We start from the raw sequence: 57,671 nt of genomic DNA, 5'->3' as shown, positions 1-57,671 counted from the left end.
TCGTGGAATGGGTGGACCGGAAGCTGTACGCCAAGTTCCAGAACCGGATGGGGCCGATGCACACCGGCAGCCACGGCCTGCTGCAGCCCATCGCCGATTTTGTCAAGCTGATGGCCAAGGAAGACATCGTGCCCGAGTCGGCCGACAAGGGGCTGTACAACGCAGTGCCGGTCTTTGCCCTGGCTGCGGTGCTGACCTCGGGCCTTCTGCTTCCGGTATGGCATTTTACCAACGGGCTGGAATCGGCCACCTCGTTCCAGGGCGACATCATTGTTATGGCTTATCTGCTGGCGCTGCCCACCTTTGCCTATTTTCTGGCGGGGTGGACCTCCACCAGTATGTACGCAGCTCTGGGCGGGGTTCGGGTGCTGACCCTGCTTTTCGCCTACGAGGTCCCGATGTTCCTGGCTATCCTGTCGCCGGCCGTCATGGCCGGCAGCTGGCGGCTGGCCGACATTGCGGCCTACTTTCAGGCCCATCCCCTGTACATGCTGTTCAACCTGATCGGCTTCGGGGTCGGGGTGATAGCCCTGCAGGCCAAGCTGGAACGGGTGCCGTTCGACATCCCCCACGCCGAGACCGAGGTGGTGGGCGGGGCCTTTACCGAATATTCCGGCCGCAAGCTGGCCATGTTCCGCCTGTTGGCCGATGTCCAGATGGTAGTGGGGGCCGGTTTCCTGTCCGCTCTGTTTCTGGGCGGTTTCCCGGGCGGGTTGATCCCGGGTTTCATCTGGTTCATCATCAAGACATTGGTCGTCGTTTTCATCCTTTCGGCCATGAGGGCGGTCACCGCCAGGATCAGGATAGACCAGATGGTGGCCTTCAGCTGGCAGTATCTGGCCCCGCTGGCCCTGCTGCAATTAGTCATCGTCATCTTTATTAAAGGGTATATGCCATGAGTTTAAAATTAGGCGCCATGCTGCCCGAGGTGATGAAGCACCTCTTTAAGAAAGTGGCCACCATTCCCTATCCCTTCCAAAAACTCTCAGTTCCCAAAGGTTTCCGGGGCCATCCGGTGATGGACCCAAAGCTTTGCATTGGCTGCCAGATGTGCGTCAAGGATTGCCCTTCCGAAGCTTTGGAGATCCACAAGGAATCGGAGACCACCGACGACCAGGGCAAGGTTTCCAAGAAGTTCTCCATGACCTTTTACCTGGACCGCTGCTCCCACTGTGCCCAGTGCGAGGAGATCTGTCCCAAGAAGGCCATTCACCTGAATTCCGAGTTCGAGGACGGGGCCTTTGACCGGGGGGCGCTTAAGATAATCTACAAGTAACGCCGGGGATCGGCGCCAGGGCGCTGGGGGCTGATAATAAATGCATTTAACGGATGGCCGGGCACAATGATTGTCCGGCCATTTTGCACGGTGGCCGGATCCCGGCGCTGCAACAGAAAACGATAAAGGATTCTGATTATGGAAGAATGGCAGTTAAAACTCACCGAACATTTGGCCGGGGCCAGGAACATAGCGGTGCTGGGCATCGGCAACGAGATGATGGGGGACGATGCGGCCGGAGCGCTGCTGGCCCGGGAGCTCAAGAAATGCAAAATGCAGAATGTAAAATGCAGAATTGAAATAATGGAAACCAGCACCACTCCGGAGAATTTCACCGGGGCCATTCGCAAGCTTCAGCCGGATCTGGTGGTGATGGTGGACGCGGCCGACATGAACCTGGAACCGGGAGCGGTGGCCTTTTTGGACACCAAGCAGATGCATACCATGATGCATTCCACCCATACCCTGCCGCTTTCGTTCCTGGCTGGTTATCTGGAGCAGATGGGAACGGCCAAGGTGATAGCCCTGGGGATCCAGGCCGGGCATATCAAGCTGGACCAGCCCATAACCCGGGAAGTGGCCGGATCGGTCAAGCTGATAGTCAAAATCTTTACCGATGTTCTGTGCGGGAGCAGATAGATATTAATGGCCGTTATTCTCAATAATATCTGGAAAGAACGCGGCCAGAAGGTGATGTTCTGGCTGGCGCTGGGCCTGGCCGCCTGGCTGCGTTTCCTGGGGATCGGCAGCAAAAGCCTTTGGTATGATGAGGCCTGGAGCGTAGCCCTGGCGGCAGTCGATCTGAAAACCGCGGTGATGCTGGTCAAAGGCCAGATCTACCCGCCGTTGTATCAGATCCTGCTGCACTTCTGGATGTTATTGTTCGGAACCTCCGAGACGGCCGCCCGCTCGCTGTCGGCAGTCTTTGGCATAGCCTCGGTGGCGGCCCTTTACAACCTGACCGTCAGAATATCCGGCCGCCGCACCGCCCTGGTGGCGGCTCTGATCCTGGCGGCCTCGCCCTTTCACGTGGAATATTCCCAGGAGGCCCGGGGCTATTCCCTGCTGGTCCTCCTGTCGCTGCTTTCTTACGACCTGTTGCTGTTGTGGCTGGATGAACATAAATGGATAACCGGAACAGCTTATGTGGCCTTCACCGCGATGTGTCTTTATACCCATCCCTACGGCTTTTTGATCCCCTTGTCCCAGAGCCTGATCTGGATATTTCACCTGATTGAAGAAAAGAAACATCCTGGAAAAGAGCTTTTATGGTGGCTGGCCATGGGTTCGGCCATAGCCCTGCTGTTTCTGCCGGTCCTGCCGGTATTCCTGCGGGCGGCGGGTGAGGTCAGCCGGAATTTCTGGATCCGGCGCCCGGACTATTGGGACATCTGGAATACGTTGAAATATTTTCTGGGACAAAGCCGGTGGAGCCTGGTATCGCTGGGTTTGACGGTTTTGCTGGGCGCCGTCTCTATGCTGACATACGAGGGGGAGCACAGGTTCCGGGCCAAGATCTATCTGGCCTGGTGGTGGCTCCCGATCCTGGCGGCCTTTGCCTTTTCTTCGCTGGCCTTCTCGGTCTACCAGATAAAATACCTGATCTTCGCCTCCATTCCCCTGTATCTGCTGGCGGCCGAGGGCATTGCCAAGCTGGAGCACCGGACGGCCAGGATAATAATGGTCCTGCTGATAGCAGCCTCTTCGGTCCAGCCCCTGCTGGAGTATTACCGGAAACCGAAGATAGAGGAATGGCGGGGGACCGTCAATTATATCAAGTCCAGGCAAGCGCCCAAGGACATGGTGCTGATCTACCAGGAGAACGATTACGACGACATGTCGCTGGCCCTGTCCTACTATTATGCCCCAGATTCATCCAAAGTAACGGAAGTGGAGGGGGTGGACGACATTAAAGCCCTCAAAAGGTCCAAGGCCGGGCTTTGGTTGATAGTTACTCATGTCCAGAATCCGGATTCGGTGGAATTGATCAAGGGCCAGCTGGCAAAAAAATACCGTTTGATGGAGGAACAGAAATTTGCAGGCATCTCTTTATTGCGGTATATACCACGGAAGCGGATCAAATGATGAATGATATTGACTTGTAACTGTCTTATTAGTATAATTTTAGATTAAACGCTAAAAAAACGGAGGTCAAATGCTGGATCCCAAATTACTGGAAATACTGGCCTGCCCCAAATGCAAGGGCGAGCTGGAATACCGGCCCAAGGAACAAAAACTTTTATGCTGGAGCTGCAAGCTGGGCTACAATATCAAGGACGATATTCCGATCATGCTGATCGACGAGGCAGAACCGCTGACCGGGAACAAAAAATAGGGCGAAGCACGCAGGCCAGTTTGAGATGTCCGGCCTGACAGCAATTCAACGTTGGAAATGCCCGGCAGGGTGCTGCGATGATGATTGAACGTATGAACGATCAATCAGTGCGGGGCAAGTTATTTGACATCTCAAACATCGTCGGACAGTATATCAGGACATCTCCAATATTGACGGACTTCTTGCTTAACTCCTCAATCGTGTGTAAGGAAAAAGATGGACAAGTTTGTAATAGACGGCGGACGTGAGCTCAAGGGAACCGTCAAAGTTTCCGGGGCCAAGAACGCCACCCTGCCGGCTTTGGCGGCCGCGCTGTTGGCCTGCGGAAAAACGGTGCTGACCAACGTGCCCAACGTGATGGATGTCCGGACCATGCGGAGGCTGCTGCTGCGGCTGGGGGCTAAGGTGGAATTCTCGGGCGGCGCCATGGAGATAGATGTTCCCCAAAAGCTGAAATGCGAGGCCGAGTACGAGATCGTAAAGCAGATGAGGGCTTCCTACTATGTGCTGGGACCACTGCTGGCCAGATTCGGCAAGGCCCGGGTCTCGCTGCCCGGTGGCTGCGCCATAGGGTCCCGGCCGATGGACCTCCACCTGAAGGGGATGGAGTCCCTGGGTGCCAAGATCGATATTGTACACGGCTACGTTCAGGCCCAGTCGCCAAAGCTCAAGGGTGCCAGGTTCCAGCTGGCCGGGAGCCACGGGGTCTCGGTGGGAGCCACCATCAATGTGATGATGGCCGCCGTGCTGGCCCAGGGCCGCACTGTGATCGAGTCGGCGGCTTGCGAGCCGGAGGTAGTATCCACCGCCGAGATGCTCAACAGCATGGGGGCAGTGATCACCGGCGCAGGCACACCGGTGATCACCATCGAAGGGGTGGATGAACTTCATCCCTGCCAGTTCAAAATGATACCCGACCGGATAGAGGCCGGCTCGCTGATGGCCGCCGCCGCCATTACCGGAGGGTGTGTGACAATCGAGGATTGCCGTCCCGACCACCTGACTGAGGTGATCGAGACCTTGAGAAAGGCCGGGGTCAAGATAGCCCAGGGCGACGAAATGGTGACGGTGGAGGCCAGGCGCCGTCTGAAACCGATGGAGATACTGGTGGCTCCCTATCCCGGCTTCCCCACCGACATGCAGCCCCAGGTGATGGCCCTGACCACGGTTTGTTCCGGCCTTTCGACCGTCACTGAGACCATCTTCGAGAACCGCTTCATGCATGTCCCGGAATTGCACAGGCTGGGAGCCGACATCAAGATAGAGGGCAACACCGCCATAGTCAAAGGCGTGCCCCGGCTGACAGCGGCCCCGGTGATGGGCTCAGACCTGCGGGCCTCGGCGGCATTGGTGATAGCGGCCCTGGCGGCCGAGGGCCGGACCGAGATCAACCGGATATACCATCTGGACCGGGGTTACGAGAATTGGGAGAGGAAACTGAAGAAACTGGGAGCCAAGATCAGAAGGGTGCATGTGCCGATGTGAGCGAAATCAAATTGACTTGCATTAGCCGCGTCCTTCCACCTTCGATAATCCTTCGGCGGACAGATAAGACAGTGGCTATATGAGAAACCAAATACTATCTATAACAAAAATTCTAAACGGGATGTAATGAACAACCTCGAAAGATCCATTAAAATAGCCCTGACCGATTGTCTGGGTGTCAAACCTCAGGAAACCGTGCTGATCATCACCGACGACCAGATGATAGAGACGGCCGGTCTTTTCTATAAGCAAGCCCAGGGTTATGCCCGAGAGGCCGTTTTGGCCTGCATGCCACCAAGGCAAAACAACGGCCAGGAGCCGCCGCCGGCAATTGCTCAAATGATGCTGAGTTCGGATGTGATCTTCATGCTGACATCAAAATCATTATCCCACACCCAGGCCCGGCGCCGGGCTTCAGCCAAAGGGGCCCGGATAGCCAGCATGCCCGGGGCGACCAGGGATATGATCGTCAGGACCCTTTGTGCCGATCACCAGGCCATTAAAAGGGTCGGGGAAAAGCTCTCCCGGATCGTCAGCCGGGCCAGCCAGGTCCGGATCACAGCCAAAGCAGGCACCGACCTAAGTTTTTCCATCAAAGACCGCCTGGCCCTTCCCGATCACGGCATCATTCATTTCAAGGGCGGGTTCACCAACCTGCCGGCGGGCGAGGTCTACATTGCTCCGGTGGAAGGCAGCGCCAACGGCCTTTTGGTCATTGACGGTTCCATAGCGGATCTCTGGCCAATTAAAAAACCAATCAAAATAGCCATTGTCAATGGTTTTGCAGAGGGAGCGGAAAAAGGCCGGCAGGCGGAGGAGTTGTGGGACACCATTTCGGCCCACGGCCGGAACGGACTGAACGTGGCTGAGTTTGGCATCGGCATTAATCCCAAGGCCAAAATAACCGGAAATGTACTGGAGGACGAAAAGGTCCTGGGAACCATCCACATCGCCTTCGGCGACAATTCTGGATTCGGCGGTAAAATCAAAGTGCCCAGCCACCAGGACGGTATCGTGAAAAATCCCGATGTCTGGCTGGACGGGAAGCAACTGATGAAGAACGGAAGGCTTTTGATTTGAGAAACCTGGCTTTCCCGAAACAGACAGGATTAACATGATTTCCCTGGACTGATTTCAAAAGTATTTTTCATTGTTCATCAAGAGTATTGATAAATTATGACGTTCAATTTATTATTTCCAAGAATTGCACTTTAAAAAACTCAACATATTGTTTTTAGCCGGATTTCTGGCTCTATGGGGCTGCGCCAAAAAGGTCCAGACCGAGCTCAAGGAGCCGGTGGAGGAGACCGGCCCGCGGCTTAAGCTGGGCAAGGTCACTTTCACCGGCAACACCGTATTCACCCAGGGTCAGCTGATTGGCAAGATGACCAGCCAGCGGGGTCAGCGATTCGACGATTTTACCTTTCAGCAGGATCTGCGCAAAATAGTTTATATGTACCAGAAGAAAGGTTTTCTGGAAGCCAAGTTCCAGAACCGGGAACAGAAGGTGAACCTGGAGACCCAGGAAATTGATTATAATCTGGCCATCAGCGAAGGACAGCTTTCGGCCATCGGTCAGATCCAGTTCCAGGGCAATGTTCTTTACTCCGATACCGTGCTGCTGTCGCTGTTAAAGGTCAAGACCGGAGACGCCCTGAACCTGGCGGCAGTCAAGCAGACCTCTTCCGGGATCGTAGCATTATACGCCGAAAAAGGGTACCTTTATGCCTCGGTCAAGGACACCATCATCAAAACAGAGGACAGCCATGTTTCCAACATCGTCTACCGGATAAATGAGGGAAGTCCAGTCTACATCGGGCTGATCCGGATAGCCGGCAACAAAGGAGTGTCCCAAAAAGTCATCAAGCGGGAAATGAATCTTTCCTCCGGCGACCTGCTGCTGCCTTCCCGTGTCTATCAAAACCAGCAGAGGGTTTATTCCCTGGGGCTTTTTAACGAGGTCCGGTTTGAGATGGAGGGGCTGGCGGAAAAATCCGACACCGTCAACCTGCTGCTCTTTGTCAAAGAGGATAAAAACAACTGGTATGGTTTCAATTTCGGATACCAGCAGCCGGACCGGATACAGCTGGGGCTGGAATGGGGAAGCAACAATATCTTCGGCAACCTGCAGAAGATAACATTGAAGACCGATATCGGATACGGGCTGGGAAAGACCGACGGCCTGCATCCCTATACCAATGATTATTATCTGGATTACCTGGAACCCTATTTCTTGTCGCTGCCCTTGAAAGCCAGCGGGAGCATTTATTACAAAAGACAGCGTGATGACGCATCCTACTGGTCTCCCTTAAGCCGTTTGGGTGGTGAAGCCAAAGTAGGTAAATCCATCACCCGGATAATACAGGTCTATTTGGGCTACAAATACGAATTTCTGGAAGAGACCAACAATACCACCAGCGATGTATTCGTTAGCACCACGGCCGATAACCGGGACGATATTTTCAATCCCACCCGGGGATATAATATCAGCGCCAGGCTGGACCAGGCCGGTTCGGTGCTGGGAGGTTCCAACGATTACCGCAAGAGCACCGGGGAGACGGCTTTTTTTCACAATTTGGGCCGCAATTTTATCCTGGCCTGGCACGCCAAGGCCTCGGGGATCTACACCTTCAACCGGGCGGGCCCGGTGCCCATCCAGGAAAGACTGAAACTGGGCGGGGCCATGAACCTGAGGGGCTATGCTCAGGACGAAATATCAGCCGACACATTCAGCACCGTCAACATGCTGGTCAACGGCAACCTGGAACTTAGGGTTCCGGTATATAAGATGTTAGGAGCCTGTCTTTTTGTGGACGCCGGAAACGTCTGGGCTGATTTCGAATCGGTAAAATGGAAACACTACCATGGGGGCACGGGACTGGGCTTAAGATTCTACACTCCGATCGGCCCGGTCCGGCTGGACTACGCCATCAAGACCGAGGGACGGATGGAAATTTACGGCGGTCTGATATACATCAACCTGGGGCACGCCTTCTGATGCCGCATAAAACCAGAAACATAATAATCATTTCGGTTGCCGCCGTGTTGCTGCTTTCCCTGGCCGGCTTGTCAGTGTATTTTAACAGCCGTACCTTTAAGGGCAAGCTTAAAGCCAAGACAGATCTGACCCTGTCCGATGTCCTGGGAAGGGAGTTCACCATAGACAGCGCCAGCGTTCAACTGCCGATGAACATAGTGCTCCACGGATTGAAGCTGGCCTCGGACGACTCGCTGAAGAACGGAATGATGCTGGAAGTTCCAAGGATCAAAGTGGTAATTCATCCCTGGGTTTCCCTTACCAAAAGGAAGATCACCATCAAACAGGTGGGAGTATACGACGCCCGGGCCAGGCTGGTCCGTCATCCTGACGGCAGCTGGAATTTTTCCGGCCTTTTCAAGCCAGATACCACCAAACCCAAGGGAAAGACCAATTTCCCGCCTTTGGAAATATCCAATATCGAGATCGGCAACCTAAAGGTAATGATCAGCCCCGGTTCGGATTCACAATTGGTGAAAAAAGTAAATCTGACGGCTGTCTTAAAGATGGGCGGTCCCAAATTATCTCTTGACTTAAAGGATTTCAGCGCTTACATCCCAGACCGCAGGTTTGCCCTGAACAAGGGAAAAGGCCTGCTGGCCGTCAAAGGGGATACGGTCAAACTGGAAGGTTTTGGGCTTGACTTGGGATCCAGCCGCCTGGAGCTTAGTTTATGGCTGGACGGAAAAAGCAAGAAATATGACCTGTCCCAGGCCAGGCTTGACCTGAACCTGGCAGATGCGGCCCAATTAGCCCGGCTGCAGAACGTTGCTTTTAAGGGCCGGATAACAGTCATTGCCAGCGGTAAGGGGGACCTGGAGAATCCATCAGCAAAACTGGAACTTCGTTCTGATGCCTGCTGTTTGGGCGGCGTGCGTTTGGACCACCTGGACACCAGGCTGAGTCTCAAAGATCAGATACTGTCATTGAACGGCATTGAACTGGCCTCCGGACCGGGAACGGTCAAAGGCGACGGCCAGCTGGATCTGAGCGCCAGGGACTACGGACTGCAGCTTTCTTTGAGCCGGATTGATCTGGGAACAATGCTGCCGGAAGCCGGTAAAACCTTGAAAACAAACATCAACGGCAGTTTTAAACTCCAGGGGCAGGGGCTGGAAATCCAAAAAATCAAGGTCCGGGCCGATCTGGTCTTGAACCGCAGCTCGGTGAATGACATTCCGGTGGACGATCTCCGTTGTTTTGTAAGGGCGGAGGGAACCGACATTGCCATTGACCAGATCCGGCTGCGAAGCGGACAGGCCCAGCTGGAGATAAAAGGCGATATTTACAAGGAAGCTCTCAGTCTGGAACTGGAGACCGACGAGATCGATCTGTCCCAATTCGGACCTTTGTTCGGGCTCAAGGATCTGTCCGGCCGCCTGCGTTTCAACGGACTGGTATCCGGGGCCACCAAAGACCCGGACATCATCGGGTCATTCCGCTTGAAGGAAGCCGGGCTGGCCGGGATCAGCTGTCTGTACTTCGACGGAAATATGTCGGTAAAGTCCATCGTTAAAAGCCCTTTGGGGGACGGGAAATTTACCCTGACCGGGATCGAGGTGGGCAAGCAAAGCATCGAGAAGATCGAGATGCTGGCTGAATTACGGGGCCTGGACTGGGGTGGATTTTCAGTTCACATCGTCAAGGACAGCCTGACCGAAGGGCTTTTGACCGGGCGGCTGGAACTGGCCGGGAAGAACATGTCATTGGTGGTCAGCAAACTTTTCTTCAATTCCGGTTACCAGATCATCGCCAACAGCCAGCCCCTGGTGCTGGATATCAAGTCAGGATTTATTGATCTTAAACCTGGCAAACTGATAGTGGGCCGGGGCAGCCTGCTTTTCTCGGGGAATTACAAGAATAACAAGGATTTTCAGGTAAGCGTCAAGGGGCAGGACATAGACAGCCGGAGGATCCTGGAACTGATGCAGATGGACAAGACCGTCCACGGTCTTCTGGATTTTGAGCTCGACGGTTCCGGCAGCCTGGCCTCGCCCCGTTACTCTTTAAAACTGAACGTGGGAAATCTCCGGTTTGAGCAGTTCACCGCTGACAATCTTTCCTTGGATGTGGCTTATGCCGATCAAATTGTCCGGTTGAACCGCCTGGCCATAACCCGTTACGGCAGTATCTCTGAAATATCTGCCAGGGTCCCGGTAAATCTGGCGGTGGGCCCGGAGATGGGAAAACTGCTGGATCAACCGATGGAAGGCCAGGTCAGCTTAAGGGACATCGGCACCTGGGCCTTTTTCCCCATGGCTGATTTTTTAAGCGTTTACGAAGGCCGGATAGACCTTTCGGTCGGCCTTTCCGGGACGCCCTTTAAACCGCTGCTCAACGGCGGCCTTACCATTGACAGGGCCAAGATGGTGCTGAGGCCTTTCGGCATGTATCTGCGGGACGTGACAGCCCGGGCTCATTTCAATGCCGACAGCCTGGTGATAGACAATATTTCCGCCACCACCGAAAATCAGGGCAGGGTGGAGATTAAGCGGGGCGAGATCCTGTTGGAAAGGTTCATCCCCAGCAAGATGTATTTCCTGATCACCACCCGGGAGGCACCCATCCGTAACATTCCGTTCATAGAAGCCAATGTGGACGCCCGGATAGAGATCAACGGAACGGTCAACCATCCCAAGATATCAGGCGATGTCATGGTCAACACCGCGCTGATCACCATGCCCTTTGCCCCGGTAGAGGAGCCGCCCCCGCCCGATAAAGAACCCAAGCCCATGGACCTGGACCTGGCTATCACCGGTCCCCAGGGAATTTGGCTGCGCAATGCCGATGCCGACATCGAGTTGAAGATAGACAATCTGAATGTGCGGATGCAGCAGAATCTTCTTTTCCTGTCGGGGAGGCTGGAGACAATCCGGGGCACGTACCGCTTTACCGACCGCCAGTTCGACATCACCTCCGGCGGGGAGTTAACCTTTACCAACTCGGCCATCATCAATCCCGAGCTCAATCTGTCGGCCCAGACGACCATGGACAAACCGACCCCGGAAGGGGGCACCAGCAAAGTGGACATATATCTGAAGATACAGGGTACGGCTCTGCAGCCAAAGCTCAGTTTTACTTCCGAGCCCACCATGTCCGAAAAGGATATCCTGACACTGGTCTCAGCCGGAATAACCAATCTGGGCGAGGAAGGCGGCAAAATAGACATCTATGATCAGGCCGTAACCCGGGGCACCCAGTATTTGAGCAATATGCTTTCCGGAATCATCCAGAAGAACACAGGGCTGGTAGACGTGGTGCGGATGAAAACCTTCATGAGTGGTGAGGACAAGGGTGCTCAGGTCACTTTGGGAAAATATGTCACCCGCAACGTATTCGTCAGCTATTCCCAGGGGCTTTCCGCCAACCTGTCGACCGAGTTCACCGCCGAATACCTGTTCGGCGCCCGCAGCGCCATCGTGGCCAAAAAGGATGATAAGGGGAAGTTCAACCTGGGTCTAAGGATGAAATTCAAATACTGAACGTAGTTGCTTGCTGAAATTAACCACAGAAAGCACATAAATCACAAACTCCTCCATTTTGTGTTTCATTCGATTGGCACTGCGATAAACACTTCGGCCTAGCTCAGTGCATCGCTCAGTATAGCACTCAGGGCAAGCTTTGTGCGTTTTGCGGCTGAATATTAAAAGTATAAAGGAAAAATGATGAATAGAAAATCAATGCTCATCCTGGCCTTGCTGAAGCTTAGCACAGCGGCACTCAACGCTTCGGTCATCGACTGGCAAAGCTACCAGGGACCGATGGTGGGGGCCAGGGCCCTGTCGCTTTCCGGCTGCGTAGCGGGTATAGACAACGATCCGTCGGTGATACACTGGAACCCGGCCCAGCTTTCTTCCCTGCTTTGGCCGATGTTCACCCTTAACTACACCCACTCATCCGGTCTTTTATCCGACCCGCTGACCTCAGGGCACAAACGGCTCAATTATCTGGCCATGGCTACCAAGGGAATGGGCTTGTCTTGGCGCTCATTGGTCCGGCACGCCGGGGAATCGGTGGCGTATAACGGAACGGATTCAGTCAGCAATTACCTGCGTTACGGAGTAGATGAGTTTGCCCTGGTTTTGGGCCAAAGGGACGATTTGAATCCCAACACCGCCATGGGCTTGACGGCCAAGGTTCTGTGGGGCCGGATGCTGGAGATCACCCAGACCAAGCGTGATAGTTTATGGACCAAGGCCCAAACCTTTGAGGAGAACAGCATCGGCTACGGGATAGACCTGGGTTTTTACGGGAATTACCGCAATTTGAAGATCGGAGCGGCCGGGCAGAACATACTGGGAAAAGTATACTGGAAGAACGTTGAAGATGACAAACTTAAGCCCAAGCTGTGGCTGGGCGGGGCCATCGTCACCGACAAACTGCCGAAAATATCCGGTTCCCTGGAAAAATATTTGGGCAGCGGAACCCCCCAGTTCCGCTACTCCCTGGCAGGGGAATACAAGTATGTGATACCAGGCTATGGCGCAGTTTCCGGACGTTTGGGTTACAGCCGGATATTCAAAGCCGCCAAGGAGGACTATGTCTGGACCGGGGGAGTGGGTTATTTGTATAAGAGGTTCTTGATAGACGGTGCGGTGGTCAACACCCTGGATCTGCCTACCAATAAATGGCAGCAGTCATTTGTGGGCGCGGTCAGTTTGTACATGGAATAATATTTGGAAGGTCTTAAAAAGCCGCCTGTTAAAGGCGGCTTTTTAAATTTAGCGAACATACTTGACAAAATAGCAAATTAATAGTATAATGACCGACCAGTCAGTCATATTATGAACCAAACGGGCAAAATGAAAGATTATATCATAAACACCGCCGCTTTCACCGTGGAAGCTCTATACCGCTTTTTTGCCTTTCACTGGGAAGTGGCCAAAAGGCTGGTCCGGCCGCCCTATTACCCCAAACTGATCTGGGAGCAGATGGACCGGGTGGGGGTGGATTCCTTGCCGATAGTGGTGCTGACCTCGTTCTTCACCGGCTTCGTGCTGGCCTTTCAGATCGGCTATGCCCTAATGCGTTTCGGGGCCAAGCTCTATGTGGGCGGTATCGTCTCGGTCTCGCTGGTGCGGGAACTGGGCCCGGTGCTGATCTCCCTGGTCTTCGCCGGACGGGTGGGGGCGGGCATCACCGCCGAACTGGGCTCGATGCAGGTCTCGGAGCAGATAGACGCTATGCGGGCCCTAGCCACAGATCCCATCCGGAAGCTGGTGTTGACCAGGTTCTTTGCGGCGGTGATCATGCTGCCCATCCTGGTGGTGGTGGGCGACCTGATCGGGATACTGGGCGGGATGCTGGTCAGTGTGATGAACCTGGGGCTGACGGCCAACTTTTACCGGACCTCGGTGGTCAATTCCCTGGTCTTTAACGATCTGATCAGCGGTTTTGTAAAACCCATAGTGTTCGGGGGGATGGTTGCCATCGTGGCCTGCTACTTCGGTCTTAATGCCCGGGGCGGCACCAAGGGGGTGGGCGACGCGGTTACCCGTACGGTGGTGGTCTCCTCGGTGCTGGTCTTTTTGCTGGATGCCTTCATCACCAAGGTGCTGTTCCTAATGGGAATGTAAACCTGACATGACTAACCACTATCCGGTAGCCACTATCCAATGTCCACTGGGGAATACTGGATAGAGAATACTGAATACTGAACAGAATGAAATAAATGATCGAACTTTACGACATCCATAAATCCTTTGAAGGCAAGCCGGTCTTAAAAGGGGTCAACCTCAGGATAGACCAGGGCGAAACCCTGGTGATACTGGGCCGCTCCGGATGCGGCAAGAGCGTGACCCTGAAGATAATCCTCCGGCTGCTTAAACAGGAACACGGACGGATAATCATTGACGGCGAGGATACCACCGGTTACACCGAGGAGCAGATGCTGCCCCTGAGGAAAAAGATAGGGATGCTATTCCAGGGGGCGGCGTTGTTTGATTCCATGAACGTCAAGGAGAATGTGGCCTACCCCTTACGGGAACATTTGAAGCTATCTGAAGGTGAGATCTCCGAAAAAGTGGCCCAAGCCCTCAGTTTTGTGGAACTATCCGGAACCGAACAGACCATGCCCTCGGAACTTTCCGGAGGCATGAAGAAGAGGGTGGCCCTGGCCCGGGCTATTGTGCTTGATCCCCGCTATATGTTCTACGACGAACCCACCACCGGTCTGGATCCGCTGACCTCCCGCAAGATCAATGAGCTGATCAATAAGCTGAAAGATGAACACAAGGTGGGCTCCATTGTGGTGACCCACGAAATAGCCAACGCCTTTAAAGTGGCCGACCGCTTTGAGGTGATCAAGGACGGCGGGATACTTTTCTCCGGCACCTCCAACGAACTAAAGGGTTCCAAACTAAAATTCGTCCAGGACTTCATTAAAGGGGGAACGATCGAAAATGCCAATCAATAAACTGTCCCACGAATTCAAGGTCGGCCTGCTGATAACCGTGGGCCTGGCGGTGGCCCTGGTGGCCGTGCTTTCGGTGGGAGAACGCCAAGGGCTGTTGAAACAGCGTTATTATCTGAACGCCAGGTTCGACGACGTCAGCGGTCTGCAGGAAGGCGCCCCGGTGAGGGTCTCCGGGTTCCAAGTGGGAGTGGTCAAAAGCATTGCCCTGGTGGAGATAGGCGGTCGCCAAAAGGTGGAGGCCCGCTTAAGGATTGAAAAGCAGGCCCAGCCCAGGATCCGGCAGGGTTCCATGGCCAGGATCAGCAGCATGGGGCTGCTGGGCGACAAATTGGTGGAGATAGTGCCGGCTTCGATGGACCGTCCGATGATGGAAAACGGAGGGGAACTGTCTACCATAGCGGTGATGGCCCCCGAGGAGATAATGGGCAAAGTGGCCGAGATCTCGGATACCCTTAATTCCACGGCCATCTCGCTCAATGTGATCATGAAGAAGATAGAAAAGGGCACCGGCACCCTGGGCAAGATGATAGATGATCCAAGGCTTTACACAAATTTGGATTCTGCTTTGGTAAGCCTGAACCACTTGATAATACTGGTAAAGAATAACAAGGGGACTGTGGGCAAACTGATGAACGACCCTTCCCTGTACAACAACCTCAATCAGACCATGTCCAACATCAACACCATCTCCGACAGCCTGAAGCGGGGCCAGGGAACTTTGGGCCGGATGATCAGGGAACCGGAGCTATTCAATACCCTGGACTCCACCTCCCGGCGGTTGAACCTCATTCTGAACCGGATGGAAAAAGGCGAGGGTAACCTTGGCAAGCTGTCAAAGGATGAAGATCTGTATAAAAACCTTAAGGAATCGTCGGAAGAACTGAACAAGCTTATCAAGGATATAAAAAAGGATCCCAAAAAATATTTAGGTATCAGCGTGTTTTAGCCTTAATTCCCCTGGCCGGTTATGGCAAAGGAATTATTCATCAAATCCAACAAAAATACAGGTTACTATGGAAAGCATACCGCGCAAGGAACGGGAACGGCTGGTTAAACGCCAGGAGATACTAAAGGCCGCCCGCCAGGTCTTCGCCCAGAAAGGCTTGCACGCAGCCACCCTGGATGAGATCGCCGAGAAGGCCGAGTTTGCCAAAGGCACTCTTTACGGCTATTTCCAGAACAAGGACGACCTTTTTGCCACCATGCTGGAAGAAGAGATCATAAATTTTGAAAAGAGCCTGGAACAGGTATCTCAGGAGGACCTTCCAGCCCCAGCCAAAGTGGAGAAGGTTATCAAGACCATGCTTTTGATCTTTGAACAGAACGTCGATTTCCTGCAGCTGTTAAGCAAAGAACGCCCGGGGATGAATTCATTACCGACGGCCGAGAACATGATGGTCCATTTCAGGAACCTGACCACCATAGTGGCCAGCATGATCAAACAGGGCATCAAAGAGGGAGTATTTTCCGCAAAGGACCCGGTCCGCACCTCTGCGGCCCTGTTCAATCTGACCCACGGCTCGGCCATGGGATCGCTACTGAACAAGAAAAAGATCAACGACCCAGAAGAAGTCAAGTTCATAACCGGGATTTTCTTCAACGGGATAAAGTCACAATAGATAATAACAAAAAAATATTGGAAACAAAGACAAAGGGCTTAAAATGAAAAAAACGTTTTTCCTTGTAATGGTGATGGTATTATCCTTAACGGCTGCCATGGCCGAGGAATATTCGCTACAGCAGGCGGTGGATATTGCACTGAAGAACAATCCTTCCATTCAGGTCTCACGGGAAAAGATCACCGCCGCCCAGGGACAGATGGAGTCGGTGCGAGGCAATCTGGTTCCCCAGATCTCGGCCTCGGGCAGCCTGGTGCGCCTCAACAGCCTGATCGACATGAAAATGGGGCAGACCTATTATCTCCCGGTGCTGGACGGCACCCACGTCCCCACCGGCGACGTAGTGCCGATGTCCAGCGCTTCTATCACTTCCGACAAGATCGGAAACACTTATTCCGGCAAACTCACTGCCAGCTGGCCGATCTATACCGGGGGCAGGATCTGGCAGGGTTTTCAGATCACCCGGCTTAACCTGAAAGCGGCCGCCGAGTCTTACGACAGCGCCAAAGCTGCTGTGATTTTCACCGCCAAACAGGCCTACTACGATCTGCTGCTGGCCCAAAGCGCCCTGGCTGTAACAAAGGAAGCTGTCTCCTCCATAGAAAAACATGTGGAGCGGGTCAGGGCTCTTTACCAGAACGGCATGGTTTCCCGCTATGACCTGCTGAGGGCCGAGGTACAGCTTTCCAATCTCCAGCCCCAGCTGATCCGGATGCAGAACGCGGTGGATCTGTCACGTCAGGCCTTTAATATGGCCTTGAACCGCAAACTGGAAGCCCCGGTGACATTATCCGACTCCATGGAATATTTTACGGTGGAGATCGACAGTGCCTCATTAACGGCCAAAGCCCTTGACTTACGGCCGGAATTCAGGTCTCTAGTACTGCGGCAAAAAATGGTAGAGAAGGCTAAATTAATATCATACTCCAGCTATCAGCCCACCGTGGCCCTGTTCTCCGATTATTCCTACAGCAAGGGTTCAGGGTTCTCCAGCAGTGACGAGTGGAACAAGAACTGGGACCTGGGGATCTCCGCCAGCTGGTCCCTGTTCGACGGCGGTTCCGGATTGGGAAAGATCAAGGAAGCCCGGGCTAATTCCCGGCAGCTGAGCTTGGTAAAACAGCAGGTTGAAGACTGGATCCGGCTGGAGGTCTCGGCCGGATACCTGACGCTGAAGGCCAGCGAAAAGACAATATTCTCCCAGCAGCTTTCGGTGGGCCAGGCCGAAGAGGCCCTGAAGATCGCCAAGGCCCGCTACGAGAGCGGCCAGGCCACCAACCTTGACGTGCTGGACGCCCAGCTGGCCCTGACCCAGGCCCAGACCAACCGGATCCAGGCGGTGCATGATTATCTGGTTTCCCTGGCCAGGCTGGAGAAAGCGGTGGGGGCGGCGCTTAGGTAAAGGCTTCCCGGGCAACTTTTCCATGGGCATTAGGACACTATGACAAACTTGGTGAATTGGGAATGGTGAAGTTAGTATTTCTGGTTTCATGGATTCCTGATAAAATGGCCCCTGTTAAGCGATCTGGTTAATAACACATAACAAAGAATATACTGTACAAGGAGCAAGGTTCATTCATGAAGGGCAAGAACATCCTGATCGTAATTCTGGCCGCCATAGTTGCATTGATCGGCTTCCGGCTGGTAAAAGTGGCCTTAAGCAAAAAAGGCGCCAAGGAGTCGGCCACAAAATTCCCGGTTGAGGTGCTGACCATCGCGCCTTCCGACTACGATGAAACCCTCAATCTCTCTGGCACCATGATGGCCGAGAACCAGACCGAAGTCCCGGCCAAGGTCCCCGGCAAGATCATCAAATATCTGCTGGAGGAAGGGGACTGGGTGGAAAAGGGCCAGAACGTGGTAAGCATCGACCGGGACGAGATCGGGGTAGAATTCAAGGAAGCAGTTTTGGATGCCCCCATTTCGGGCTGGCTGACCAAGAGGTATTTTGACACCGGCGCCCATGTGGCACCGGGCATGCCGCTATTCCAGATAGCCGACTATCACCAGGTAAAACTGGTGGTCCAGGTGCCCGAGGCCGAGATATCAAGGGTCAACCGGGGGGCTACGGCCCGGGTCTCCATAGATGCCTGGCCGGACCAGACCTTCATCGGCCGGATATCCCGGCTGTCGCCCACAGTGGACAACCTGAGCCGTACCACCAAGGCCGAGATCGCCATTAACAATGCCGGGCTCAAGATCCGCCCCGGGATGTATGCCCGGGCCAGCATCAACATCAAGCGTCATTTGAAGGGCATAGTCATTCCCAGCACTGCCATCATTGAACGCGATGCCGGGGCCCAGGTGTTTGTGGCGGAGAACGGGCAGGCCGTGGTCCGCCAGATAGCGGTCGATCTGGACATGGGCGAGACCAGCGCCATCAGGTCGGGCCTGTCCTTCGGCGACAAACTGATAGTGGCCGGCCAGCATTCCGTCGCCCAGGGTTCGGCGGTGGAGATAGTAGGAGGCAAATAACCATGATTCTATCCGAATTTGGGATCAAGCGGCCGGTCACAGTCTTCATGATCTTCATCGGCATCACCATCATCGGGCTGGTGGCCATGGTAAACTTGAACATAGACCTGCTGCCCGATATGTCATTTCCCATCGTGGCGGTGATGACCGATTACCCCGGGGTAGGCCCGGCCGAGGTGGAGGCCATGGTCAGCCGCCGCATCGAGAGCGCGGTCAGCATGGTGCGGGACGTCAAGAACGTGCGGTCCACATCCAAGGAAGGCTCCTCGATGGTCATCGTGGAGTTTGACTGGGGCACCGACATCGACGCCGCCGCCATTGACGTCCGGGAAAAGATCGACCTGGTAAAGTCGTATCTGCCGGCCGAGGTCCAAAACCCGATCATCGTCAAGTTCGATCCGTCGCTGATGCCGGTGATGGTGATAGGCGTCTCCAGCCCCCGGGGAGTTTCCGAGCTGCGGCAATACGCCGACGATAACCTCAAGGACCGTCTGGCCCGCATTCCCGGGGTGGCCTCGGTGACGGTGCAGGGGGGGCAGGACCGGCAGATCCACGTCAACATAGACCGCACCCGGATGGAGGCTCTGGGGCTTTCCTTTGACCAGGTGGGGATGGCGCTGATGGCCTCCAATCTCAATCTTCCCGGCGGCCACCTCAAGAGCGGCCAGCTGGATTTTCTGATCAGGATCCCGGGCGAATTCAAGACTGTGGAACAGATATCGGCCACGGTGATCGGCAACAAGGGCGGAACCCCGGTCTATCTGCGGGACATAGCCAAGGTTGAGGACAGCTTCAATGAACTGGACTCGGAAACCAAGCTCAACGGGCAGCGCTCAGTGGCCATGGTCGTTCAAAAACAGTCCGGTTCCAATACCGTGGCGGTCAGCAACAAAATACAGGCCAAGCTTAAGGAATTGCAGAAACAGGTGCCTTCCGACATAGCGCTTTCGACCGCCTTCGATTCCGCCGAATTCATCCGGGGCTCCATTAAAAGCCTGGAAACCGAGGCCATTACCGGGTCTCTGCTGGCGGTGCTGATCATAATCCTGTTCCTGCGCAACTTCTCCAGCACGTTGATCATCTCCCTTTCCATACCGTTCTCCATCATCGTTACCTTCATCCTGCTTTACTTCCGCAACATGACCCTCAACATCATGACCCTGGGCGGACTGGCCCTGGGGGTGGGGCGGCTGGTGGACGATTCCATCGTGGTGCTGGAGAACATTTACCGGCACCGGGAGTCCGGACAGAGTCCCGAGGAAGCTGCCCTGAAAGGATCCGACCAGGTGGCCATGGCGGTGCTGGCCGCCACCATCACCACCATCGTGGTCTTTCTGCCAATCGCCTTCGTCTCCGGGATAGCCGGGGTGCTGTTCCGGCCCATGGCCTATACCGTTTCCTTCTCCCTGATCGGATCCTATTTCGTCTCCATGATGCTTTTGCCCCTGTTGACCAGCCGGTTCCTGAAAATTGAAAGCCATCAGGTAGACGGAAGCGGATCCTCCTGGTGGAAAAACCTGCTGGACAAGATAGGACAGTGGCTTAAAGGCCTGGATGACGTCTATCAAAATATCTTAACCTGGGCCTTGTCCCGGAAAAAAGCGGTGATGGCGATCACACTGGGAGTGGTGATAGTCAGCGGAGCATTGTTCGGGCTGAGCGACTCCGAGTTCATGCCCACCAGCGACGAGGGGGAGTTCACCGTCAGCATCACCATGCCGGTGGGAACCTCTTTCAAACAGACTGGTTCTGTCATGCAGCGGATAGAGGATATCATCAAGGCGGACATCCCCGAGGCCAATACCATCTACACCCAATTCGGCGAAGGCGAGGGGATGCGCAAGGCCATGGCCAATTCCGGGCCCAATATCGGCGCTATCAGGGTCAAGCTCGGGCCCCGCTCCCAGCGGAGCCGGGGAATAGACGAGATCATGGACAAACTGAGGGCCAAGGTGGCCGCCATTCCGGATGCCAAGGCGGTTTTCGCCTCCGGCAGTCTGATCTCCCAGATCATGAGCATGGGTTCCGGAGGAGCGATCCAGGTGGACATCCAGGGATACGACCTGGAGGCCTCCAAAAAACTGGCTGAGCAGGTCAAGGGGATAATGGCCTCGGTGCCGGGCACCAAGGATGTCACGGTCAGCCGCAGCGAAGGCATGCCGGAACTGCAGATAATCGTGGACCGTGACAAGGCCGGGGCCCTGGGACTCAGCGTCTATCAGGTGGCCTCGGCGGTGGAGACGGCCTTCAAGGGGAAGACCGTGACCCGGTTCCGCGACAGCAAATTCGGCAAGGAATACGACGTGGTGGTGCGTTTCCAGGAGAAGGACCGTTCCCAGATGCCGGACATCAAGAACCTGAAGGTAATGAGCGCCATGGGGCAGTTGGTGCCGGTCTCCAATATCGCCCGGGTGGAAAAGGCCTTCGGCCCGGTGGACATCAGCCGCAAGAACCAGCAGCGGATCGTTTCGGTCACCGCCAACGCCAAGGGGCGGGCCATCGGGGCCATCAACGGTGACCTGGCCAAAGAAATTGCCAAGATCAGCATTCCCGAGGGCTTCACCATCGAAGTGGGCGGATCGGCCAAGGACATGGCCGACAGCTTCAAGAGCCTGTTCTACGCCATGCTGCTGGCCATCATGCTGGTCTACATGGTGCTGGCCGCGCAGTTCGAGTCCCTGCTGGACCCGTTCGTCATCCTTTTCTCGGTGCCGCTGGGGATAGTGGGAGTGATCTGGGGCCTGTTCCTGACCGGGATCAACTTCTCGGTGATCGTTTTCATCGGCATCATCATGCTGGTGGGGATCGTGGTCTCCAACGCCATCCTGCTGGTTGACTATGCAAATGTCCTGCGAAGAGAGGGCCTGGCTCTTTACCAGGCGGTGATCAAGGCCGGGCATACCAGGCTGCGTCCGATATTGATGACTACCCTGACCACCATCGTGGGCATGGTCCCGATGGCGCTGGGAATAGGCGAAAGCTCTGAAACATACGCTCCGTTGGCCATCTCGGTGATCAGCGGTCTGATAGCGTCCACGGTGCTGACGCTGGTTTTTGTTCCTACTTTGTATGTGTTATTTGAGGAAAGATTGAAAAAGCACCGGGACAAATAGAGAGCAGATAGACCCTAAACAGCTCCGGGTATATAACCGGAGCTGTTTTTTATTTTACCCGAAATGATAATACCCAAACATTTTATCTTTTAACAGCGAAACAACAACATTTTTCCATTTAACTATTGACTTCTTTTCAAAAAAGCGATAAACTGGTAAGGATTATATATTCCAGCCAGTTATAAAAAATTGAGACCGCTATGACTGAAAAAAATGCATCGGAAGAAAAGGTCATATTTAACCTGGGAAGTGAAAAGTTTGCACTTGGCACCGAACAGGTAAAGTCCATTGAGGAGATGCAGGACATCATTCCTGTGCCCCTAGCTCCACCCTATGTAACCGGCCTGATCAACCTGCGCGGGGCCATAGTGGCTGTGGTGGATCTTCGCCAAAGGCTGGGCCTGGCCAACATTGAGAACGGCCGGGACATGGTGATACTGATAGTAGAGCATAACGGTGAGGACGTGGGGCTGGTAGTGGACCGGGTGCAGAGCGTGGAAACCTCTGAAATGAAGGCCCAGCCTGTGCCGGAGGCCGTTACCAGGACCAGATCAGGCAGGTTCTACCAGTCTGTCCTGGGAGCCAAAGACGAGAAAGTAATAATTTTAAATTTAGATAAAATTTTAGCATTGGAGGAGAAATAAATGGGGCACAGGGTTTTAGTGGTTGATGACGCCATCTTCATGCGCACCATGATCTCGGACATCCTCAAGAAAGGGGACTTTGAGGTCTGCGGTGAGGGAGCGACCGGGGCCGAGGCGGTTGAACAGTACAAGAAACTCAAGCCCGACCTGGTGATCATGGATATCATCATGCCCGACATGGGCGGCATCGAAGCGGTCAAGGCCATCATGCAGTTGGATCCCAACGCCAGGGTTTTGATGTGCAGCGCCATGGGCCAGCAGGCCCTGGTGGTGGAAGCCATCCAGGCCGGGGCCCGGGATTTTGTGGTCAAGCCGTTCCAGCCCAGCCGGGTGCTGGAAGCCGCCCGCCGGGTGCTGCAGATCAGCTGATTACCAAAATCAAAGGTCAAAAGAACGGGGCTTAAAACCAAGCGTTTGTTTTGGCTTTTTGAGAATTTTATGGTCATATAGACAATCTGCAGTAAAGATGGACACTACCAAGTATAGAGATCTCTTTGTCTCTGAAACCCGGGAGCATCTGGTCAGTCTCAACCGGGCTCTTTTGGCATTGGAGAAAAACCCGGACGACCCGGCCCTGCTGGACGAGATCTTCCGCTCTATGCACACCATCAAGGGCATGGCAGGGTCCATCGGGCAGGATCAGATCGCCGAGCTAGCCCACAAGGCTGAAGATCTTCTGGACCGGCTGCGCAAGCGCCAGCTTAAGCTGGCCCAGCCCCAGGTGGACGCCATCTTTGAATCCATCGACTATCTGGAAAATGCGGTGGCCGAGCTGGCCGCCGGGCGCGATCCCCAGAAAAGCCTCAAAGAAAAGGGGGCCGAGCTGTCCAAGAAAATTGAATCGCTGGCAGCCGCTCCCCAAAGTTCAAAAACTGAGGTTGTCTCCAACGTTTCCGGCGGCAACGATTTTTCCCGGATAAATCCTCTGAAGACCGCCGATTCCTTCGTTTATAAGGTCCGGGTGCTGTTGGAAGCCGATGTGGCGCTTAAATCGGCCCGGGCCTTTTTGGTACTGCACACCATGGAACAGTTCGGGAAGATAGCCTATACCGTGCCCGAGCGGCGCGATCTGGAAGCCGAGCGCTTTGACCGGGGCTTCTCGGTGTTCTTCGTCACCAATCTCCACAGCGAAAAGGAGATCAAGTCCCGCATCGGTTACAGCGAGATCGAGGACATCGAGATCGAAGAAGTGGTGGAGGAGACCGAGGAGCAGGCGGTGGAACGCCGCACCGTCAGCGCTTTTACCCAGCTGGCCCAGGAGCGCCCCCGCGAGGTCAAGGTCTCCACCGCCCGGCTGGACAAGCTGATGAACTTGGTGGGCGAGCTGGTGGTCTGGCGGGAGAGGCTTAAGCAACTGGCCCAGATGTCCCAAAACACACTGATCCAGGACAGCGTGGACCAAGTGGCCCAGATCACCTCCGAACTGCAGCATCAGGTGCTGGCCTCTCGGCTGGTGGCCATGTCCGAGATCTTCGACCGCTTTCCCCGGGTGGTGCGGGACGCCGCCAAGGTGCTGAACAAGGACATAGACTTTAAGCTGGAAGGCCGGGAACTGGAAATGGACCGCTCCATTCTCCAGATGCTGGCCGAGCCCCTGGTGCACCTGCTGCGCAATTCGGTGGATCACGGCATGGAGACCATGGCCCAGCGGGAAGCCCTGGGCAAGAGAAAGATCGGCACCGTGACCCTGTCCGCCCAAAAGGTCAAGGACCAGGCCCTGATAGTGGTGGAGGACGACGGACGGGGGATCGATTCCGAAAAAATAAAACAGAAGGCCGTGGAAAAAGGCTGGATCACCAAGGAGCAGGCCTCCAGTCTCAGCCAGAAGCAGGTCTTCGATTTTTTGGCCCGCCCCGGATTTTCCACCGCCGAGAAAGTTACCGAGGTCTCGGGGCGCGGAGTGGGGTTGGATGTGGTCAAAAGCAGGATCGAAAGCATGGGCGGAAGTATGACCATTGAAAGCAACGCCGGCCAGGGATCGCGCTTTTTGCTGAATGTTCCCCTTAGCCTGGCCATCATCCGCACCCTGCTGGTTTCGGCCAGGGAGCAGGTCTACGCCCTGCCCATGTCCCAGGTTATGGAAACATTTGAGCTTAAACCGGAAAACGTAAGGACCCTCCAGGGCAAAACTGCCATAGTATACCGCAGCCAGGCCATCCCGGTGCAAAGGCTTTCCCGGGTCTTAAAACTGGAAACCGAAGAAGGGATACTATCCGGTCCCACCGTGGTGCTGGAACGTCAGGGCTCGTTTGCCGCCTATGTCATAGACCGGATGGTGGGCCAGCAGGAGATAGTGGTCAAGCCGCTTTCCCGTTTCCTTAACGCCAATAAGACCTTTAGCGGTGTGGCCATCAGCCGGGAGGGTTATCCGATGCTGATAGTGGATGTCAATAACCTTGAAACCTGAGATCACCGAATACTGAATACTGAATACTGAATACTGAATACTGAATAGACCACAGGCAACGATTAACGAATAACAATTAACGAGTAACGGTGATATAAATATGGACGTCAGTCAGTTAAAAGCCATTCAGCTGGATGCCCTCAAGGAAGTGGCCAATATCGGGGCCTGCCACGCCGCCACCGCGCTCTCCGAGCTTACCGGAGAAAAGGTGATGGTCAACGTGCCGGTGATCCGGATCAATCCCATAGAAGAAGTGTTCAGCTTAGTGGCCAAGCCCAACGAGGTGGTGGCCAGCGTGCTGATCTATTTTCTGGGCGACATGACCGGCCGCACCCTGCTGCTGTTTCCCCAGGAAGCGGCCTGGCACCTTACCGACTGCCTGATGCGCCAGCCGCTGGGAACCACCAAAAAATTCGGGGAACTGGAGGAGTCGGCCCTCAAGGAAGTTTCCAATGTTTTGACCTGCGCTTACATGAACTCGCTGGGAGATCTGCTGGGCCTGGTGGTGGTGCCTTCAGTTCCCAACATGGCGGTGGACATGGCCTCGGCGGTGCTTCAGACCGTCTCCCTGGAATTTTCCAGCGACAAGGACATGGTTGTCTGCATCGAGACCGAATTCCGTTTTGTGGAAAAGAACACCACCCTCTACGGATATTTTCTGCTGCTGCCCGATCCGGCATCGCTGGAGGTGATCCTGAAGGCCATCCACCTGGGGTAATATATTTTCCCTGAGCAGACAGGAGCTCCACCGCTGAGGCCTTCGCTAAAGTTACGGCCCCCAAGGGAAGGCAAGTATGTAGAGTAAGCGAAAGCTTTGGCGCTTGAAGAAATCCTGCATTGAAGCGTAAGCGGATTAACATGATTTACGGGATCGTTTTCAGTGGTTTGAACTTTCCCAGGTATTCAGCATCTGGCTAAGCATTCAGTAAATGTCTCTCATTACAAACTTCAAGTTTCAAATCAATTTTCCATATGGATTCCAACGCTCAAAATACAACCGCCGTGATCAGCCCCGAAGAACAGGGCATCCTGCGCAGCTTCCGGTCCCGGCTGGATGCCAAGGACTCGGCGGCCCACAATAATCTGGGGGTGGTATTTCACCACAAGGCCATGTACACCGAGGCCATCGAAGTATTGCAGAAGGCCATCGAGCTGGATCCCAAGAATGTGCTGGCCCGCCACAACCTGGAAGTGGTCTACCGCAAAAGCGGATATTATGACCGGGAGATAGAACAGGCCAAAAAGAACATAGATCAGTCAGAAGACTTTTCTGCGCACTTCCGGCTGGCCGAGGCCCTGCGCAATACCGGCCAGTATAAGTCGGCCATAGAGCACTACCACCAGGCCCTTAAACTAAAGTCCGATGACTTTCTGACCCACATCTACCTGGGCTTGACCCTTAAACAGCAGGGCGAGTTCGAGTCAGCGGTCAAGGTCTATCAGGCGGCGCTAAAAGTTGATCCCCAGTCATACGTGGCGCATACTGCGTTGGGGGAGATCTTTTATAATCTGGGCCTGCTGGAGCAGTCCATTTCCGAACTGCAGGAGGCGGTGAAGATAAATCCCGACGGCGCCGAGGCGCATTTCCTGCTGGGTTTTACCTACGGCGAAAAGGGACTGCTGGAAAAGGCTATCGAAGAATCACGCAAGGCCATCGCTCTGAATCCCAACTATGCCCGGGCCCAGGCCAACCTGGGAATAGATTATTACAACCAGGACCTGCTGTCCGAGATCAAACGCCACTCCGAGGACCAGCCTCAGGTGGCCCCGGACGGTTTCATGACCCACTACAACCTTGGCGTCGGTTTCAAACGCAAGGGGCTTTTTAAGCAGGCCCTGGCCGAATTTGAAAAGGCCATGGGAATGGGGCAGGAGTCGGGATTGGTCCACAAGGAATTAGGCGAGGTCTATCTTTTGACGGGCCAGAACCAGCCGGCCATAGAAGCTTATAAAAAGGCTTTGGAGTTTGAACCCAGAAATCAAAAGATATACAACGATATCGGCCTGGCCTGCCACCGGCTGGGGATGTCGGACGATGCCATCCGCTGGTATCAGGGGGCTTTGGACCTGGACCCGGAATACGCCATCAGCCTGAACAATCTTGGCATCGCTTATTTTTACCAGAACCAGCCGGAACAGGCGGTGGATAAGGTCAAACAGGCGGTGGCCTCGAACCCGCAGTACAGCGACGCCCATTTTAATCTGGGTCTTTTATATGCCAAGGCCGGCAATGATGAGATGGCCATGAAGGAATATCTTGAGGTCTTAAATCTGAACCCCCAGTCTGTGCTGGCTCACAACAATATCGGCCTGCTGCATCTGAAAAAGAAAAACTATACTTTAGCCATTGAAGAACTGCAAAAAGCCATTCAGTTGGACAGCGGGTTCGCCGAGGCCCATTACAACCTAAGTTTTGCCCTGGCCGCCACCGAGCATTATCAGGAATCGGTGGCTGCTTCCAAAAAGGCCATGGAACTGAAATCCTTCTACACCGGGGGCTCCTTTAAACTGGGGATAGATTTTTTTGTAGAGAACCCCGACCTGCTGATACTGGAGCAATGGCAGGGTTCGGGCCAGGAAAAAGGGACCACGGTCTCGGCCGACATCTTCGGCGGGGTGCTGGAGGATGCCTCCCTACGGGCCAAATCCACCAGGTGGGAGGAACGGGAACTACAGTCCGACCTGCAGAAGCTCAAGGACCTTCAGGCCCAGGGAAACAACGCCGAAGCCAAGAAGCAGGCCAAGGCCATCATCGAACAGCAGCCCCAGAACCCGGATGCCCTGAAGGCCCTGGCCGAAATTGCCTTGGATGAAAAACAGGGGGCCGAGGCGGCGGTGCGTTACGAAGTGCTGCTGAAACTTTTCCCCGGCCAGCCCGAATATATCACGGGATTAAGCAGATCATACTTGATGCAAAATCTCCCGGATCAGGCGGTCAGGGCGCTGGAGAACGGTCTTAAAAACTCCTCCCACACTTCCGAACTGCAACTGGAACTGGGACGGCTCTATTTGAACCTGGGACAGCATAAGCAGGCCCAGCAAAGCTTTGAAAAAGCCTTAAAGGACGACACCCAGAACATCCACCTGTACCTGGGCCTGGGACAGGCCTTTGAAGGGCAGGGGCAGCCCGAAGAAGCGGTGATGGCTTACCGTCAGGCCATCAATATCTCACCCAAGCTTCCCTTCGGCTATCACCGGCTGGGGCTGCTTTTTTTGGCAGCCGGCAAAACAGAGTCCGCGGTCGAGGAACTTAAGAAGGCGGTGGTCAACAACCCCGCGCATCTGGAATCCCATTTGGCTTTGGGTGAGATTTACTTGAAACAGAACATTCTGGACAAGGCGGCGGTGGAGTTTGCCATAGCGGTAAAGATCGCCCCCAAAAGTTTTGAGGCCCGGCTGGGCCAGGCTTCCATGTTCGCCCGAACCGACAAGGCCGACCAGGCCTATGCCGTCTGCCAGGATCTGATGACCTCCCACGGCGACCGGGCCGAGTTGTACCTGCTGTTAGGTAAACTTCTGGCTCATCGGGGTAAGACACGGGATGCGGTGGAGGCCTGGCAGAAGGCGGTCAATTTCACCCACGATGAAGGCCTGCGGCAGCAGGCCACCAAGGCCATTGATGCGGCCCTGCAATGGCAGGAAGTGGCGGGGTAGGAAAACCTAATCAAAAAAATAAAAGATAAAATATCAAAAATCAGGTTGCAGAATACCACTCTTTTTGCTTTTAACATTACTGATATTTTATTTTTTATATTTAACTTTTGATATTATTAAGATGGCGATCGAAGGACCCATAAAAGAACTCAGCCTGATGGACCTGTTCCAGCTGCTGGCCATGTCCCGGAAATCCGGGGTGCTGACCCTGGACTCGGCCCATGACGTCGGACAGGTGTTCTTCTCCAACGGCAACATCATCCGGGCCACCCTGCAGCAGAGCCACGAGCGGATCGGGCAGATAATGCTCAAGGCCGGAAAGGTGACCACTCATCAGTTGGAGAGGCTGCTGAAGGACCAGTCGGAATCCAAGGAACGCAAGCGGTTGGGGGCCCTGGCCTCCGACAGCGGCTTTGTAACCAAACCGGCGGTCAAGGAAGCGCTCAAGACACAGGTGGAGGAAGTGGTCTTCGCCATCATGGGCTGGCAGGACGGATATTTCCGCTTTGAGGAAATGGACCTCTCGGCCGATTCCGACACCGATCTGCTGCTGGTGACCGAGAATGTGATGATGGAGGTCTCGCGCCGGCTGGATGAATGGTCCAAGATCCATTCCAAGCTCCCCGACCTGGACCTGGTGCTTTCACTTTCCCCCGGCAGCGAGCTGGCCTCGGGCCGGCTGGACCTGAAGCCCGAAGAATGGCTGATCATGGCCACCATCGACGGCAAGCGGACAGCCCGCCAGGTGATAGAGACCGTGGGCGGACGGGAGTTCGAGACCGCCAAGGTCATTTACGGGCTTTGCGTCACCGGTCTGGTGAGGGCCACGGGGAAAAAGACCGACCTGAAACTGGATCTGCAGGAACCCGAACAGGACCCCATCAATCAGGGCCTATCCGACCTGAACAGCGGAAAAATTGAAGAGGCCATCGACGCCTTCACCAAGCTGGTCCAAAAAGATCCGGAACAGGCCTATGCCCATCTGTATCTGGGCGAGGCCTACTATCTGGCCGAATCCTATGATGAGGCCGTGATGGAATACAAGCTGGCCAGCAAGGGCGAGGAGAACAATCCGGAGATCAATTACTGCCTGGGGTTCACCTACGCCCGTCTGGGCCGGCTGGAACTGGCGGTGGAGCGCTGGGAGAAATTCCTGCGATTCGCCGGCGGCGACAAAAGGGCGGAGAAGGTGCGGGACCTGGTGACCTTGGCGGTGCGCTGGGCCGAAGGGCTGGAGGGCAAGGCCCGGATCCAGGCGGGATCGGCGGAATCAAGATCTGAATCCGCCCGGCCCGAGGGAGTGCCGGCGGAGCTTTCACCTGAGGTTAAGTCCTGGCTGGAGAAGATGAAGATGGCCAGGGAAACCCGGTAAACCGGAACAGACAGGATTCGCATGATTTTTTTCACGGAGGTTATATATAATTCGGTATTGCCAAAAACTTATCGTTTTACAATGCCCCTGGGTATATCAGTCGTTAATATAAATAAATCCTGCAAATCCTGCAAAAAATATTCCGATCAAAAGAAAACATTTAAAACAAATAGTCCAAATCCATGTCCGATCCATTAGATAATAATATCCCGGAACAGATGGTGAACGACCCTTCGTCCCAGCTGTTCGCCTCCCTGGCCGATTTTTACCGGGAGAACGGCCTTTATTCCGAAGCCATCGCCATCTGCCAGGCCGGGCTGGAGTCCCAGCCCGACAACATAGAAGGCCGGCTGGTGCTGTCCAAGTGCCTGCTGGCCACTAAACAATATTCCTTGGCCCGGGCCGAGGCGGCCAAAGTGCTCTCGGTACAATCCGAACATTCTGAAGCCAAGAAAGTCCTGGCCCAGGCCGATTCCGCAGTGCCGGAAGCGGAGGCACCCGCACCTGCTCCAGTAAAAGTTGAAACGGCTGCCATTACGGAAATTCCTCCTAAAGCCAAACCGCCGGAAGAATCAGCTCTTCCAGAGGCGGTCGTCAAGAAGGAAGAGCCTCTTCCTGAACCGGTGAAAATATCGGAGCCGCCGGCCAGGGAAATTCCTTCCAGTCCGTTGCCGTTGATGGCCGGGCGCACGGACCCAAATTCTGTTCCTGTCCAGAAAACAGAGGACCAGCCGGCGGAAATCCCGCCTGAACCCAAGGCCCCGCCGGCTGCATCAGATAAACCGCAGAAATTTGCGGCCGAGGAAACCACCGAATGGCAGGCCGGGTTCGGCAAGATCATGAATGATCTGGTGCAGACCCCGCAGGTCAAAGCCTGCATGCTGGTGGATGAGAACGGCTATGCGGTGGCTGATTCCGTCTCCCGTTCTGGACAAAGCCTTTCCGAGGACAGCGCCGCGCTTTCCGCCAATATCTTCAAGACCGCTTTTGAAGCCCTGAAAAAGATAAAGCTGGGAGAGTTGGAGAGGATAGTTATAGAGACTGGCGATGAGAAAATATTCCTGCGCCAGGCAGGGCGGATGGTGCTAATGATCTCAGCCGACTCCTCAGCCAAGGTGGGATTGGTGATGGTCAACAGCAAGCGGGCTGCGGAACAGGCAGAGAATCTGGCAAAAAAAGAACCCAACAGATGATCGTATAAAACTGCCGGTAAATTCAAAGCAAAAGAAATCATGAAAGAAATACTCAATCAAATAAACGAGATCTCAGGGGTCAAAGGCAGCCTGGTGGTGGATAACGAAGGTCTGGTAGTGGTCTCCAACCTGATGTCGGGAATGGAGGAGCGGACCATCAGCGCCATGGTGGCCGGGATCTATCAGGAGATAATCAAGGCCCTCCGGCCGGAGCAGGGATCGGAGCTTTCCGGGGTGCAGCTTTCGGCCAGCGAAGGCAGCATCATATTCCTTTGCGCTCCGGAATGCATCCTGACGGTGATAACCGAGCCCGGGGCCAACATCGGACTGGTGTCCATTAAGATGAAAGCCAGCCTGGAACGTTTGATGAAGATATTATGACCAATCTCCAGTTCGTTATATCGGAAGAGATCACCGTGGCAGTGGAACGGGAGATGGCCCTGTACATCAAAGCTTCCCGGGCCAAATGCGCCGTTCTGTTGTCCAAGAACGGCCACCTGATCAGCCAGTCGGGCTACGTGACAGATTTTAACCTGCAGTCTATCTCGGCCCTGATCGGCGGCATCTTTTCCTCCACTCAGGCCCTGGCCCGTCTGGTGAAGGAGGAAAAGTTCAAAGTGATGTTTCAGGAGGGATCCAAGTGGAACGTATATTTCTGCCTGGTGGCCGAACATTTCATCCTGGCCACCATCTTTGATAAATCAACGGTGGTGGGTATGATCCGCCATGCCGCCGCCGAAACCGAAAAAGCGCTGGCTCCTCATCTGGAAAAGACCCTGAGCGGCGAAGGCGACAGCACCCCGCTGGCGGAAGAAGAGTCCCCGGGAATGCCGTCCATCCAGGCCCGGGAAAGCCAGGGGATAGAGCTGCCCGATCTGAATCAGGAAGTGGAAGATGCCCTGTCCAAGCTGTTTTCGTAACCCGGATATTAATGCGCTGTAATCAGAAAAATAAATCAAATCATTCATAGCAATCCATGTCTTTAATCAACTATTCATCCAAAGAGATCACCTGCAAGATCGTCTATTACGGGCCGGGACGCTGCGGCAAGACCTCCAATCTCCAGTATATCTACGGGAAGATCCCGGACGAGAAGCGGAGTTCCATGGTCAGTCTGGCCACTGAAAAGGACCGCACCCTGTTCTTTGATTTCCTGCCGCTGGAACTGGGGACCATCGCCGGGTATAAGACCAGGGTCCAGCTTTACACCGTACCCGGGCAGGTGTTTTACAACTCCACCCGCAAATTAGTGCTGCAGGGCTCGGACGGTGTGGTGTTCGTAGCCGATTCCCAGGTCGATCAGTGGCAGGAGAACCAGGACAGCCTGCAGAACCTGAGGGACAACCTGGCCGGCCTGGGCATGGACCTTTACAAGATACCGATGGTGATGCAGTACAATAAACGGGACCTGCCCAACATCATGTCGGTGGCCGACCTGAACACCGGGCTGAACTTCAGGCGGGCCCATTACTTTGAAGCCGTCGCCACCACCGGGGTGGGGGTTTTTGATACTTTAAAGACCGTCAGCGCTTTGGTGTTGCAGTCGCTTTCGGCCAAATACAAAAAGTAGACAAGGTTTCCGGAACTATCAACTATTATGAACCCCCGCCTTTGCTGAAGCTACGGCAGGCAGGCATGAATCCAGGAAACACCAAGAAATACGTCCGCATAATGTTAAACCAGTGACCGCTTAAATTGAAATCCGACAATAAAAAACCCAATGGAACAAAACACCCCTGAAATAGTAAAGACCAACTACGTCTTTCACAACTTCTTTACCGGGCCCAACAACCGCCTGGCGTTTTCGGCTGCCCTTAAGGTATCCGAGGAGCCGGGAAGGATATACAATCCCCTGGTGATCTACGGCGGGGTGGGGTTGGGAAAGACCCATCTGCTGCATGCGGTGGGCAATGCCGTGGCCCTTTCCCACCCGGAATACAAGATCGAGATGCTGGCCGGAAGCCAGCTGGTGGTGGGTGACCTGGCCCGGGCCGAAAAGGCAGACCTGCTGCTGTTTGACGATCTCCATCTGGGACTGCACCAGCGCGATGTCCAGGTGCGGCTGCTGCCGCTGTTCGACCGGATGATCGGTTCGGGCCGTCAGATCATCATCACCACCGACACTCATCCCCAGAAAATTGAGGCGCTGGATCCCAAACTGCTGTCCCGGATGCTGGGCGGAGTGTTTGCGGCATTAAAGGAGATCGAGCTCCGGGAAAAAGGGCTGATCCTTTTCAAGAAGGCCGAAGCCCGGGGGCAAAAACTACCGGAGGACGTCCTGCAGTTGATCGCTTCCCGGGTCTCTTCCAACGTCCGTGAGCTAGAGGGTGCCCTGAACCGGGTGCTGCTGTATTCCTCGCTGATGGAGGGTCCGGTCACCAAAGAGACGGTGGATGAAGCTTTGCCTCAGGCGGTTGCTGCCGAGGTTCACCCGGAGCCGGCAGCGGAAGCGATCCCGGATCCGTCGTCAGCCAAGCCGGAAGGAGAGTTCGGGGCCTTTGTTTCCGGGCTGGATGACCGGATGCTGATTATGTTGTCAGAACAGCAGGATACCGAAAAGATCCGGCGGGAATACAAGGAGAAGATCTACATCTGGAAGATGAAGGGATTTAATACCGCTTCGGTGGAACTATCATTGGATCAGGATATTTCGATCTTATCTTTGGAATACGATAAATATACCGCCAATGTGGAAAAGCTGATAGACCTGCAGCAGCAGTTCGGGCAGATGGCGGGCCAGTCCACTACCGAAGAAATGACCCGGATAGAGTCGGTGTTGTTTGATCCGGAACAGACTGATAAACTTGAACAACTGGTTAAAAGCCTTTCCCAAAGGTTAAGCGGCGGAAAGACCGCAACAACGGCGCCTATGGAAACTGTCCAGGAAACTCCGGCCCCGGATATCCCCTTGCCAGAAATTCCGGTAATGCCGGCCTTGTCAGCGGAACCAGAAACCCAGTTGCTTACCGCTCCGGAGATCAAAACAGAATCCCCGAACGTAAACCTGCCGGAACCAGCAATCCAAGCAAAATCTGATGACATACTGGCGGAAAAGACTGGAACCATTGAAGAAAACTGGCCCTGGGTTGAAGACAGGCTAATGGAAGAATTTTAATTCATTATTTTTGATCTGACAAATGGCCATTAAAGGATCCTTTAAGGAAATAAGCCTGCCCGATGTGCTTCAGCTTCTGTCGGTGGGACACAAGACCGGATGTTTGAAGGTCACTGACGGCAAGAATTTCGGAAGCATATTTTTCAACGACGGAAAGATATGTTACAGCAATCTGTTGAACCGGCCCGACCGGTTAGGCGACCGTTTGCTGTCCCGGGGTTTAATCACCAATTCCCAGCTGGAGGAGGCCCTGAAACATCAGCAAGCTGATACGGATGGCCGCCGGTTAGGCGGCATCCTGATCCATTTGGGGCTGCTGACCAAACAGGACCTGGAATCCGATGTTTCCCGGCAGATTGCTGATGCCATATTTTATCTGCTGCGCTGGGAAGAGGGGGATTTCTTTTTTGAACCGGACACCCTGCCCACCGAGGAGACCATTACAGTATCACTGGATGTCCTGAATCTGCTGCTGGAAGAGGCCCGCCGGATCGACGAATGGAAAAATCTGGAAGCCAAACTGCCGGGGACCCAGATAATTCTGGAAAGGCTTATTTTAGAAGGCTCCCAGCAGGTGGAGATGGAGCTGAACGAGGAAGAGCGCCAGGTGATGCAGCTGATAGATGGCCGCCGCACCATGGGCGAGGTAATGGAGGCTTCTTCGCTGGGAGAATTCCTGACCTCCAAGGTCATTTACGGTTTGCTGCGGGCGGGACTGGTCAAACGGGGCAACGAAAGGGCCCGGACCGCTGCCGGAACCGGGAGCGGGGCGGTTGATGAACACCGCAACCTGGGGATCGCCTTTTACAAGACCCAGATGTACGAAGAGGCTTACCGGGAATACCGGAGGATAGTGGAGATCAAACCAGATGAGGCCGATGCCCGTTTCTATCTGGGCCTGATCCATTTCCGTAAGGCGGAGTACGCCGAGGCCGCCACCGAATTCCTGGAGACCATTGCCATTGAACCCCAAAAAGCCTGCAGTTACAATAATCTGGGGCTGGCCCTGGAAGCCATGGGGGAATACGATGATGCCGTCCGTCAGTATAAAAAAGCTTTAGAGATGGACCCGGGAAGCCTGACCCCAAAACTCAATCTGGCCCATCTGGCCTGCCGCAAAAAAGAGTGGAGCTCTGCCCGGGATCAGTTGTTGTCGCTGGAACAGCAGGGAAAGAAAACCCTGTTGGGAAGTTTTCTGCTGGGCCTGGCAGCCTATCGCAGCAGCCAATGGGATCAAGCCATAGAACACTGGCAGGAGTGCTCCCAAGGCGGACGGATCAACCCGTCATCCGAGAACAATATTGCCGCTCTCTGGCAGGCCCGGGGCCAGGTGGAAGAGGCGGAACGCCACTACCAGGCCGCGCTCAAGGTCTCCCCGGAAAACAGAACTCTGCTTCAAAATCTTTCAGAGCTTTATTACCGCAACAGCCTCTGGGCCCAGGCGGTGGAAGTGCTTTCCCGGGTGGCCGGCATGGGGCTGGCGGATGTCCAGCAGCTTTACAAGCTGGGAAATCTTTGCCTTAAACAGGGGCAAAAGGACAATGCGGTGAAATGGTGGAAAAAAGCTCTGGAGCTGGATCCATCAAACCAGATGATCAGGCGCAATCTTGATCTGGCCGAAAAAAGATGATGTTCAAAGACGCCATCACTGATCCCCAGTTGATGGAACTGGCCAAAATGATAAACGCCGATACCGGCTTTGACATTTTGCAATACAAGGAACGGCCGTTAAAAAGGCGGCTGGCCGTCCGGCTGAGAGCCTGCCAGCTTAGCACATATCCGGAATATGCCCGGAGGCTGGCTCAGGATAAGTCCGAGTACCCAAAATTACTGGATGCCCTGACCATCAACGTCACCAATTTTTACCGCAACCCCGAGACTTTTAAGGCGATATCAGCCAGGGTTATGCCTTTGCTGGCTGGCCAAGCAGACCAGAACAGTCCCCTTACCATCTGGAGCGCCGGATGCTCTTCGGGAGAAGAGCCCTACAGCCTGGCCATTTTGTGGCGGGAGTTCTCAGGAGGAAGCGGCATAAACCGCCCCTGCCGGATCATTGCCACCGATATTGACCGGCAAAGCATGGAGAAGGCCCGGCAGGGTATTTATGACCAGAACAGCATGAATGAGATCCCTTCCGAACTGATAAAAAAATACTTCAAACAGAATTCAAAGAATTATCATTTGGACGACGGCATCAAGCGAATGGTGGAATACCGGCATTTTGATCTGCTGGAACCATCAGTCTTTTCCGGCCTGGACCTGATATTATGCCGCAATGTGCTGATCTACTTTTCCCGTCAGGCCCAGGAGTTCATCTTCGATAGTTTCAAAAAAAGCCTGCGTCCCGGAGGTTTCCTGGTGCTGGGCAAAGTGGAAACGCTTTTCGGAACAGTTAAAGAATCTTTTACCCCTTTTGATCCCAAGGAACGTATATATCAGCTTAACGGCTAAATACGGTTTAAAATAATTGTCCAACGAAGTAATAGTAAAAATTGCCGACTTAAGGGTGGAGCGGGAGCCAGCCATCATCACCACCCATGGTCTTGGTTCCTGCCTGGCCATAATATTGTACGATCCGGAGGCCAGGATCGGGGGACTGGCCCATGTAATGCTTCCGTCGCCTGAGATGAGCCGGCTTAAGGCCCAGCCGGGCAAGTGCCCCCAGACAGCAATAGAACAGATGCTGCTGGAGATGGAGGGACTGGGCTGTCAGCGCTTCAGGATCAGGGCCAAACTGGCCGGCGGGGCCACTATGTTCGCCGGACTTTTATTGAACCGCAGGGACGGCGGGGTCAACATCGGCCAGCGGAACGCCCAGGAGGCCAAAAGGGTGCTTAACTCCCTGAACATTCCAATAACGGCCGAGGATACCGGAGGAGATTACGGCCGCTCGGTGGAATTCATACTTTCCACGGGAACGGTGCTGGTACGGTCGTTCAAGGCGGGGCTTAAGGAGATATGACGTAATGATCGTGTCTACATGTTTCGGACTTTAGTTAATCTTGGATACAATAAAAATGAAATGGATTTAAAAGGATTTTTACGTTAAGAATCTTTGTTTAAAAGTAATGCGATAAGAGAAGAAAATGAAAAAGATATTTTTGTTGCTTGCAGCAGCGTTGCTTTACGTCACGGCAATTGCCCAGCCTGTTGCCCGGGTATTTGCCCACGACCAGCGGGAGGACCATGCCCGGCCAAAAGACGGCCTAACATTTCGCCCTTCGGCAGGCTCAGGGCTTTGTTCAGTGCCGGTCCCCGAATCCTCTTCGCAGCGGGGAGGGGTCAAATCCCCTAGCTGGCAGCCTAACGGTATACGGGTGGTAAACGTGGGTTTTCCGGAGCAAGCCCGGATCTGCACGGACGGAAAAAGCGGGGCCATAATCTGCTGGCAGGAACAATACCGGTTAGGCGGCAGCGACACGGATTATGACATATACGCCCAGCGGGTGGACAGCGGGGGCAATATGGTGTGGCAGACAGACGGAGTTCCGGTATGCAGTTTGACCAACAGCGAAGCGTGGTTTGCCGATATAGTAAGCGACGGAGCCGGTGGAGCGATCATATCCTGGGAGGAATGGGGCCGTGACGGCACGGGATATCCTCATATATACGCCCAAAGGTTGGACAGCCTGGGCAACCGGGTGTGGCCGGAGAACGGGATAACTGTATGCAGCCTACCCTCGGCCTATGTGAACATGTGCGCCGACGGGAGGAACGGGGCGGTGATGGCCTGGCAGGATGAAAGGGATGTGGGAACGACCAGCGACGACATATATGCCCAGCGGGTGGATGCCAATGGTAACATATTGTGGCAGGCTGACGGAGTGCCGGTATGCACGGCGGATGATTTACAGCTTGACCCATTAGTATGTGTTAACAATAAAGGCTCAACAGCGATAACTTGGTGGGAAGATTACCGTAATAGGAACACTACGGGGAAAGATATATATGCCCAATTATTGGATTCGTTGGGTAACATTAGATGGATAGCGGATGGAATATCAGTTTGTGTGAGAGATAGTATACAACTAGCCAACAACCCAGTGCCAAATAATATTGGCGGGGCGTACATCGGTTGGTATGATTTTCTTGTTGACGGGAAAACATACGTTCAATCGTTTGACAGCAATGGAGTCAAGCAATGGGATAGCGTGGGGGTTTTTACTGGCAGGTACGGTTCTGGTGGATGGGATGTTTTATGTGCAAATGACGATAATGGTTTTATTATTGTTAATCTTGATACTGCACAAAGTTTCGATGTAACAGCAACACCCCTATGGAGTAATGGTAGTGAGGTCTTTAATTTCTTTCCTGGTGGGGATTATAATATAAGTAAAGATGATTCTGGTGATGTGTTAATAGTTGCTGGCCAGACAAGGCTTTATTCACAGCGTTTAACAAATGAAGGTTTAGCATATTGGGGTGCTACGGGTGTCACTGTAGACAGTGTATCAACTGCTTCCGATAGGTACCCTAAGGTATGCAGTGATCTTTCAGGTGGTTTAGTATGCGCTTGGGAAGAGTTTTATATATACGCACAGAGGATATATGCCGATGGGACGCCGGGTGGAGTGGAGGGAGAGCCAACAGAAAATGCAAAAGGTAAAGTGCAAAAAATAAAATTATGGCCAAATCCGTTTTATGCTTTGGCAAATATCCAGTATTCTTTGGATAAAACCCAACATGTTTCTTTAAATATTTATAATATTACCGGGCAAAGAGTAAAAACATTAATCAATGGCAAACAGAATGCGGGAATATACAATTTAACATGGAGTGGGACCAATGAGCAAGGGCAGCGATTATCCAATGGCGTCTATTTTATCTGTCAAAAAACAGAAGACATTACACAAACCCAAAAAATATCGTTAATAAGGTAAAGGGACCCGTTATGAATAAGAAAATACCTCTCTTAACGATAGTATTGTTTGGTATCGTTGCTTTTTGCAATGCTCAGGATTCAACTTTCTATTTAAGCGCTTGGGGCTTTTACCGCCCGGGTTTGGAACAGTATTTTAGCGTAAAAGATGAATCTGATAATTTAACGCTACTTGGTGTGAATGCCATAGAACAAGACGTTCACGATCCGGTATTTCACCCCAAAACAGGCCAACCTTTCGGCGAAAACGGCTGGCTGGATTCGCTTTGCGAACCCCAAAACGGCGCGTTTAAAATGTATATGGCCTTTGGCACAAGGCCTATCCTGGCAGGCGCACGCGTAAGCGAACTATTTTATAACTGGGGTTTAGATACCAGCAACGTGCCGGTTGCCTGGGAAGATACCTTAAAACATCTGGCCGATACCATAATACAGACATATAGGGATAAAAAGGGTTTTAAGGGCCTTATCATGGGATGGGAGGGCAATTATAACGATTCGCTGGGCGTTTCCCATTGGGAAAAATGGGACAACCGGATAAAATACATGAAATATTTTTCCCAATACTGGGACAGCAGGGCCCCGGTTAATTTAAAAAGAAGCAACCTGTTTTTCTTTTGCATTAAAGCCTGGAATCAAGCTGAAGTGCCGTTTGCAAGATTCGTCCAGGACTTTTGCGATGAGAATAACTATTGCCATTTGGGCGTCATGGAAAACGACATGTATTTTAACTATGCGGGCCTTCCGTATTCCGGTCCGGTTTTCCAAAATACCCTGCAGGAATGGATGATTGACGGTTGCGACACCTGCTTTAAATATTTCGAAAAGGAGCACCCGGAGACCAAGTGGTATTCGAACATATACACTTCGCGTGAAGACGGTTATAATGATACGATGATCTGGCCCAGATACCGCTGGCCCACCCGAGAGGAAATAAGGGTTCAGGGCTGGCTGGCCATAAGCCGCGGAGCCAAAGGGATATCTGTGGCCCAATACCGTAGCGGCCGTCAGGATTGGGACAATCCGCATATTGAATATTTTGGCCCATTAGAAATAAATAGAGATCCACGAAGTAAAACTAAATACCCTGAGATTCAATACACAGATAGTGCTAGGTTTCGTGTTTTCGATTGGACTAAGGAATTATGCGATACCTTAAAAGTATTAGGCCCAACCCTAATGAACCTGCGTTGTTACGATCCTTGCCGGATAGACAAGATAAACAGCAGTTCAATAATTAAAGGCATTACATTTGACAGTTCTACGCCAACGGAGATCAGGGACATATATTACGAAAGCTCGCTCTTTTACGAAATAGGGGATTCAACCCAAAAATATTTAATGCTGGTAAACCGTCATTGTTTAAAAACGGACACAGCCACACTGATTGTAACCATAAATTATATGCCGTCGTTTGGCCAGCCCAATTCGTATTTTATTGTTGATGTCCTGAACAATAAAACCATAACCGGCCTCATGCCCGCAAGTAAAGACACCTGTTTTACGGTTAAGCTGTTGCCCGGCGGCGGCCGGTTACTGCGCATAGTGCCGTTTGCCTCGGCCCCAAAGATCAATAACGGGGCAATACATACAAATTTCAAATTTGCCGAAATAACGCCCAATGTAAGCACGCCTTTAAGCCAGGATTCCATTCAGGTAACCCAAAAATACTACGTAAAAACCCAGGCGGACACGGCAGCAAACCCGGATTACATAAGCTATTACTGGGCCGCGGATACTTCGGACTGGCTGCCTTACAGCGCTTCGTCCATAAAGTACCTGGAGAATTCAGTAGACAATAAGGCCAATATATTTGAGCTTCAGTTTAAGATCGGCGGAGGAAAGATACTGACCCCAAAATACTCCGCCCAGATATTATTCAACGATGTTCCCCCTGTGAATGGCGCTATCACGATCAACAACAACGCTAACTTCACGAACTCCCAAACTGTAAACGTGAAACTGTCTGGAACTGATCTGTTCCCCGGCTTATCCCAAATGCGCTTTGCCGAAAAACCGTTTGGCAGCGATTCCGGCTACGTAAATTTAGTCAAAAACGGCACATTTGCAGATACTGCAAATTGGACTTTAGACAACGCAGAATTTTACGATGGCTTTTTACATTTAAAAGGCGTTCATACCGGCCCAGGCCCTGCACAGATAGGGTCTTCGGCCAAACAGATCATACCCGGATCGGAAATCAACCCGCATCGCAACAAATTATTCCGGTTGTCGGACGATATCTATTCCCATGACGTCATATCCTCGTATAAATACGTGGATGTATTTTATGCCGACTCGCTTTTCCCCAATGGCGTAAGGCTTTTGGATAAGCCGATCGCTTCCACTCCGGAGGTAGTATGGAAGGCAAGCTCCGATACCTTTACCCTTAAAGTGGATACTGCCCGGTCCTTAGACAGAATTGAAATAAGCTATAATATCTTTGGCATCCAACTTCCGCCGCCGCCCCCTGATCCGGGAACATTATTCAACACCATCGCCGTTGATAATATTCGCCTGGAACCGGTGGAGTTGAAAACAGGGGCGTTGCCCGATAATGTGCCACAGAATACATATGTATTTGACGGGTGGGGCTATGCCGATACCAACTATCCCTTGTATTACAAGCTTTCTCCGGATGACGGCACAAAACGGGTTTATATGCAGTTGAAAGACCTGCCCGGCAACATCAGCAGCGAACCAGGCTGGTATGACGATATCATTCTGGATATGACCAAACCTGCGGTTAGTTTGGATATACCCCTTGATTTAAGTTATGTTAACGGGACCGTACCGGTTTGCGGATGGTCAGCCGACCAAAATTTCAAAGACTGGACCCTTGATTGCCAGCCATACGCAAGCGACAATTGGCAGGCATTATTCACTAACACAACGCATATAAACGTCAACGGACCGTATTACAGCATGCTGCTGTACTCCTGGAACACAGATATGCTTTCGGACGATATCTATATGCTCCGGTTTACGGCCAACGACCTGGCCGGAAATGCCAGAGCAGACACCCACTATGTGCAGGTGTTAACGGGGCCGGACCTGCCTGCCCAAGCCATCACTTCCGAGTTTGCCACCTTCAATAGCCTGCCGGTTGACGCCACCTGCGACAATTTCGGCAATATCTACGTAACCGACACTCAAGCCGACAAGATATGGAAGTTCTCACCGGAGGGCGATTCCCTGCTGTGTTTTGGGTATAAATACACCTGCCAGGATACCTTGGGCCTCAATCACCCAAAGGGAATTGCGGTTGATGATTCCGGCAATATCTGGATAACCGACTGCTACCAGTCCAAAGTAAAGAAATACGACGGACAGGGCAACTATTTAAGCGCCATAGGCAAATACGGCAATCAACAGGGCGAGTTCAACCAACCCACCGGAATTACGATCAGCGGCAACGAAATCTACGTGGTTGATCACTTGAATGGCAGGGTGCAGGTATTTAACAAAACCGGAGCATTTATTAGGCAATTTGGAAACAATTACTTAAATCAACCGGCCGGAATAGCCATCCGCAATAATGAGGCTGAAAAACTGGTTTATGTCTGTGATTCCCAAAATGACAGGGTTGCCATATTTGACACCACTGGGAATCTGGTAAATTCAATAGACAGCTTGGGCCTGGACAAACCTTGGGACATCTGTTTTGACAACAATAACAACCTGTACATTGCCGATGTTTACAACAACCGGGTAATAGAGCTTGACCCTTGGCACAACAAGTTATTGACCTTTGGCATCCAAGGCCAAGAAGCCGGACAGTTTAAGCTGCCGCAGGGCCTGGCAGTAAGCCCGGACGGCAAGTATCTCTACGTGGCCGACACCCACAACGACCGGTTACAGCGTTTTAAGATGTTTTTCGACATGGGAACGTTGGGCGGGGCTCAATTTGCCGGCAAAAGGCAAATTGCAAATTCAGCGCCCACGGTTTTTGGATTAAGCCAATGTTATCCCAACCCCTGCAAGCAGGCAACAAACATCAATTATCAGATCGCCCAGCCGGGTAATGTCCGCATAAAGATTTACAATACTCTGGGGCAGGTTGTGAAAACGCTGGTCAGCGAAAACCAGCAGCCCGGTTACTACTCAATCAATTGGGATGGCAGGGATGAATGTACCCGGCAAGTAGCTGCGGGGATTTACTTCTACAGGTTACAAGCCGGGTCATTCAGCAGCACCAAAAAGGCAGTAATGCTTCGATAACCTTACATTGATAATATGCCAATGACCATTAAGGGACTGACACAATAAATGACTAATAAAAAACCTATACGGGTACTGGTGGTAGACGATTCCGCTCTAATGCGGAAAATGGTGGGCGATATAATCTCCACTACACCGGGATTGGAACTGGCCGGAACCGCTAATGATGGGTTAGAATGTTTGGCTCAGGTAAAAAAACTCAAACCCGATGTGGTGACTCTGGACATCGAGATGCCGGTCATGGACGGGCTGAAGGCCCTGGCCCGTCTGATGAGCGAGACCCCGGTGGCTGTCCTGATGCTCTCTGCCCATGCGGTGGAAGGCGCGGAGGCAACCCTGCTGGCCCTGGAGCTGGGAGCGGTTGATTTCGTCACCAAACCTTCGGGCTCAATCTCGCTGGACATAGAAAAGGTCCGCCAGCAGCTGGTGGAAAAGATAACCGTGGCGGCCGGGGTGGACCTGGATAAATTAAGGAACCAGCGCCACAAGAAAGCCGAGCCGGCATCGGCCATTGCCCACTCCCCGGCCCACGGCCAGAAGATTGTGGCCATTGGCTCATCGACCGGCGGCACCAGGGCTTTGGCCGAGATCATTCCGAAACTTCCAGGAAATCTCAATGCCGGGTTGATACTGATCCAGCATATGCCGGTAGGCTTCACCAAATCCCTGGCGGAAAGGCTTTCCTCCCGCAGCCGGATCATGGTGCAGGAGGCCAAGGAGGGAGACATTGTCAAGCCCGGACTGGCGCTTTTGGTTCCGGCCGATTATCATTTGACAATTGATCCGTCCGGACAGAATATCCAGCTTAACCAGGATCCGCCCCGTTTCGGGGTGCGGCCCTCGGTGGATGTGACCATGGAATCATTGGCGGCCAGCGCCAAACTGCCGTTAGTGGGAGTGATATTAACCGGGATGGGGCATGACGGAGCCAAGGGAATGGCGGCCATTAAACGGCAGGGAGGGCATACCATTGCCGAGGACCGCAGCACCTGCGTGGTCTTTGGAATGCCGAAATCAGCAATTGAGACTGGGATGGTGGACCTGGTGTTGCCGCTGGACCAGATCCCCGGGGCCATAGTTTCGGCCTGTTCATAAAATGATTGATAATACTATTCATTGCCACGAGCTTTAGCTTATGGCTGAGGGATAAAAAATCTCTTGGGGTTTCAACCCCGGATGATTAATCCATACACCGATATAGGCATAGTAATCTCTTCCGCTTACGCTTAATGCCGGGCTTCTTCAAACGCCATAGCTTTAGCGGAAGCGCTTCGTTTCCTCTCTGGGGCTAAAGCCCATCGGGTTTCATAGATTGCCTGCCACGACCTGAGGCCTTCGCTGAAGCTACGGCCCCCAAGGGAAGGCAAACATATAGCATAAGCGAAAGGTCGTGGCTATAAGATTAACTCCGTTGGATAACCTATTCCATGGGGCTATCAAACGTATTATTTACAATCAAGGCCCGAATAGTAAAAACATTTGATAAGGGGATGCTGACATGCCGGTGCTGGAAGATATTGTCAAGGATTACCAAGGCAAGATCGCGGTCCTGAAGGAACGGCTTAAAGTTCCCGAGGCCAAGGGGCAGGAAGGGCAGATGGAGCGGGAGATCCGCGAGTTATACAAGGACATTGCCATAGCCTTGAAGCACCTGTTAAGTTTGCAGGATTCAGTCAAAACGCTGATCTCGGTCTACAAATCGGCCCCGGTCAGCGAGGACCAATCTAAGCTGATGATCCGCTCCTTTGTGGAGACCATGCGCACCGACAGCCTGGGGAGTTCCACCTATGTGGCCGAAGGCTGGAACCAGATCTGCAGCGGGGAATACGAAAAGGCCATCGGCTCGCTAAGCAATGCGGTCAAGCTGAATCCCACCGACACCAAGGCCATGGGTCTTTTGGGCTGGGCCTACAGTTATCAGGGGAATTATGACCAGGCTTTGGAGATCTGTCTTAAAGTTCTGCAGCTGGAGCCCAATAACGATGCGGTGCGCAACAACCTGGGATTCGTCTGCCTTAAAAAACAGATCTACGGCGAGGCCATCGAGCATTTCAGCCGGGTGCTTAAATCCGGCAAAGACCGGTCCGCGGTGCTTTACTCCCATTATTACATGGGGCTGGTCTATCTGGAGCGGCAGATGCTGGATGACGCCATATTCTTCTTCTCCAAGGCCACTGTGCTGGGGCCGAATCTGATAGAAGCCTACTACCACCTGGGGCAGGCTTATTACCATAAAAAGATGCCTGGGGCGGCCATCCGGGAATGGGAGAAATGCATCAAACTCTCGCCAGGCAACTGGTGGTCAAAGGAGGCTCAGGAGCAGATCGACACTTTGAAAAGCGAGGAAGCCTGAAAGTGGGCGAAACTGCCGGAAAAGCTCTGATAGTCCGCTCCGGAGCAGAGCTCTTTGCTTTGGAAATGACGGCGGTGCAGGAGGTGATCTATCACCCCGACATCACCGTCCTGCCCCGGGACAACGGTTTCATCACCGGAATGTGCCTCTGGCAGGACAAACAGGTGCCGGTAGCCGACCTGGGCTTGTTCCTGGGAAGCACGCAGCCGGTCCTCATCGGTGATCTGGTGATCACGGTCACTGCCGGAAAAGAGACCGGACTGTTGGTGGAGGAGATCGGACCCATAGTGGACATTCCACTTGCTTCCTTGATCTCGGTGGATAAGAATTTCATTCAGGACCAGGGAAAGGTACAGCAGGCTTTTGAGCATCAGGGGAAGCTGGTATTTATCATTGAGACTAAAACTTTAATAAAACAAGTGGCACAATAAGTTTATCCGGTGACATGATCCATGTCCTGAACTATAGACCCAGAATAGAAAACAAATTCATACAAGCCTAAAATCGCGGAGATTGATAAATTATGAACAACAGATCCAAATGGCAAAGCTTATACGCCTGGGCGGTAACTGTTCTGGGCCTGGGCTTGCTGTTCTATATGCTGAAAGGCGGGATCGGGGTACCGCTCTGGCTGATGCTGACACTTTTGGTGATAGGCACCGGATGCCAGTGGTTTACCGTGGCCCTGCCCGGCGGGGTGCATGTCTCGCTGGATCTGGTGATGGTCTACTTCACTTTTCTGGTCTGGGGTCCGGCTCCGGCGGCCCTGGTCATAGCCGTCAGCTCCATCTTCCACCAGATCAGGCGGAAAAAACCGTGGCAAAGGGTTTTCTTCATCGGGGGACAATTCGTATTGGCTGTATTTCTGATGTCCCAGGCCTTCATCCTGCTGCAGGGCAAGGGAGGCGGTGATGTTTTGGGATGGCTCAATATTCCGGTATTGATAGGGGTTTTGCTGGTCTACGTCATAGTCAATGATTTTATGGTGGGAAGCTACCATTTAATCACCGGTGACTTCGGCTGGCCGGAAACCATGAAAATGACCTGGGCCGACCTTAAGCTCAACCTGACCCTGGCCCCCGTCTCAATCCTGGCGGTATTCCTGTATTCCCGGCTGGGCTGGATAGGACTTCTGGCCATGCTGGTTCCGGCTGTGATAATCGGATGGTCGGTGATGACCCTCCTTAAGTCGCAGGAAAAAGAAAACAGCGTCAGCATTGAATCCAAACTGATCTCCAGTTTTGCCATCGTGCTTTTTTCCGCACTGACATTGGTTACCGGAATACTGTTGGTGACGATGTTCAACGTGCTGACCGGTTTTTTGCAGCAGGAAATGCTGGTAAGCGACCAAGCCCAGTTCTACGCCGAGATCATTACTCCTTTGTTCCAGAAAATGCTGACCAATGTGGTGGTTTTACTGTTGGTTACTTTTCTGATAGTCATCTTTTTGATCAGGAACATGATCCGCCGGATGGTTTCCCAGCCCATCGGCCAGCTGGGCAGCATGCTTAAGGACCTGGCCGAAAGCTCGGCCGATCTGACCCGCCGGGTGCAGTATTCGGCCAATGATGAAATAGGCAGGCTGGGCATGCATTTCAACAGTTTTGCCGCCAGACTGGAAGAGCTGGTCAGGATAGTGATGAACACCGCCAACAACGTGGCCGCCACTTCCGAGGAACTGGCAGCCTCCACTCAGGAGATGAGCGCCTCCCAGCAGGAGATCTCCGCCACCCTGCAGAGGGTCTCACAGGGCTCAGTCACCCAGGTTTCGTCGGTCAAGGAGACCAAGGACGCCATCAACGAAATATCTTCCTCGGTTGATGAGGTCAATTTAAGCGCCCAGGAAGCAGCCAAATCGGCCAGCCAGGCTTTGGGTATGGCCTCGGAGGGCGAGAAGGCCATGACCGCCATCACTGAGCAGATGGGCAAGATCGACGACACCATGACCAGGCTGTCGTTCGTGATCGGGGGGCTGGAGAAGAAGACCGGTGAGATCAGCCAGATCACAGAACTGATCTCGGCCGTGGCCTGGCGCACCAATCTGCTGGCCCTGAACGCGGCCATCGAGGCGGCCCGGGCCGGCGAATCGGGCCGGGGTTTTGCGGTGGTGGCCGGCGAGGTTAAAAAGCTGGCCGAACGCACAGCCTCCGCCACCAAGCAGATAGATGGACTGATCAAGGAGATCCAGTCCGAGACCATTCAGACCGTCAACGCCATGCGGGAGGGCTTGGTGGAAGTGGGCAGCGGCAAACAACTGGCTGAGAACGGGAACAAGGCATTCTTCCAGATCATCGAGACGGTGAAAAATTCATCCGAGGGATCGCTGAAGATATCCCAGACCACCGAAGGACAGGTGGAGGGGGCCAAGAGGATAGTGCTGGCCATAGAGCAAGTGGAGGCGGTGGCAGAGGAAACGGCTTCCGGCATGGAACAGACCGCGGCCGCCCACCAGGAGCAGATGGCTTCAATGCAGGAGATGACCGCCAGCGCCCAGGAACTTGCCCGGTCGGCCGAGGAGATGAAACGTCTGGTAGGAAACTTTACTGTTAAGGAGGGCCAGGGAAAATGATGCCGGAGAAAAAACTAAAGCTGGCCCTGGCCCTGCCGGATCTGCTGGCCTTGCTTTTCGGTGTGCCCTTTTTGATGTATTTCGTCAGCAAGGTGGCGGCCTTTCCCCCGCAGGCCAACCGGGTGATGCTGTGGAGCGGGATCCCCATCTCGCTGGCGCTGGCCGGACTGACCCAGCTCTGGAACCGGAAACGATTAAAAACCGTCACGGAATTTTTGTCAGATCCTTTGTCCAGTCCCCAGACCGCTACCGAGGCCTTTAAGGCGGCCCTTGATTTTCCCCTGGTTTCGGCCCTGCATATGGCGGTCAACTTTATAATTGCAGTTCCGGTGATCTGGCTGATTGTGGCCCTGCTGGCCCAGGCCACCAGTTTCTGGTACATCTTGCTTTATTCGGTGGTTACTGCCCTGGTACTGGGGGCATTGATTTTTCTGATGGAAGAATTTTTACTTAAGGACATTGTCGTCAGGCTGGCCATGCTTCATCTGGGGCGCCAGTCCGAGGTTATCAAAAAAACCTACCGGATATCCCTGACCTACCGGCTGATAACCCTGTTTCTGGTGGTGATGCTGCTGTCTCTTTCTTTCGGCGTGATGATGGGGCGGCTGAACCAGATGACCCTGATCGCTCTGATAGGATTGGCGGCCACCCTGATCATTGCTTATCTGGCTTCAAGGAACATTACCGGAGTGATAGATTCTCTGGTGCAAGCCTTGTCCGAGATCAGCGGCGAAAACCGGGGATTGGGCCGACATCTTCCGCTGCTGGCCAACAACGAGCTGGGCGATCTTTGTCACCAGTACAATCAGTTCGTTAAACTGCTGGACCATCTGGTAAGCGACATAGAAAAGGTGGCGGCCGAGGTGGCGGCCAGCGCCCAGGAACTGGCATCCTCCTCCCAGCAGATGAACGCCTCGGGGCAGGAGATCTCTTCCACCATTCAGCAGATATCCAAAGGAGCCACCGTTCAGTCGGAACGGCTGACCTCGGTGGCCAAGTCATTGCAGGATTTTTCCGAAGCCGCCAAGCGGATAGATTCACAGGTCAGGATGACCACGGTCTCATCCCAAAGGGCGGTGGATTCATCCCAGCAGGGGGCGGCCAAAACATCGGAGGCGGTCCAGAAAATAGCTGAGATATACCAATCGGCCGATCAGACCAGCCAGAAGGTGGTCAAATTGCAGCAAAAATCCAAGGAGATAGGCGGGGTGGCGGCCTTGGTCTCCAACCTGGCCCAGCAGATAGATTTTCTGGCCCTGAATGCCGCCATCGAAGCAGCCCGGGCCGGTGAGGCCGGCAAGGGATTCTCCGTGGTGGCCGACGAGATCCGCTCGCTGGCGGTGGAGGCCGGGAATTCCGCCCAGCAGGCTTCTTCCCTGATCCGCGACATCGAGGCCGAGATATCCAGAACGGTGGAGGTGATCGCCCAGACCCAGCAGTCAATAGAAAACAGTCGGACCAGCGTGGATCAGACCGAGCAGGCTCTCAAGGTCATCAACAGCACGGTAACGGTGGCCGGTACCATGGTCAAGCAGATCTCGGAATCCAGCCGGGCCCAGACCAAAAGCGCCGGACAGGTAGTGCAGCTGGCCTCGGAAGTATCAGCCATAGCCATCGAGACCGCGGCCTCCACCCAAGAAGTGGCGGCAGCTGTGGAGCAGCAGACCGCTTCCATGGAAGAACTTTCGGCGGTAGCCCAGACACTTTCCCATACCGCCGTTAAAATGAACAATTTGGTGGGCAGATTCAAATCGTCAAAATGATAAGATCATGCGATTATTGACCTTTAAAATAGGCCCGGCCCGGCTGGCTCTCAAGGTTGACGCCATCATCTCGGTGGGGCTGGAAAAAAAGGATGAGAGTTTGAAAAAAACCGGGAATTTGAAGGTTGACCTGGCCAAGTTTTTGGGTTTGGCCCACGGAGAATCTAAAAACCAGGCTTTGATAAAATGCTGCCATCAGAACAGATATTTTGAGATCACTGCCGATGAAGTGCTGGGGTTGGAGGATATTGATCCGTCCCGGCACCTGCCCTGGCCTGCTGTCCTGGCTTTTATGACTAATTATTCCGGGGTGGCGCTGGCGGCCGAACAGACATATTTAGACCTAAACCTGGAAGCCATTTTGACCGGTTTGAAAACATGAAGGAAAGGATCGGCAATTACCAGGTCAGCTCGGTGCTTTCCAGCGGGGGCATGGCCACGATCTATCTGGGGCGGCATGCCGAGCTGGGCCGGCAGGTGGTGATCAAACAGCTTCATCCTCATCTGGCCAACGATCAGGGTTTTGTAAAAAGATTTGAACGCGAGGCCAAGCTGCTGGGACGGCTGCATCACGAGAACATTGTGGATGTGACCGATTACTTTGAACTGGAAGGGTCATATTACATAATCCTGGAATATATTGACGGTTGTTCTCTAAAGGATCTGTTGGCCCAACAGCAAAAACTTCCTTTTTTGCTGTCAGTCTATGTGGTGGGGCAGATAGCTCAGGGTCTTTGGCACGCCCACCAGAACCAGATCATCCACCGGGATATCAAGCCGGCCAATGTCATGCTGACCAGGGGGGGCGGGGTTAAGATCACAGATTTTGGGCTGGCCTACGCCCAGGAGGCTCTGGGAATAACCGATCCCGGGACCTTTGTGGGGACCCCGGCCTATCTGGCCCCGGAACAGTTAAAAGGCCAGCCGGCCGATGCCCAGTCCGACATCTATGCCCTGGGGGTGATGTTCTACGAGATGCTTTCCGGGAATAACCCTTTTGCCGGACAGACCCACTCCGAGACCATTGACCGGACCCTGCGGCTGGTTCCCAAAAGCCTGGCCCGGCAGGATTCCGAACTACCGCTGGGGGTGGACTCGGTAATTCAGAAGCTCTTGGACAAGAACCCCAAGCACCGTTACGGCGATGCCGGAAAACTTTTAGCCGGACTGACGCCATACCAGATGGGCAGTCCTGAAGCGCTTTCCCGCTATATCAGCGCGCCCCTAAGCTATGTTCCCCGGCAGGAAGACCTGACCCTGATAAAAAAAATGGCCCGGACCGAGCGGCGGGTCTTCGTGGTCCGTCAGACCCTGTTCATTGCTACTTTGGCGGCGTTGATGGTATTTTCCAGCAGCTGGGTCTATCAAAATGTCAAAGGATATATCGCCAGCCGTAAAGCCAATGGCAGTATGCCCCGGGCGGACTCCGTTAATATAAATATTCCGGATACAGGCAGACCGGCGATCCAGCAGCAAACAGTTTTGGTTTCTGGTACGGAAGGGGCGGAGGTGGCCATAAATGGCCGCGATTACGGCAGAATTCCCCTGACCATTCAAAATCTGGATCCTGGGCAGTACCGGGTTACGGTCACCAAGGAAGGTTTTCAGACAAAACAGATCAACCTCAGGCTAAATCCCGGCCAGAACCTTAACCTTACGGCCAATCTGATACCTCAAAACAATGATCCTGGCTTTCTTAAACTTTCGGTGAAACCCTGGGCCGAGATATATCTTAACGGCCGATATTACGAACGCACGCCTTTGGATAATCCGCTAAAGCTTTCACCCGGCAAATACCAATTGATACTAAGGCATCCCAACCGCAGGGAATACCTTGATACCCTGGCAATAGGTCCCGGCGACACCTTATCGTTGGATGTTTTTATGCCGGAGGCTTTTGGATACTTAAGGCTTACCGTTTCTCCCTGGGCAGTGGTTCACATAGACGGAGAGGAGATGGGGACCACTCCGCTGGGGTCGCCGTTGAAAATTTCCATCGGGGAACATGAACTAAAACTTTCAGGCCCGGCGGGAAAAGAGTGGAAAGAAAACCTGAACATCGAAGAGGAAAAGACTTTGGACCGGAACATAATCCTGAAATGAAAAAAATATTATTCATATCATTTCTGCTGATCTGGGCAGCCGGTTACTTTCCCGTTTTTGCCCAAGGCAGCAACTATTTGGGAGCGGTGGTGGCATCGTACGAACGTGGATTTTACAATGAGGTGGTCATTACCGCCCAAAAAGCGCTGGCTGACACTGCGGTCTACACTCCTAGTGATCTTGTCTACCTGCGCACTTACCTGGCTTTCTCTTTGGTGGCCCTGGGTGATGACGATCAGGCTGTTGGCGCGTTCAAAGCTATTTTGGTCACCAAACCTAAATTGGAATTGAATCCGGAATTCGTCTCCCCCAAGATCATCAGCGTTTTCAAGCGGGCTCAGCTGGAAAACGCCCAAAGTCAGGGACAATCGGGGGTGCAGGCCGGGATGATCTTTGATAAAGGCAAGCCTCAAAAGTATCCCTGTTTGTGGCGCACCGCCCTGTGGCCGGGCTGGGGACAGTCTTACCGGGGGGAGACCAGGAAGGGAAAAGTACTGAAACGATCGGCCCTTGGCATTGCCGCCGGACTGGGTACGGTGTTTTTAGGCACCTATTTAAGCCATCAAAGTTACCTGAACGCCACCGATCCCGATGCCATCGGGCCCAAGTATGATACTTATAATGCCTGGTATAGAACCAGGAACTTCGGAATAAACCTGGCGGTATCCTTTTGGTTCTACAGCGCACTGGACATTGTTCTTACTGATTGACCCCATCAATGAAAAAAACAAATCCTTTCATAGTGCTATTGGCCTTTAGTCTGCTGGCCGTTCTGGGCTGCGGGCCGGATGCCAAGCGCGATAACCCGCTTGATCCGGTCAACGGCCGGGGGGTTTGGGGCACGGTCCGCAATTCAAAAGCATCACCGGTGCCGGGAGCGGTGGTCACAGCCCGTCCGGTCAATATCAATACCGTTTGCGATGCCCAAGGAGCCTACAGCCTGGATCTTACCGGAGGGGAAAGATATGTGCTGACGGTCAGCCATCCCCAATACCGGGACGCTTTAGATACGATAGATGTTCCTGCCGACGGCAAACTGGAGAAAGATTTCATTTTGACCGGGAAACCATCTTTGTTACTGCCCAAGGTCAACACTTATGTGATAGCCCACGAAAATGGGACTTTTGACAGAGGCCTGAAACTGGAATGCCGGGGAACTCACCCTGACGGCCAGAGCTACTTGGGAGATTATTTCTTTTATTCAGTGGTCAATAACTTCAATTATCCAGCCCAGGTCACTGCTTTTGACTCCTTAAGCAACAGTTATAGCTGGGATCTTAATCTGGGAATAATCTTTGGATCCGTTCCTGACCCTGAAACATTGATTATTGGACGACCGGTATTTTTCATCATAGAGCCGGGGGAGGGCCTATCAGCACTACAGTCTTTTGTTCCATTATTCAGTTCTGTCCCGACAAACCTTATGCCCAATAACGGAACGCTGTTAACCCTGCCAGGCACTTTAAGCTGGACCAATAGCCAAGCGAGCGGGGTAGAAATCACCATTGAGATCTGGCAGGGGACCCAGCTTAAATGGTCTTTGACCACAGCCAGTGTCTCCAATGTTAACTGCAATGCATCACTTGTTTCCGGTGGTTACACCTGGGTAGTAAGAACCACCGACATCGACGGGAATACCGCAGCTTCCGAAGCAACTTTCATCATACCATAATAATATCAACTTAACTAAAAATGTCTACCGAGGAATTAAAACAAGTCGATAAAGAGGGAATGCTGGCCCTTTACGACATCAGCCAGGTGATCAACTCCATCCAGGAGCCGGAGGAGCTGTTCAACCGGGTAATGGATCTGGTGATCTCCACCACCAAGGCCGAGCGGGGCCTGCTGATGATCAAGGAACAACCGTCGGGTGAACTGGCGGTGAAGGTGGCCCGCAACTTCCAGCGCCGGCCCATAGAAAACCCCGATGAGATCTCCCAGACCATCCTGACCCAGGTGCTGGAAAGCGGGGAAGGGACCCTGACCTCCGATGCCAAGACCGATCCCCGGTTCTCCGGCTCGGAGAGCGTGATGCTTTACAACATCCTCTCCATCATCTGCGTTCCCCTTAAAAAGCAGGACCAGACCATCGGCCTGATCTATGTGGACAGCCGCACCACCAGGAATGTCTTCACCGAGCGGGACAAAGTATTCCTGGCGGCCTTCGCCAACATGGCGGCCATTTCCATAGAGAATGCCAGGCTTCAGGCCCGGCTGAGGCAGGAGAACCTGATCCTGAAGGAGGAGATCAGCCGCCAGTACCGGTTCGAGAACATCGTCGGGCAGTCCACCAAGTTCCTGGCGGCCCTTTCTGTGGTGGAGAAGGTGCTGGACAGCAATGTCCCGGTCCTGATCCAGGGCGAATCCGGCACCGGCAAGGAATTGGTGGCCAAGGCCATCCATTATAACGGTCCCCGCAAGGAAAAGAATTTTGTGGCCCAGTACTGCGGCGCCCTGCCTGAGACCCTGCTGGAATCAGAATTGTTCGGCTATAAAAAAGGCGCCTTTACCGGGGCCGCCACCAACAAGATGGGCCTGTTCGAGATGGCCGACGGCGGCACTTTCTTTCTGGACGAGATCGGAGATATCTCGCCGGCCATCCAGGCCAAGCTCCTGCGGGTGCTGCAGGACGGCGAGATGCGCCGGGTGGGGGATACCCAGAGCATCAAAGTTGACGTCCGGGTGATCTCGGCCACCAACCGGGACCTGATCCAGGAAGTAAAATCTGGCCGGTTCCGGGAAGATCTTTTCTACCGCCTTAATGTGGTGACCATCAACCTGCCCAGCCTGCGGGAAAGGCAGAGCGACATTCCTCTGCTTTGCCGGCATTTCCTTCAGACCGCACCCGCCGCCCAGTCCAAAGGCATCGACCAGATAGAGAACAAAGCCCTGGCCGTTCTGATGGATTACGGCTGGCCGGGAAACATTCGGGAACTGGAAAACGTCATTTCCTATGCCGTGGTGATGGCCAAGGGCCAGACCATCCGCCTGGAAGATCTTCCCGATCAGATAAAAACCGCCAGGTCCGGACCCGCCGCCGTGGTGTCCGGCCAGTCCATGAGGGAGATGGAGAAGAACCTGATCATCGCCACCTTAAAATCATGCCAGGGCAACCGCCGCCAGACGGCGGATCAGCTGGGGATCAGCTTGCGCACCCTGCAATACAAACTTAAAGAACTGAAGCACGATGATGCCGTTTCCCAAGCCTGATTGCCGGCATTTTCTGGGTTACAAGCCCTGCCCGCTCAACCCGGACTGCCAGTCGTGCCGTGAGTACCGTCCTTGGAAGGGGAATATACTGCTGATCAAGACCGCTGCCAAGGGTGATGTATTGCGCACCACTCCTTTGGCCGCGGCTTTAAAGCAAAAATACCCCCTAAGCCGCCTTACCTGGCTGACCGCCCCGGATGCCATGCCTTTGCTGGAGGGGAACCCCCACATCGACAGACTGCTGGCCTATTCTCTTGAAGCGGTGATGGAGATCTCTTCTCAAAGATATGACTTGGCAATCTGCCTGGACAAGGAGCCCCACTTGGCCGGGATGGCCGTACAGGTCCGGGCCAAACGTAAATACGGGTTCGGGGTGGACAGGCTGGGACAGCTGATCCCCCTGGATAAGAATTCAAAGTATCTTTACGGTCTGGGACTTTCCAACCATCTCAAATTCCAGGTTAACCAAAAAAGCTATCAACAGCTGGTCATCGAGGCTTGCGGGCTGAAATACCGGCAGCAGCTTTATGTGCTGAGCCTTACCGGGGAAGAATTATCCTGGGCAAAGGTACACTTGCATAAATTCTCCCGGTTGAAGGGCAAAAAGCATCTGGTGGGGATCAACACCGGAACCGGACGGGCTTTTCCCACCAAAAGCTGGCCCAAAGAAAATTTCATCAGGCTGGGAAGGCTTTTGGCCGGGCATAAAGACATCGGCTTGCTGCTGCTGGGCGGCTCCGAAGAGGCCCAGCTGAACCAGGCCATCGCCAAAAGCTGCCCCGGTTTCATCAATCCCGGGACCAGCCTGGAATTACGCCAGTTCGCAGCGGTCATCAGCGCCCTGGACCTGCTGGTCAGCGCCGATACTTTGGGGATGCATTTGGGGATCGCTTTGGGCAAAAGGACGGTGGCCTTGTTCGGCCCCACCTGCAGCCAGGAAATTGACCTGTATCAAAAAGGCGAAAAACTTTCGGCCGGGGCAAAGTGCTCTCCCTGCTATAAAACATATTGTCCCGATCCAGTCTGCATGTCAGACCTGACCCCGGAATCTGTCCGGGATGCGGTGTTAAGGACATTGTCCTTATGAAAATATCGATCGGCATACCATGTTATAACGAGGCGGCCAATATTGAAAAACTTTTGGACCGCCTTTTAATGTTTGACTCATCCTGTTACATCCTGGAGGAAGTCATCGTTATTGCCTCCGGCTGCACCGACGGCACTCCGGACATTGTCAGTAAAAAGATGAAAGCTGATCCCCGGATCCGCCTGCTGGTGCAGGAAAGCAGGGAGGGAAAGGCTTCGGCGGTCAACTTGTTCATCAGCAGTTCCGTTTCCCCTATTCTGGTAATGTTAAGCGGAGATATTCTGCCCCGGCCCGGAGCGCTGGAGGAAATGCTCAAGGCATTTGACGACCCCAAAACCGGCGTGGCGGCCGGACAGATCATACCACTGAACGATCCCGGTGATTTCATCGGTTATTATGTTGGTTTGTTCTGGCGGCTGCATCACCGGCTGGCTTTGAACGGTTTCAAGGCCGGAGAGGCGGTGGCCTTCCGGAAGGTGATCGGCGGGATCCCGGTGGACACCGCCACCGACGAAACCTGGATAGTGATGCAGGTCCTGGAAAAGGGATTTATAAACAGTTATGTTCCCGGAGCGGTATTTTACAACCGCGGCCCGGAGAACCTGGCTGATTTCTTCAAGGTCCGCCGCCGGCACCTGATAGGCTACCATCATATGAAAATACTGAGGCCGGACTGGAAGCTTCCCGATACCATGAACAATCTAAAAGTGCTGGCCCTGCTTAAGGACGAACTGTCCTGGTCGCCCCGCCGGCTGGCCTTCTTGGCCGGGGCGGTTTCCCTGGAAGCCCTGGCCAGGCTTCTGGCCTGGATCGATTTCCATGTCCTGAAAAGAAATCCGTTCATCTGGCCCATGGCCTCTTCCACCAAGCAGGTAGAGGAACGATCATGAATTTGCTACCGGCCCAGATACTTTACCGGCTTTTCCGGGCCACCGGCTGGCCAAAAGTACTGCCATTCAATTATACAATCAGCCTTACCACCCGCTGCAATTACCGCTGCGCCACCTGCCGCATCTGGGAAGATCCTGTCCCGGAACTTACTGTTGAAGATTATACGAAGATATTCAAATCACTGGGCTGTTCTCCCTATTGGGTGACATTTTCCGGCGGAGAGCCGTTCTTAAGGGATAACCTTGAAACCATTGTAGACCTGTTCTGCCGGACCTGCCGGCCCAAAATTGTCAACATCCCCACCAATGGCAGTCTGCCTGACCGCATTCGGGATGTGGTGAAAATACTGGCCCATGAACACAAAGGGATCCGGTTCATAGTAAATGTCTCAATAGATTCGGTGGGCCCAAAACAGGATCATATCCGGGGCAGTGCCGGCGCCTATGCCAGGGCGG

General features: G+C 53.6%; 46 protein-coding genes (2 of these 46 only partly in view). All 46 read left to right on the top strand.

Going from position 1 to position 57,671, the window contains the following annotated elements; genetic code table 11:
• Positions 1-899 carry the 3' portion of an NADH-quinone oxidoreductase subunit H gene (locus tag HZA73_04210; protein ID MBI5805230.1) on the top strand. The gene continues 73 nt to the left of window position 1, outside the view, so the window shows 899 of its 972 coding nt (coding positions 74-972); the start codon falls outside the window, past its left edge; the stop codon is at positions 897-899.
• Entirely contained in the window at positions 896-1,276 is a 381-nt protein-coding gene (locus tag HZA73_04205; GenBank protein ID MBI5805229.1) for a 4Fe-4S binding protein, read from the top strand. The genes HZA73_04210 and HZA73_04205 overlap by 4 nt, the downstream gene beginning before the upstream one ends.
• A gap of 138 nt (positions 1,277-1,414) precedes the next feature.
• Positions 1,415-1,915, top strand: coding sequence for a hydrogenase 3 maturation endopeptidase HyCI (locus tag HZA73_04200; GenBank protein ID MBI5805228.1), 501 nt, complete (start codon positions 1,415-1,417; stop codon positions 1,913-1,915).
• A gap of 6 nt (positions 1,916-1,921) precedes the next feature.
• Positions 1,922-3,361 (top strand): glycosyltransferase family 39 protein, encoded by a 1,440-nt coding sequence (locus HZA73_04195; GenBank protein ID MBI5805227.1) that lies wholly within the window; start codon positions 1,922-1,924, stop codon positions 3,359-3,361.
• 70 nt (positions 3,362-3,431) lie between these two features.
• Positions 3,432-3,611 (top strand): Trm112 family protein, encoded by a 180-nt coding sequence (locus tag HZA73_04190; GenBank protein MBI5805226.1) that lies wholly within the window; start codon positions 3,432-3,434, stop codon positions 3,609-3,611.
• Positions 3,612-3,827: 216 nt separating this feature from the next.
• Positions 3,828-5,096, top strand: coding sequence for a UDP-N-acetylglucosamine 1-carboxyvinyltransferase (murA, locus tag HZA73_04185; GenBank protein MBI5805225.1), 1,269 nt, complete (start codon positions 3,828-3,830; stop codon positions 5,094-5,096).
• A gap of 126 nt (positions 5,097-5,222) precedes the next feature.
• Positions 5,223-6,176, top strand: coding sequence for an aminopeptidase (locus tag HZA73_04180; GenBank protein MBI5805224.1), 954 nt, complete (start codon positions 5,223-5,225; stop codon positions 6,174-6,176).
• Positions 6,177-6,300: 124 nt separating this feature from the next.
• Complete coding sequence (locus HZA73_04175; GenBank protein MBI5805223.1) at positions 6,301-8,094, top strand: BamA/TamA family outer membrane protein; 1,794 nt, start codon at positions 6,301-6,303, stop codon at positions 8,092-8,094.
• Positions 8,094-11,615 (top strand): translocation/assembly module TamB domain-containing protein, encoded by a 3,522-nt coding sequence (locus tag HZA73_04170; GenBank protein MBI5805222.1) that lies wholly within the window; start codon positions 8,094-8,096, stop codon positions 11,613-11,615. The genes HZA73_04175 and HZA73_04170 overlap by 1 nt, the downstream gene beginning before the upstream one ends.
• Before the next feature lie 183 nt (positions 11,616-11,798).
• Entirely contained in the window at positions 11,799-12,806 is a 1,008-nt protein-coding gene (locus HZA73_04165) for a hypothetical protein (protein ID MBI5805221.1), read from the top strand.
• 129 nt (positions 12,807-12,935) lie between these two features.
• Positions 12,936-13,709, top strand: coding sequence for an ABC transporter permease (locus HZA73_04160; protein MBI5805220.1), 774 nt, complete (start codon positions 12,936-12,938; stop codon positions 13,707-13,709).
• A gap of 95 nt (positions 13,710-13,804) precedes the next feature.
• Positions 13,805-14,548, top strand: coding sequence for an ABC transporter ATP-binding protein (locus HZA73_04155; protein ID MBI5805219.1), 744 nt, complete (start codon positions 13,805-13,807; stop codon positions 14,546-14,548).
• Entirely contained in the window at positions 14,535-15,494 is a 960-nt protein-coding gene (locus HZA73_04150) for an MCE family protein (protein MBI5805218.1), read from the top strand. Before HZA73_04155 ends, HZA73_04150 begins: the two co-directional genes overlap by 14 nt.
• A 67-nt stretch (positions 15,495-15,561) precedes the next feature.
• Positions 15,562-16,167, top strand: a complete 606-nt coding sequence (locus HZA73_04145; GenBank protein MBI5805217.1) for a TetR/AcrR family transcriptional regulator — start codon at positions 15,562-15,564, stop codon at positions 16,165-16,167.
• A 43-nt stretch (positions 16,168-16,210) separates the two neighbouring features.
• The gene (locus HZA73_04140; GenBank protein MBI5805216.1) at positions 16,211-17,569 is read left to right on the top strand and encodes a TolC family protein; all 1,359 of its coding nucleotides are present in this window, start codon (positions 16,211-16,213) and stop codon (positions 17,567-17,569) included.
• 176 nt (positions 17,570-17,745) lie between these two features.
• Entirely contained in the window at positions 17,746-18,642 is an 897-nt protein-coding gene (locus HZA73_04135; GenBank protein ID MBI5805215.1) for an efflux RND transporter periplasmic adaptor subunit, read from the top strand.
• 2 nt (positions 18,643-18,644) lie between these two features.
• Complete coding sequence (locus HZA73_04130; protein MBI5805214.1) at positions 18,645-21,755, top strand: efflux RND transporter permease subunit; 3,111 nt, start codon at positions 18,645-18,647, stop codon at positions 21,753-21,755.
• A 200-nt stretch (positions 21,756-21,955) separates the two neighbouring features.
• Positions 21,956-22,399, top strand: a complete 444-nt coding sequence (locus HZA73_04125; protein ID MBI5805213.1) for a chemotaxis protein CheW — start codon at positions 21,956-21,958, stop codon at positions 22,397-22,399.
• A complete protein-coding gene (locus HZA73_04120) occupies positions 22,400-22,768 on the top strand; it encodes a response regulator (protein MBI5805212.1) in 369 nt (122 codons plus the stop codon).
• Between the two features lie 97 nt (positions 22,769-22,865).
• A complete protein-coding gene (locus tag HZA73_04115) occupies positions 22,866-24,806 on the top strand; it encodes a chemotaxis protein CheA (GenBank protein ID MBI5805211.1) in 1,941 nt (646 codons plus the stop codon).
• 100 nt (positions 24,807-24,906) lie between these two features.
• Positions 24,907-25,524, top strand: coding sequence for a chemotaxis protein CheC (locus HZA73_04110; protein ID MBI5805210.1), 618 nt, complete (start codon positions 24,907-24,909; stop codon positions 25,522-25,524).
• A gap of 254 nt (positions 25,525-25,778) precedes the next feature.
• Complete coding sequence (locus tag HZA73_04105; GenBank protein MBI5805209.1) at positions 25,779-28,460, top strand: tetratricopeptide repeat protein; 2,682 nt, start codon at positions 25,779-25,781, stop codon at positions 28,458-28,460.
• A gap of 121 nt (positions 28,461-28,581) precedes the next feature.
• Positions 28,582-29,832, top strand: coding sequence for a DUF4388 domain-containing protein (locus tag HZA73_04100; GenBank protein ID MBI5805208.1), 1,251 nt, complete (start codon positions 28,582-28,584; stop codon positions 29,830-29,832).
• Positions 29,833-30,014: 182 nt separating this feature from the next.
• Complete coding sequence (locus HZA73_04095; protein ID MBI5805207.1) at positions 30,015-31,025, top strand: tetratricopeptide repeat protein; 1,011 nt, start codon at positions 30,015-30,017, stop codon at positions 31,023-31,025.
• Positions 31,026-31,064: 39 nt separating this feature from the next.
• A complete protein-coding gene (locus tag HZA73_04090) occupies positions 31,065-31,406 on the top strand; it encodes a roadblock/LC7 domain-containing protein (protein MBI5805206.1) in 342 nt (113 codons plus the stop codon).
• The gene (locus HZA73_04085) at positions 31,403-31,945 is read left to right on the top strand and encodes a roadblock/LC7 domain-containing protein (GenBank protein MBI5805205.1); all 543 of its coding nucleotides are present in this window, start codon (positions 31,403-31,405) and stop codon (positions 31,943-31,945) included. Before HZA73_04090 ends, HZA73_04085 begins: the two co-directional genes overlap by 4 nt.
• Before the next feature lie 56 nt (positions 31,946-32,001).
• Positions 32,002-32,595: a GTPase domain-containing protein gene (locus HZA73_04080; protein MBI5805204.1), complete on the top strand. Its 594-nt coding sequence runs from the start codon at positions 32,002-32,004 to the stop codon at positions 32,593-32,595.
• Between the two features lie 150 nt (positions 32,596-32,745).
• The gene (locus tag HZA73_04075; protein MBI5805203.1) at positions 32,746-34,140 is read left to right on the top strand and encodes a hypothetical protein; all 1,395 of its coding nucleotides are present in this window, start codon (positions 32,746-32,748) and stop codon (positions 34,138-34,140) included.
• 22 nt (positions 34,141-34,162) lie between these two features.
• Positions 34,163-35,770 (top strand): tetratricopeptide repeat protein, encoded by a 1,608-nt coding sequence (locus tag HZA73_04070; protein ID MBI5805202.1) that lies wholly within the window; start codon positions 34,163-34,165, stop codon positions 35,768-35,770.
• On the top strand, positions 35,767-36,591 hold the full coding sequence (locus HZA73_04065; protein MBI5805201.1) for a protein-glutamate O-methyltransferase CheR: 825 nt from the start codon (positions 35,767-35,769) through the stop codon (positions 36,589-36,591). The genes HZA73_04070 and HZA73_04065 overlap by 4 nt, the downstream gene beginning before the upstream one ends.
• Positions 36,592-36,607: 16 nt before the next feature.
• Positions 36,608-37,102, top strand: a complete 495-nt coding sequence (locus tag HZA73_04060) for a chemotaxis protein CheD (protein MBI5805200.1) — start codon at positions 36,608-36,610, stop codon at positions 37,100-37,102.
• Between the two features lie 124 nt (positions 37,103-37,226).
• Positions 37,227-39,020: a T9SS type A sorting domain-containing protein gene (locus HZA73_04055; protein ID MBI5805199.1), complete on the top strand. Its 1,794-nt coding sequence runs from the start codon at positions 37,227-37,229 to the stop codon at positions 39,018-39,020.
• Positions 39,021-40,495: 1,475 nt separating this feature from the next.
• On the top strand, positions 40,496-43,240 hold the full coding sequence (locus HZA73_04050; protein MBI5805198.1) for an SMP-30/gluconolactonase/LRE family protein: 2,745 nt from the start codon (positions 40,496-40,498) through the stop codon (positions 43,238-43,240).
• A 48-nt stretch (positions 43,241-43,288) separates the two neighbouring features.
• Positions 43,289-44,335: a chemotaxis response regulator protein-glutamate methylesterase gene (locus tag HZA73_04045; protein MBI5805197.1), complete on the top strand. Its 1,047-nt coding sequence runs from the start codon at positions 43,289-43,291 to the stop codon at positions 44,333-44,335.
• Between the two features lie 403 nt (positions 44,336-44,738).
• Positions 44,739-45,593, top strand: coding sequence for a tetratricopeptide repeat protein (locus HZA73_04040; protein ID MBI5805196.1), 855 nt, complete (start codon positions 44,739-44,741; stop codon positions 45,591-45,593).
• Positions 45,594-45,595: 2 nt separating this feature from the next.
• Positions 45,596-46,024 carry a chemotaxis protein CheW gene (locus HZA73_04035; protein MBI5805195.1) on the top strand — a complete coding sequence of 143 codons (429 nt, stop codon included), beginning with the start codon at positions 45,596-45,598 and terminating at the stop codon, positions 46,022-46,024.
• 92 nt (positions 46,025-46,116) lie between these two features.
• The gene (locus HZA73_04030; protein ID MBI5805194.1) at positions 46,117-48,162 is read left to right on the top strand and encodes a methyl-accepting chemotaxis protein; all 2,046 of its coding nucleotides are present in this window, start codon (positions 46,117-46,119) and stop codon (positions 48,160-48,162) included.
• On the top strand, positions 48,159-49,925 hold the full coding sequence (locus HZA73_04025; protein MBI5805193.1) for a hypothetical protein: 1,767 nt from the start codon (positions 48,159-48,161) through the stop codon (positions 49,923-49,925). Before HZA73_04030 ends, HZA73_04025 begins: the two co-directional genes overlap by 4 nt.
• A gap of 7 nt (positions 49,926-49,932) precedes the next feature.
• The gene (locus tag HZA73_04020) at positions 49,933-50,307 is read left to right on the top strand and encodes a hypothetical protein (protein MBI5805192.1); all 375 of its coding nucleotides are present in this window, start codon (positions 49,933-49,935) and stop codon (positions 50,305-50,307) included.
• Positions 50,304-52,028, top strand: a complete 1,725-nt coding sequence (locus HZA73_04015; protein ID MBI5805191.1) for a serine/threonine protein kinase — start codon at positions 50,304-50,306, stop codon at positions 52,026-52,028. Before HZA73_04020 ends, HZA73_04015 begins: the two co-directional genes overlap by 4 nt.
• Positions 52,025-52,738, top strand: coding sequence for a hypothetical protein (locus tag HZA73_04010; GenBank protein ID MBI5805190.1), 714 nt, complete (start codon positions 52,025-52,027; stop codon positions 52,736-52,738). The genes HZA73_04015 and HZA73_04010 overlap by 4 nt, the downstream gene beginning before the upstream one ends.
• 8 nt (positions 52,739-52,746) lie before the next feature.
• Complete coding sequence (locus HZA73_04005) at positions 52,747-53,700, top strand: carboxypeptidase regulatory-like domain-containing protein (GenBank protein MBI5805189.1); 954 nt, start codon at positions 52,747-52,749, stop codon at positions 53,698-53,700.
• Positions 53,701-53,759: 59 nt separating this feature from the next.
• The gene (locus HZA73_04000) at positions 53,760-55,238 is read left to right on the top strand and encodes a sigma 54-interacting transcriptional regulator (GenBank protein ID MBI5805188.1); all 1,479 of its coding nucleotides are present in this window, start codon (positions 53,760-53,762) and stop codon (positions 55,236-55,238) included.
• The gene (locus tag HZA73_03995; GenBank protein ID MBI5805187.1) at positions 55,219-56,325 is read left to right on the top strand and encodes a glycosyltransferase family 9 protein; all 1,107 of its coding nucleotides are present in this window, start codon (positions 55,219-55,221) and stop codon (positions 56,323-56,325) included. Before HZA73_04000 ends, HZA73_03995 begins: the two co-directional genes overlap by 20 nt.
• Positions 56,322-57,215: a glycosyltransferase gene (locus HZA73_03990; GenBank protein MBI5805186.1), complete on the top strand. Its 894-nt coding sequence runs from the start codon at positions 56,322-56,324 to the stop codon at positions 57,213-57,215. The genes HZA73_03995 and HZA73_03990 overlap by 4 nt, the downstream gene beginning before the upstream one ends.
• On the top strand, positions 57,212-57,671 hold the 5' portion of the coding sequence (locus tag HZA73_03985) for a radical SAM protein (GenBank protein MBI5805185.1). The gene runs 605 nt beyond the window's last position; 460 of the gene's 1,065 nt are visible here — the first part of the coding sequence; it begins with the start codon at positions 57,212-57,214; the stop codon falls past the right edge of the window. The genes HZA73_03990 and HZA73_03985 overlap by 4 nt, the downstream gene beginning before the upstream one ends.

The sequence above is a fragment of the candidate division TA06 bacterium genome (assembly GCA_016235665.1).
Taxonomy (GTDB): Bacteria; Edwardsbacteria; AC1; order AC1; family EtOH8; genus UBA5202.
Note: the sequence above shows the minus strand (reverse complement) of the source record. Positions and strands in the feature narration are given on the sequence as shown.

Bases quoted from the DNA above. Each gene is read 5' to 3' on its own strand.
- HZA73_04155 (MBI5805219.1), top strand. From the start codon at position 13,805: ATGATCGAACTTTACGACATCCATAAATCCTTTGAAGGCAAGCCGGTC.
- HZA73_04010 (MBI5805190.1), top strand. From the start codon at position 52,025: ATGAAAAAAATATTATTCATATCATTTCTGCTGATCTGGGCAGCCGGT.
- HZA73_04100 (MBI5805208.1), top strand. From the start codon at position 28,582: ATGGCGATCGAAGGACCCATAAAAGAACTCAGCCTGATGGACCTGTTC.
- HZA73_03995 (MBI5805187.1), top strand. From the start codon at position 55,219: ATGCCGTTTCCCAAGCCTGATTGCCGGCATTTTCTGGGTTACAAGCCC.
- HZA73_04065 (MBI5805201.1), top strand. From the start codon at position 35,767: ATGATGTTCAAAGACGCCATCACTGATCCCCAGTTGATGGAACTGGCC.
- HZA73_04025 (MBI5805193.1), top strand. From the start codon at position 48,159: ATGATGCCGGAGAAAAAACTAAAGCTGGCCCTGGCCCTGCCGGATCTG.
- HZA73_04045 (MBI5805197.1), top strand. From the start codon at position 43,289: ATGACTAATAAAAAACCTATACGGGTACTGGTGGTAGACGATTCCGCT.
- HZA73_04005 (MBI5805189.1), top strand. From the start codon at position 52,747: ATGAAAAAAACAAATCCTTTCATAGTGCTATTGGCCTTTAGTCTGCTG.
- HZA73_04195 (MBI5805227.1), top strand. From the start codon at position 1,922: ATGGCCGTTATTCTCAATAATATCTGGAAAGAACGCGGCCAGAAGGTG.
- HZA73_04135 (MBI5805215.1), top strand. From the start codon at position 17,746: ATGAAGGGCAAGAACATCCTGATCGTAATTCTGGCCGCCATAGTTGCA.
- HZA73_03990 (MBI5805186.1), top strand. From the start codon at position 56,322: ATGAAAATATCGATCGGCATACCATGTTATAACGAGGCGGCCAATATT.
- HZA73_04105 (MBI5805209.1), top strand. From the start codon at position 25,779: ATGGATTCCAACGCTCAAAATACAACCGCCGTGATCAGCCCCGAAGAA.
- HZA73_04110 (MBI5805210.1), top strand. From the start codon at position 24,907: ATGGACGTCAGTCAGTTAAAAGCCATTCAGCTGGATGCCCTCAAGGAA.
- HZA73_04055 (MBI5805199.1), top strand. From the start codon at position 37,227: ATGAAAAAGATATTTTTGTTGCTTGCAGCAGCGTTGCTTTACGTCACG.
- HZA73_04120 (MBI5805212.1), top strand. From the start codon at position 22,400: ATGGGGCACAGGGTTTTAGTGGTTGATGACGCCATCTTCATGCGCACC.
- murA (MBI5805225.1), top strand. From the start codon at position 3,828: ATGGACAAGTTTGTAATAGACGGCGGACGTGAGCTCAAGGGAACCGTC.
- HZA73_04125 (MBI5805213.1), top strand. From the start codon at position 21,956: ATGACTGAAAAAAATGCATCGGAAGAAAAGGTCATATTTAACCTGGGA.
- HZA73_04050 (MBI5805198.1), top strand. From the start codon at position 40,496: ATGCCCGCAAGTAAAGACACCTGTTTTACGGTTAAGCTGTTGCCCGGC.
- HZA73_04080 (MBI5805204.1), top strand. From the start codon at position 32,002: ATGTCTTTAATCAACTATTCATCCAAAGAGATCACCTGCAAGATCGTC.
- HZA73_04145 (MBI5805217.1), top strand. From the start codon at position 15,562: ATGGAAAGCATACCGCGCAAGGAACGGGAACGGCTGGTTAAACGCCAG.
- HZA73_04115 (MBI5805211.1), top strand. From the start codon at position 22,866: ATGGACACTACCAAGTATAGAGATCTCTTTGTCTCTGAAACCCGGGAG.
- HZA73_04130 (MBI5805214.1), top strand. From the start codon at position 18,645: ATGATTCTATCCGAATTTGGGATCAAGCGGCCGGTCACAGTCTTCATG.
- HZA73_04015 (MBI5805191.1), top strand. From the start codon at position 50,304: ATGAAGGAAAGGATCGGCAATTACCAGGTCAGCTCGGTGCTTTCCAGC.
- HZA73_04075 (MBI5805203.1), top strand. From the start codon at position 32,746: ATGGAACAAAACACCCCTGAAATAGTAAAGACCAACTACGTCTTTCAC.
- HZA73_04165 (MBI5805221.1), top strand. From the start codon at position 11,799: ATGAATAGAAAATCAATGCTCATCCTGGCCTTGCTGAAGCTTAGCACA.
- HZA73_04170 (MBI5805222.1), top strand. From the start codon at position 8,094: ATGCCGCATAAAACCAGAAACATAATAATCATTTCGGTTGCCGCCGTG.
- HZA73_04085 (MBI5805205.1), top strand. From the start codon at position 31,403: ATGACCAATCTCCAGTTCGTTATATCGGAAGAGATCACCGTGGCAGTG.
- HZA73_04180 (MBI5805224.1), top strand. From the start codon at position 5,223: ATGAACAACCTCGAAAGATCCATTAAAATAGCCCTGACCGATTGTCTG.
- HZA73_04095 (MBI5805207.1), top strand. From the start codon at position 30,015: ATGTCCGATCCATTAGATAATAATATCCCGGAACAGATGGTGAACGAC.
- HZA73_04070 (MBI5805202.1), top strand. From the start codon at position 34,163: ATGGCCATTAAAGGATCCTTTAAGGAAATAAGCCTGCCCGATGTGCTT.
- HZA73_04030 (MBI5805194.1), top strand. From the start codon at position 46,117: ATGAACAACAGATCCAAATGGCAAAGCTTATACGCCTGGGCGGTAACT.
- HZA73_04040 (MBI5805196.1), top strand. From the start codon at position 44,739: ATGCCGGTGCTGGAAGATATTGTCAAGGATTACCAAGGCAAGATCGCG.
- HZA73_04160 (MBI5805220.1), top strand. From the start codon at position 12,936: ATGAAAGATTATATCATAAACACCGCCGCTTTCACCGTGGAAGCTCTA.
- HZA73_04140 (MBI5805216.1), top strand. From the start codon at position 16,211: ATGAAAAAAACGTTTTTCCTTGTAATGGTGATGGTATTATCCTTAACG.
- HZA73_04190 (MBI5805226.1), top strand. From the start codon at position 3,432: ATGCTGGATCCCAAATTACTGGAAATACTGGCCTGCCCCAAATGCAAG.
- HZA73_04205 (MBI5805229.1), top strand. From the start codon at position 896: ATGAGTTTAAAATTAGGCGCCATGCTGCCCGAGGTGATGAAGCACCTC.
- HZA73_04020 (MBI5805192.1), top strand. From the start codon at position 49,933: ATGCGATTATTGACCTTTAAAATAGGCCCGGCCCGGCTGGCTCTCAAG.
- HZA73_04150 (MBI5805218.1), top strand. From the start codon at position 14,535: ATGCCAATCAATAAACTGTCCCACGAATTCAAGGTCGGCCTGCTGATA.
- HZA73_04000 (MBI5805188.1), top strand. From the start codon at position 53,760: ATGCTGGCCCTTTACGACATCAGCCAGGTGATCAACTCCATCCAGGAG.
- HZA73_04090 (MBI5805206.1), top strand. From the start codon at position 31,065: ATGAAAGAAATACTCAATCAAATAAACGAGATCTCAGGGGTCAAAGGC.
- HZA73_04200 (MBI5805228.1), top strand. From the start codon at position 1,415: ATGGAAGAATGGCAGTTAAAACTCACCGAACATTTGGCCGGGGCCAGG.